A 51,950-nucleotide genomic window follows, 5' to 3' on the forward strand; every position below is an offset into this window, starting at 1 on the left:
GCGAGAGGGCGTGCCGGGCGTCGCGACGGGGCGAACGTTGCCTGCCGCGGCACTAGTGCCGCGGCAGGCAACGTGTGCCCGTCAGGGAGCGGCGGCCGGGGGGCGTCCGGGTGCGGGCGGGGCGGAGGCCGGGCGCCGGGCGTGCGCGCCGGCGGCTCCCCGGCGTCCCCGGCCCGCACGAAGGCGCGTCTCAGGAGGGCTCGCGGGCCCACGGCGAGGTTTTGCCGGCGCGCACGGTTGACGCATGATGGCGAACCGGTGCCGCACTGTCCGGCCCGCAGGAACAGCCGCCGATACGGAGACTTTTCGTGCCCAGCAAGAAGGCCCTCGTCCGCCGCCCCGGTCCGCGCCTCGCCGAGGGCCTGGTGACCCACATCGAGCGGGAGCGGGTCGACACCGGACTCGCGGTGCGGCAGTGGGAGGCGTACGTCGAGGCGCTGCGGACGCACGGCTGGGAAACGATCGAGGTGGACCCGGCCGACGACTGCCCCGACTCGGTGTTCGTCGAGGACACGGTCGTGATGTTCCGGAACGTGGCCCTGATCACCCGGCCCGGCGCCGAGTCGCGCCGGGAGGAGACCGCCGGCGTCGAGGAGGCCGTGGCCCGCCTGGGCTGCTCGGTGAACTGGGTCTGGGAGCCGGGCACGCTGGACGGCGGCGACGTGCTGAAGGTCGGCGACACGGTCTACGTCGGCCGCGGCGGACGTACCAACGCGGCCGGTGTGCAGCAGGTGCGATCCGCCTTCGAGCCGCTCGGGGCGCGGGTCGTCGCCGTGCCGGTGAGCAGGGTGCTGCATCTGAAGTCGGCGGTGACGTCGCTGCCCGACGGCACCGTCATCGGTCACATCCCCAAGGTGGACACGCCGTCTCTGTACCCCCGCTTCCTGCCGGTGCCCGAGCCGTCCGGCGGCCATGTGGTGCAACTAGGCGGCGGCAGGCTGCTGATGGCGGCGAGCGCGCCCAAGACGGCGGAACTGCTGGCCGACCTCGGCTTCGAACCGGTCGTGGTCGACATCAGCGAGTTCGAGAAGCTGGAGGGCTGTGTGACGTGCCTCTCCGTCCGCTTGCGGGCGTTGTACGCCTGACCAGAACGGGGACCGTGCCGTACGAGCCGGGAACCCGGGGCTGCGGGGCCGTTCCGCCAGTCCGCGAACTGCCCGGCTCGACGGCTTGATCAGCGGCTTTACGGCACACTTAACCTACGGACTCGTAACCTACGGATTCGTAGCCTACGATCCCGTAAGTTCCGGCACCGCTCGCCGGGCGCGTTCCGTTTCTTCTCTCGCTCGTCCCCATGGAGTTCACGTGACGATCACTTCCCCGCACCTCGGCAGCCCGTCCGCCGCCTGGACCGACGCGCGCCTGCTCTACGCGCTGGAGGAAGTGGTCGAGAAGGAACTGGACCGGCATCTGAAGGTCGCCAAGGACTGGATGCCGCACGAGTACGTGCCCTGGAGCGACGGCCGCAACTTCCCCGGCATCTTCGACGACGGCGAGGCCTGGGAGAAGGAGCAGTCCCAGGTCACGGAGGTCGGCCGCACCGCGCTCGTGGTGAACCTGCTGACCGAGGACAACCTCCCCAGCTACCACCACGAGATCGCCAGCCTGTTCGGCCGCGACGGCGCCTGGGGCACCTGGGTGCACCGCTGGACGGCCGAGGAGGGCCGGCACGGCATCGTGATGCGCGACTACCTGCTCACCTCGCGCGCGGTCGACCCGGACAAGCTGGAACGGTTCCGCATGGCTCACATGAGCGAGGGCTTCGAGTCCGACAACCGTCACTCGATGCTGCACTCGATCGCCTACGTCGCCTTCCAGGAACTCGCCACCCGCATCTCGCACCGCAACACCGGCCACCAGTCGGGTGACCCGGTCTGCGACCGGATGCTGGCGCGCATCGCGACCGACGAGAACCTGCACATGGTGTTCTACCGCAACCTGCTGAAGGCGGCCTTCGAGATCGCCCCCGACCTGACCATGCAGGCGGTGCGGGACGTCGTCGTCGACTTCCGCATGCCCGGCCACGGCATTCCGGGGTTCGAACGGGCGGCCGCCCAGATGGCCATCGGCGAGGTCTACAACCTGCGCATCCACCACGACGACGTACTGCAGCCGGTGCTGCGGTTCCTGAAGGTCATGCAGATGGACGGCTTCGGCCCCCAGGGACTGCAGGCGCAGGAGGAGCTGGGCCGGTTCCTGGACGGCCTTGACGCCGAGGCCAGGGCGTTCGACGAGAAGCTGGCGGCCCGCAAGGCCCGGATGGCGGCGCGGGCCCGGGCCTGACCCCGCCCGCGCTACTGGCGCACCCGCCTGAGCGCCAGCCGCTCCTTCTCGGACAGGCCGCCCCAGACGCCGAACCGCTCGTCGTTGCGCAGCGCATGGTCCAGGCAGGCCGAACGCAGCTCGCACATGCCGCAGATGCGCTTGGCCTCGCGGACCGAGCTGCCCGGTTCGGGGAAGAAGAAGTCCGCCCCGGTTTGCGCACACAGGGCCTGGGCCTGCCAGGCCGGGTCGGCCGGGGTGATCGTCTCGGTATGCATGAGCGGGATCCTGCCGGGCGGCGTGAAACGTTTGCTCAACGCCCGATCAACGTCGCGTTCAGCACGGCTGCGGGGCGCGACGCCGGCGGGGTGGACCCCGCCGGCTGACGATGCTCGCCCCGGCCGGCCCGGCACGCACGGCGGCGCGCCGAGCGCCGCCGCGCCACGCACCACCCGGGCGGCCCGGTGCCCCAGTCCGCGGGGCCCCGTGCCACCGGGTCGTCGTGCCACCGGACCCCCGGGGCCTCGTGGCCCGGGGGTCCGGGCCACCAGGATTCCGGGCCGCCACGCTCCCCCCGGACCACCGAGCCACCAGGCCGCCGGCCGCGGGGCCGCCCAGACTCCGAAGCCGCCCGGGGGCCCCGCGGCCCAGGCCGCCCAGGCCGCCCGGTCGTCCCGCGGCCGGAAGAAGGCGGACGGTGTCCGCCTCCGTTCGCTACTTTGTGCTCATGGGCAGTATGTCGGGTGACATCTTCGCGCCGGCCGGCGCCAATCCGTTGTGCCGGCTCTCCCTGGAGCAGCTGCGCCGGCGGACCAGCATGAAGTGGCGTACCTACCCGGCGGACGTGCTGCCGCTGTGGGTGGCCGAGATGGACGCTCCGCTGGCCGAGCCGGTCGCGCGGGCGATCACGGAGGCGGTGGCGCTCGGTGACACCGGCTACCCGGCCGGGACGGCGTACGCGGAGGCGCTCGCCGCGTTCGCCTACGAGCGCTGGGGCTGGGACGGGCCGGCCGTGGAGCGCACGGCGATCGTGCCCGACGTCATGCTGGGCGTCGTCGAGATGCTCAGGCTGGTCTCCGGGCCGGACGACCCCGTCGTCGTCAACTGCCCCGTGTACCCGCCGTTCTACCAGTTCGTGCGCAGCCTGGGCCGCCCCGTCGTGGAGGCTCCGCTCGGCGCGGACGGGCGGATCGCCTTCGCCGCGCTGCGGGACGCGTTCCGGCGTGCGGCCCGGCGCGCGCAACGGCCGGTGTACCTGCTGTGCAGCCCGCACAACCCGACCGGGACGGTGCACACCGCCGCCGAGCTGACCGAGGTCGCGCGCCTGGCGCGGGAACACGGCGTGCGCGTCGTGGCGGACGAGATCCACGCCCCGATCGTGGCCCCGGACGCGTCCTTCGTGCCGTATCTGACCGTTCCCGGCGGCGAGAACGGGCTGTCGCTGATGTCGGCGTCCAAGGCGTGGAACCTGGCGGGGCTCAAGGCCGCCCTCGCCATCGCCGGGCCGGAGTCGGCCGACGACCTCGCCCGCCTGCCCGAAGAGGTCAGCCACGGCCCCAGCCACCTCGGCGTCATCGCCCACACGGCGGCCCTGCGCGACGGCGGCGACTGGCTCGACGCGGTGCTCCGCGGCCTCGACGGCAACCGCCGGCTGCTGGCCGGTCTGCTGGCCGAGCACCTGCCCGCCGTCCGCTACATGCCCGCGCCGGGCACCTACCTGGCCTGGCTGGACTGCCGCGGCCTCGGCCTCGGGCACGATCCCGCGGAAGTCTTCCTCCAGCGGGGCCGCGTCGCCGTGAACAGCGGGACGCCCTTCGGCACCGGCGGAGCGGGCTTCGTCCGCATGAACCTGGCCACCTCCCCCGAACTGGTCACCGAGGCCGTCCGCCGGATGGCCGCCTGTCTGGACTGACGCACCGGCCCGCGTCGGTGTTGCGGCGGCCTTCGCCGGCGGCCGGTGCCAGACTCGGCAGGGCAGACAGCGGGACCTTCGAAGGAGCGCGAAGATGCTCACCACCCGTTTCGTCAACGGCGCCCCGAACTGGCTGGACGTCGGCACGTCCGACATCGACGGTGCCCGTTCCTTCTACGAGGGCCTCTTCGGCTGGCAGTTCCAGTCGGCGGGCCCGGAGGCCGGGGGTTACGGCTTCTTCCAGCTGGACGGCAGGGCGGTGGCCGGCGGTATGCAGATCACCGAGGAGCAGGGCCCGCCTGCCTGGACCGTGTACTTCCAGAGCACCGACGCGCGGGCCACCGCGAAGGCCGCCGAGGAGGCCCGCGGCAGGGTGCTGATGCAGCCGGCGGACGTGATGGGCCAGGGACACATGGCGATGCTCGCCGACCAGGCGGGCGTGCCGTTCGGCATCTGGCAGCCGGGCGCGATGAAGGGCCTCGACGTCGCCGGCGAACCCGGTTCGCTGTGCTGGGTCGAGCTCCACACGCCGGACGTCGCCGCGGCGGCCGCCTTCTACCACCGGGCGCTGGGGCTCCAGACCTCGGCCGCCACCCTCCCCGGAGGCACGTACACCTGCGTCGGTCCGCGCGAGGGCGGCGAGGACGCCGTGTTCGGCGGCATCGTCCCGCTGGGCGACGACCCCGCCGAGGCGGAGGCCGGCGCCTACTGGCTGCCGTACTTCGAGGTCGCGGACACGGACGCCGCGGTCGCCCGGACGCAGCAGCTCGGCGGCCGGGTCCGCGTGCCCGCCGCCGACATCCCGGGGGTCGGCCGCGTGGCACAGGTGACCGATCCCTACGGAGCCCGGTTCGCGCTCATCAGGAGCGCGGGCCCGCAGACCTGAGAGGTCGCCCTTCCGCTCCCCGGGCACGAAAAAACCCGCTCCCGGTGCACCGGGAGCGGGTTCACTGAGCGCCGGGCAGGCCTTGCACCTGCATCTCCCCGCAGGAAGCGGGGCGTCTTTCCTTGGACCACCAACGCGCGCCCACCACCGCGCTTGCGGCAGCGTGCTCAAGATCTACTGTAGCGCATCACACCACGTCCGGGCGATCGCGTCCGCCGTCCCGCGCGGGCCCGCCCGCGCCGGCGGGACCGCACGGTGCCCCACGTCGACAGAACCGGACCGTGCGCCCGCGCCGGCGGCCCAGCGGGCCGGAAGCCGGCCGCCGCCCCACGCGAAGCCCTCGCCGCCCTACGCGGAGGCCCGTCGCACCAGCGTGGTGGGCAGGATCACGCTGGACGGCCCGCCCGCCGCGCCGTCGGACGGATCGCCGAGCCGGTCGAGCCCGCGCAGCAGCAGACGGGCCATCAGACGCCCCATCTCCTCTATGTTCTGGCGGACCGTGGTCAGCGGCGGGTCGGTCTGCTCGGCGACCGGCAGCATGTCGTCGAAGCCGATCACGGCGACGTCCTCGGGCACCCGCAGTCCCCGCTCGCGCAGCACGCGCAGGGCCCCCGCGGCGCTCAGGTCGTTCGCGGCGAACACGGCGTCCACACCGGGGCACCGGTCGAGCAGTACCCGCATCGCGCGCTCACCGCCGGCGACGGTGAAGTCGCTCTGCACGATCAGCCCGGGATCGGTGCCGCCCATGACGTCCCGGTACCCGTCGAGCCGGTCCACGGCCGACGTCTGGTCGAGAGGGCCGGTGATGTGCCCGATCCTGGTCCGGCCGAGGCGGGCGAGGTGGCGGACGGCTTCGCGGGCCCCACCGCGGTTGTCGCTGTCGACGTAGGCCACACCGGCGCTTCCCTCGGCCCCACCGGGGGCGGCGGCCGGGGGCGGCGCGCCCTCGCTCCATCCGGGCCGTCCGCCGAACACGGTCGGCACCCCGGCGGTCCGGATCAGCTCCGGCAGAGGGTCGTCGAGGTGCAGGGAGAAGACGAGGGCGCCGTCGACGTGGCCGCCCGCCAGGTAGCGTCCGACCCGGGCGTGGTCGTCGCGGCCCTCCGTCAGCAGCAGGACGACCTGCGAGTCGTGGGCCGTCAGCTCCTTGCAGATGCCGCGCAGTTGCAGCCCGAAGAAGGGGTCGGCGAACACCCGGGTCTCCGGCTCGGCGATGATGACGGCGACGGCGTCGTGCCGTTTCGTCACCAGGCTGCGGGCGGCCTGGTTGGGCACGTAGCCGAGCTCCTCCACGGCCCGCCGGACCCGCTCGGCCAGAGGCTCCCTGACGCCCTCCGCGCCGTTCACCACGCGGGAGACGGTGGCCCGGGACACCCCCGCCCGTGCGGCCACGGCCTCCAACGTGGGACGCGACGCTGTCTCGGTCACCTCAGAACTCCTCACCGGCTGCTGCCGATCAGGATAGCCCCGGCCGGTCACGGACCGTGAGAGCGCTCTCGCCGAAGCCGGGACGGCCGTGCGCCGTCAGTGCTCGTGCGGCTCGTACCCGGGGATCGTCCCGTCCGGTTTTCTGACCAGGAACAGGCCGACCATCCCCATGTCGGAGTGGCTCTGGACGTGGCAGTGGTACATCCAGGCGCCCGCGCCGACGCCCTCCCCCGCGATCACCTGGAAGCCGAAGGAGTCAGCCGGGCCCACGATCTTGTTGTCGACGATCCGGCTGGCGTCGTCGGGCCCGGTGAGCAGGCCGGTGCGGTTGTCGGCCCAGCGGTGACCGTGCAGATGGAAGGTGTGGTAGTACTCGCCGTGCGTGATCATCACGAACTCGACGCGGTCGCCCACCGTGGCCTCGAAGTCGGGGCCGGTGTGCGGCGGGCGGTTGTTGATGGTCATGTCGTTGAAGACGACGGTGTGCGTCCGGTCCGGCAGGATGTCGCCCTTGCGGCGGACGACGACCGGCCCGTACAGGCCCTTGCGGATGCCACCGGTGCCGTGCTCGGTGCCGACGACGTGGTCGTGGTAGTGCCAGTAGCCCGCGCTGCCGGCCCGCCAGGTGCCGTCCTTGCGGCGGCCGGGGGCGTGCGTGCGCCAGGTGTAGGTGCGGGTTCCGCCGGGTTCGACGTCGCCGTGGTTCTGCTTCGTGCCGTCGCTGGAGATCTCGTAGTCCAGGCCGTGGACGTGCAGGCTCACGGCCACGTCCATGGTGTTCTCGAACTCGATGTGCAGCGTGTCGCCCTCGTTCAGTTCGATCAGCGGGCCGGGCACCTGGGCCTTGCCCTTCTCCAGGCCGTAACCCATCTGCCCGTCGGGCAGCTTCTCCGCGTACAGCCTGACGTGCCTGACCTCGCCCCCGGCCGGCGCGGTGCGGGGCGCCGCGCCGCCGCCCGGGGCGTCAGGGGACGCGGCGGCCTCGGGGGCCAGGGACAACGATGTCGCCGCGGCCGCGCCGCCCAGCAGCACCCGCCGGTTGAAGCTGCGTCGGTCCATGTCCAACTCCCCACGCCGGTACGGAGGTCACCCGGACCCCAGGAAGGTACCGGCCCCCGAGGAGTTTATCCACACTCAGGACAAAGTTCGTCGACTTGCGGTCATACCTATTGGCGTGTCACGCGAAGAGGTCTAGCTTCCTTTGCGTTCGCTGTGACCGACGAGGGGTGGGTGACCACATGCGGTCCACGTCGCACCAAGGACCCGCGCACGTCAGCAGGTTGAGCACGAGGAGGCGGATCTGGGCGGCCACCGTGACGGCCGGGGCCGTCGCGGCCGGGCTGCTGTCCGGCCCCGCCGCCAGCGCGCGCCCGGATCCGGGGGCGCCGATGACAACGATGTCGATCACGTCGCCGCCGGGCGGCTCGAACGTAAGGGTGCTGATCTTCCACGGCTCCGCCGCGGCCGGGGACGAGTCACCGGTGGTCGACGCCGGCATCGCGGCGATCGAGAGCATCGGCCTGTCCGGTCCCGCCAGGGAGCGCTTCAAGGTGACGGCGACCGACGACGCCTCCGTCTTCACCGACGCCCGGAAACTGGGCCGCTACAACGCCGTCGTGTTCCTGACCGGGGGCGGCGACGTCCTCGACCCGGAGCAGGAGGCGGGCCTGGAGGCGTACATGGAGGCGGGCGGCGGTTTCGTCGGCATCCACGACGCCGCCCGCGCGGAGCCGTACTCGGACTGGTTCACCGGGCTCGTCGGCGCCCGTCCGTCCGCCTCGGGTCCGACGGCCGTGCAGCGCGCGACCGTCGAGGTCGGCGACCGGCGGCACCCGGCGACGAAGGACCTGCCGCTGGAGTGGAAGCGCCCCGACCAGTGGCCGAACTGGGTGCGCAACCCGTCCGGCGAGGTGCACACGGTGGCGCGCGTGCGGGAGTCGACGTACCGGCCGGGGACGGGCGCCAACGGCTGGGACCACCCGATCAGCTGGTGCCGCGACTACGACGGCGGCCGCTCGTTCTACACCGGCATGGGCGGCACGGCGTCCAGCTACGACGAGACGGACTTCCGCGCGCACCTGCGCGGCGCGCTGCTGTGGACCACCCGGCTGGCGCAGGCCGACTGCAAGGCGACGATCACCGCCAACTACAAGGCCGAGCGCCTCACGCAGCCCAACCAGCCCGGGAAGAACGACCAGATCGGCGAGCCGCACGGCCTGGTCACCGCTCCCGACGGCCGCGTGCTCTACATCGGACGCGGCGGCGCCGACGCCTCCCGGCCGGTCGTCACCGACTGGAGCGACCCGGACGTCGGCAAGGGCACCGGGCAGGTCCACGTGTGGGACCCCAGGACGAAGAAGGTCACCCTGGCCGGTGAGCTGACGGTCTTCGGCAACAAGGGCGGCGGTGACGAGCTCACCAAGGTCGAGGAGGGCCTGCTCGGCATCGAACTCGACCCGCGCTTCGAGCAGAACGGCTGGGTGTACCTGCACTACACGCCCCACTCCGGGCTCGACCGCGACAAGCACATGGCGCAGCGGCGCGTCTCCCGCTTCACCCTGGACCTCGCCACCGACAAGCTGGACCCGGCGAGCGAGAAGGTCCTGCTGACCTGGCCGGTGCAGGTGCACAGCTGCTGCCACGCGGGCGGCGGCATGGCCTGGGACTCCAAGGGCAACCTGTACATCGCCACCGGCGACAACAACTCCAGCGGCTTCAGCGGCGGTTACTCCGGCAACAACCCGCAGCCCACCTACAAGGGCGTGTCCTTCGCCGACGCGCGCCGCACCGCGGGCAACACCAACAACCTCAACGGCAAGATCCTGCGCATCCACCCGGAGCCGGACGGGACGTACACGATCCCCGACGGCAACCTCTTCACCGGCAGGGAGACCGACGAGGGCGGCGGCAAGACCCGCGGCGAGATCTACGTGATGGGCGTGCGCAACCCGGCGCGCATCTCCGTCGACAAGAAGACGGACGTCCTCTACGCGGGCTGGGTCGGCCCGGACGCGACCGAGCCGTCGACGACCTGGGGACCGGCCAAGTACGACACGTTCGCCGTCATCACCAGGGCGGGCAACCGGGGCTGGCCGTACTGCATGGGCGACAAGCAGCCCTACCGCGACCGGAACCTGCCGGACCCGTCCAAGCCGCTCGGCTGGTACGACTGCGACCACCCGAAGAACGAGTCGCCCAACAACGACGGCCTGGTCGACCTCCCGCCGGTCACCGGGAACAACATCTGGTACTCGCCGCAGGGCGGCGCGCCGGACTACCCGCGGGACGCCCACGGTGTTCCGTCGTACAAGAAGGAGGAGGCCACCTACCGGCTGCCCTGGCTCAAGGGCGGCGGGCAGGCCGCGATGGACGGGCCCGTCTACCGGTACGACGCGGAGGGCACGGGTGACGTGCGCTGGCCCGCCTACTGGGACGGCAAGTGGTTCGTCGGCGACTTCTACGACGCGGACCAGCCCCGCAACGCCGTCCTGATGGACACCAGGACGCAGGGCGAGGGCGGGCTGCCGGTGCACTCGGAGTCGCTGAAGAAGATCGTTCCGATCGGCAACGACGGCATCAAGAACCTCATGGACTGGAAGTTCGGCCCGGACGGCGCGCTGTACGTCCTGGACTACGGCCGCGGCTTCTTCACCTCGGACTCCAAGTCCGCGCTGTGGCGGGTGACGTACACCGGCGGCGGGCCGACCCCGGCCGCCGGAGATCTGGCGAGGGGGACACAGTGACCCGGCAAAGAGGAATCCTCACGGCCTTCCTGGCCGCCGTGCTGATGCTGCTCGGCCTGCAGACGGGCACCGCCGCCGGGCGCAGCGGCGAGGCCCCGCGGGCGGCGGCCGCGCAGGTGCTCACCTGGACCGCCGGCGACGACATCACGCGGTACGCGTCGGCGCCGGCGACGGCGGTCGCGGGAACGGCGACGATCGTCTTCGAGAACAGCGCGGGCACCGGCAACACCACCGGAATGCCGCACACGCTGACGTTCGTGACCTCGGATCCGGAGTACAACTCCGACGTCCAGCTCAACATCCTCGCCAATCCCAACGACGACCAGGGCGGCCGCCACACCGCCGAGGTCACGCTCACACCGGGCCGCTACCTCTACCACTGCACGATCCCGGGGCACGGGCAGATGCAGGGCGTGCTGACGGTGACCGGGGGCGGCGACTCGGACACGACGGCGCCGGAGGCGTCGGCGAGCGTGGCGGGCACGCGGAACGCCCAGGGTGAGTACGTGGGGTCGGCGAGCGTGACGATCAGCGCCGACGACGAGGGCGGATCCGGCGTCGACCGCATCCAGTACGCCGTCGACTCCGCCGACGCCTGGCAGCCGTACACCGCCCCCGTGGTGATCGACCAGGTCGGCAGTCACACGGTCCGCTACCGGGCCGCCGACAAGGCCGGCAACACCTCCGCCGAGAAGAGCGTCACCTTCACCGTCGCCGCCCCGCCGTCCGACGACACCACGCCGCCGGAGACGTCGGCGACGGTCAGCGGCGAGCGGAACGCCGACGGCGCCTACCTCGACATGGCGACCGTCACCGTCTCCGCCTCCGACACGGGGTCCGGCGTCAACGCCGTCGAGTACGCGGTCGACTCGGGCGCCTGGCAGGCGTACACGGCCCCGGTCATGGTGCACCGGCTCGGTGACCACACCGTCCGCTACCGGGCCACCGACAAGGCCGGCAACACCTCCGCCGAGAAGAGCGTCACCTTCACCGTCGCCGCCCCGCCCCCGTCGGACACCACCCCGCCGGTGACGGGCGTGACCGTGGACGGCACGCGCGACTCCCGCGGAGCGTACGTCGGCAGCGCCAAGGTGACGGTGAGCGCGACGGACGAGGGCGGCACGGGCCTCGCGGGCATCGAGTACTCCCTGGACGGCGGACCGTACCTCGCCTACACCGCACCGGTCGTCGTCGACCGGGCCGGAGCCCACACCGTCGCCTACCGGGCGAGCGACAAGGCAGGCAACACCTCCGAGCCGCGGACGGTGAGCTTCACGGTCGTGGCGGGCGGCGGTGTGCCCGCGCCGCCGTGCCCGGAGTACGACGAGCGGCTGACGGTGATCGTCGGCACGGTCGACTCCGGCGTGCCGAACCGGGTCACGGACAACCGCTGCCGGATCAACGAGCTGATCGAGGACGAGAAGGAGTGGACGTCCCAGGCGCTGTTCCTCAAGCACGTCACGACCGTCCTGGACCGGCTGCTGGCGCAGGGGTCCGTCGACCGGCGCGAGTACCGCGCCGTCGAGAAGGCCGCCCGCCGGTCGGGGATCGGCAGGCCCGGTCAGGACCAGGGCTACCGGAAGATCTTCGACGGCACCGCTGAGTCCCTGGCCCGGTGGGAGCAGGTGGGCGGCGGTTCCTTCGCCCTCAACCCGGACGGGTCGATCACCAGCGGCACCACGAAGGACGGCCTCGGCATGCTGTGGTTCCCGCAGCGCACGTACGGCGACTTCTCGCTGCGGCTGCAGTGGCGTGACGACGCCCCGGGCACCGGCAACGCCAACTCGGGTGTCCTCGTGCGGTTCCCGTGGGTGCACGACCACCCGGAGGAGCCGCGGCCGGAGTGGGCCGCCATCAAGTACGGCCACGAGGTGCAGGTGTTCGACCAGCCCGACGGCGACATGTACAAGACGGGCTCGGTGTACGGCTTCGACCGGGTCGGCCTCGCCGGGGCCGGCGTCACCCCCAAGGGCACGTGGAACGACTACGAGATCCGCGTGGTCGGCCAGCACTACTCCGTCCACCGCAACGGTGTGCTGATCAACGAGTTCGACAACACCGGCGGGCAGGAGTTCTACCCGCCCCGCTCGGACGACCCGGGCACCGACGGGCGGCGGTACGCCTCCGGTTACATCGGCCTGCAGGTGCACAGCACGGCCGACGTCGTCTCCTACCGGGACATCCGGATCAGGGAGCTGTAGGCGCCCACCGCGCGAGCGGAGGGTGCGTCGGGGGTCCGGGCGTCAGGAGACGGCCGGGCCCTCCTTCCTCGCCCGGCTCGGCTGCACCCGCTTCGGCTCGCCCGCCATCTTCGGGTACTCGGGCGGATAGGGCAGGTCACCGAGCCCGTGGTCGCGTTCGTCCTTCGCCGCCAGCTCCAGCAGCGCCTCCAGGGAGAAGGCGTGGTCGTCCATGTCGGCGTGCACGTCGCCGAGTTCGGCGAAGCGGGCCGGCATGGTCGCCAGGTCGAAGTCCTCGGGGCGGGCGTCCGCCACCTCCTCCCAGCGCAGGGGCGCCGAGACGGGGGCGTGCGGGCGGGGACGCACGGAGTAGGCGGAGGCGATGGTGCGGTCCCGCGCGGTCTGGTTGTAGTCGAGGAAGACGCGGCTGCCGCGTTCCTCCTTCCACCACTTGATGGTCACCAGGTCCGGCAGCCGGCGCTCCATCTGCCGGCCCACGGCGATCGCGGCGCGCCGCACCTGGGTGAACGTCCAGCGGGGCTCGATCGGCACGAAGACGTGCAGTCCGCGACCGCCGGAGGTCTTCGGCCAGCCGCGCAGACCGCCGGACTCCTGAAGAACCGCCCGCAGCTCCCCGGCGGCGCGCACGGCGTCCCGGTAGTCGGTGCCGGGCTGCGGGTCGAGGTCGAGGCGCAGCTCGTCGGGGTGGTCGACGTCGGTGCAGCGCACCGGCCACGGGTGGAAGGTGAGCGTGCCGTACTGGGCGGCCCACACCACGGCCGCCTCCTCGGTGGGGCACATCTCGTCGGCGCTGCGGCCGCTGGGGAAGGTGATGTGCGCGGTGGGGATCCAGTCGGGCATGCCCTTGGGGGCCCGCTTCTGGAAGAACGACTCGCCGCCGACGCCGTCCGGGTAGCGCTCCAGGGTGGTGGGGCGGTCGCGCAGGGCGCGCAGGATGCCGGGGCCGACGGCCGCGTAGTACCGGGCCAGGTCCAGCTTGGTGAAACCGCGCTCGGGGAAGAACACCTTGCCGGGGCTGGACAGCCGCACGGTCCTGCCGGCCACGTGAAGTTCCACCGCATCGCCCATGCGAGCCACCGTAGGCGTACCGCGGGTGCCCCGCACACCGGGCGGGCGGGGACGCGGGCGCGCAGAATCGGACCATGGATCTGCCGGTGATGCCCCCCGTGAAGCCGATGCTCGCCAAGGCGGTGGCGCGCATCCCCGCGGGCATGCACTACGAGGCGAAGTGGGACGGGTTCCGGGCGATCGTGTTCCGCGACGGCGACGAGGTCGAGCTCGGCAGCCGTACCGGCAAGCCGCTCACCCGGTACTTCCCCGAGCTGGTGGCGGCGCTGAAGGAGCGGCTGCCCGAGCGCTGCGTGGTGGACGGGGAGATCGTCGTCGCGCGGGAGGGCCGGCTGGACTTCGACGCGCTGAGCGAGCGCATCCACCCGGCGCAGTCCCGGGTGCGGATGCTGGCCGAGCGGACGCCGTCGTCGTTCGTGGCGTTCGACCTGCTGGCCCTGGACGGCGAGTCGCTGCTGGACGCTCCCCTGGCCGAGCGGCGGGCGCTGCTGGTCGAGGCGCTGGAGGGGGTCACCGCGCCCGTGCACGTGGCGCCGGCGACCACCGACATCGAGGTGGCCCGGCAGTGGTTCGAGCAGTTCGAGGGGGCGGGCCTCGACGGGGTCGTCGCCAAGCCGCCAGGAGTGCGCTACCTCCAGGACCAGCGGGCCATGTTCAAGGTCAAGCACGAGCGCACGGCGGACGTCGTCGTGGCCGGCTACCGCCTCCACAAGAGCGGGCCCGTCGTCGGGTCGCTGCTGCTCGGCCTGTACGACGACCGCGGGGAACTCCAGCACGTCGGCGTGGCGGCGGCCTTCCCGATGAAGCGGCGCGCCGAGCTGATCGAGGAGCTGGCGCCGCTGCGCATGGACGACGTCGCCGGGCACCCGTGGGCTGCCTGGTCGGAGGAGGCGGCCCACGAGTCGGCCCGGCTGCCCGGCGCGCCCAGCCGCTGGTCGGGCAGGAAGGACCTGTCCTGGGTGCCGCTGAGGCCCGAACGGGTGGCCGAGGTGGCCTACGACCACATGGAGAACGGGGTGCGGTTCCGGCACACCGCGCGCTTTCGCCGCTGGCGTCCGGACCGCACCCCGGAGAGCTGCACCTACGCCCAGTTCGAGGAACCCGTCCGCTACGACCTGGCGCAGATCCTCGGCTCGGGCGGGTCCGGGGCCGGGTCAGGCGCCTGAGCCGGCCCCGGACCCGCCCGGGGCTGCGAGGGGGAGCAGCAGGCAGGTTCCGGGGCGGCCGCGGGGTGAACCGGGCGATCCACCACGGGCCGAGGACCGGGCCGCCCCCGTCAGAGGTCAGGGCTTGATCAGCACCTTCACGGCGCCGTCCTGCTTCTTCTGGAACATCTCGTACGCGTGCGGCGCGTCCGCCAGCGACACCTTGTGGGTGGCGAAGTCGTCGACGCCGAGCGGGTCCTCGTCCGTCAGGTAGGGCATGATGTCGTCGGTCCAGCGGCGGACGTTGGCCTGTCCCATCCGCATCTGGACCTGCTTGTCGAAGAGGGTCAGCATCGGCATCGGGTCGGCCATGCCGCCGTAGACGCCGGACAGCGAGATGGTGCCGCCGCGGCGGACCAGCTCGATGGCGGTGTACAGGGCGGCCATCCGGTCGACGCTGAAACGCTCCGCGATCGGCCCGCTCAGGGCCCGCGGCAGCACCGCAGCGGTCTGCTGGACCAGCTTGGCAGCGGTGCTGCCGTGCGCCTCGGTGCCGACGGCGTCGATGACGGCGTCGGGGCCGCGACCCTCGGTCTCGTCCCGGACGGCGGCGACGAGTTCCTTCTCGTTGTCGAAGTCGCGCAGGTCGAACGTCTCCACGCCCCGGGCGCGCGCCCGGGCGAGCCGCTCGGGCACCAGGTCCACGCCGAACACCCGGGCGGCACCGCGCGCCAGCGCGATCCGGCAGGCCATGTCACCGATCGGCCCGAGGCCGAGCACGGCCACGGTGCCGCCGGGCGGCACGTCGGCGTAGGCGACGGCCTGCCAGGCGGTCGGCAGCACGTCGGAGAGGTAGACGAAGCGGTCGTCCGCCGGTCCCTCCGGGACCTTGATCGGTCCGTAGTGCGCCTGCGGGACGCGCAGGTACTCGGCCTGGGCGCCCGGCACCGCGCCGTACAGCCGGGTGTAGCCGAACAGGGCGGCGCCCATGCCTTCGCTGGTGACCTGCGTCGTCTCGCACTGGGTCTGCAGTCCCGAGGAGCACATGTAGCAGTGGCCGCAGGAGATTTGAAACGGCACCACGACCCGGTCGCCCGGCTTCAGGCCGGTGACCTCGGAGCCGACCTCCTCGACGATGCCCATCGGCTCGTGGCCGAGGATGTCGCCGGGCGTCATGAACGGCGTCAGCACCTCGTACAGGTGCAGGTCGGAACCGCACAGACCGGAGGAGGTGATCCTGATGACGGCGTCCGTCGGCTCCTCGATCTTCGGGTCGGGCACCTCCTCCACACGTACGTCGCGCTTGCCCTGCCAGGTCACGGCCTTCATCGGGTGGTGCTCCCTCCGTCGCGTCGATGCCGCGACCGGGTACCCCGGTGCCGTCGGCCCAACCGGCGCCGCTGGGCGCGCTGCTGGGCCGGCCGGCGGCCCGCGGGCACCTTCCGGGGCCGCTCAGGGCCGTGCGGGCACGGGCCCCCCGGGGTTGCGCAGGCCCTCCGCCGCGTCCGCGACCCGCCGGATCAGGTCGAAGAACTGGGTCTGCTCCGCCGGGCTGAGCGGGGCCAGGAAGACCTGGTTCATCCGGGCCGTGCGCACGCTGAGCCTGCGGTGCGTCCGCTGACCCTCCTCGGTCGGGCGCAGCAGGGAACGCCGGCCGTCCTGCGGGTCGCGCACCTTGTCCAGCAGACCGCGGCGGCCGAGCCGGGTGACGACCTCGGCGATGGTGGAGCGGTCCAGGCCGACCCGCTCCCCCACCGTGCGCTGGTCCAGCCCGGGCTCGGCGACGAGCGTGTTGAGCACGGCGAACTGCGGCGAGGTGATCTCCTCGGAGACCATCGTGTTCCACAGCAGGTAGTGCGCCTGCTGGAGCCGCCGGGCCAGATGCCCGGGGTGGGTCGTGAGGTCCACCGCTCCCATGTGCGCTCCTTGGCGTGATTCCGTCGGTCCGGCCATGTCGCTCCGGCCGCCACGATTCGTAGGTGTACTGAACGATACCCTCGCCGGGGCGGCCCGTCCGGCCGGTTCACCCGACACCCGCTCCACGCCGCACCCCGCGCCATCACGACTTTTTCTGAGGCCTTGACGACTCGGGCAGCCGGTGGCAGCGTGTGGGAAACCTCGCGGTAATACTCAGTGCGCTGACTAACTGGCCGCTGAACGCTCGGTAGAGATGGGGCTTGTTTCGATGGACAAGGTGGTCGCCACAGCCGCGGAGGCGGTGGCGGACGTGCCGGACGGCGCGTCGCTGGCGGTGGGCGGTTTCGGACTGAGCGGCGTGCCGAACGTGCTGATCCAGGCGCTGTACGAGCGCGGGGTCGGCGGGCTGTCGGTCGTCTCCAACAACTGCGGGGCGATGGAGTCCGGGCTCGCCGTACTGCTCTCGGCCGGCCGGATCGCCCGGGTGACCGGCTCCTACATCGGCGCCAACAAGGAGTTCGCCCGCCAGTACCTCGCCGGCGAGCTCGAGGTCGAGCTGATCCCGCAGGGCACCCTCGCCGAGCGGCTGCGCGCCGGCGGCGCCGGCATCCCCGCGTTCTACACCCCGGCCGGCGTGGGCACGCAGGTCGCCGACGGCGGGCTGCCCTGGCGCTACGACGGGCAGGGCGGGGTCGCCCTCGCCTCGCCGCCGAAGGAGGTCCGCGAGTTCGACGGCGGCCAGTACGTGCTGGAGCGCGGCATCCGCACCGACTTCGCCCTGGTCCGGGCCGCGAAGGGCGACCGGCACGGGAACCTGGTCTTCCGCAAGTCCACCCGCAACTTCAACCCGTTGGCCGCGATGGCCGGACGGGTGACGATCGCCGAGGTGGAGGAACTGGTCGAACCGGGCGCCATCGACCCGGACGCGGTGCACCTGCCGGGCATCTTCGTCCAGCGGGTGGTGGCGCTCACACCGGAGCAGGCCGCCGACAAGCAGATCGAGAAGCGGACGGTCTCCGCGCCCGCCGCGGGAAAGACGGTGAACGGCTGATGGCCTGGACGCGCGAAGAGATGGCGGCCCGCGCGGCGCGCGAGCTGAAGGACGGCAGTTACGTCAACCTCGGCATCGGCCTGCCGACCCTGATCCCCAATCACCTGCCCGAGGGCGTCGAGGTGATCCTGGAGTCGGAGAACGGCATCCTGGGCACCGGCCCGTACCCGGCCGAGGACCAGGTCGACCCTGACCTGATCAACGCGGGCAAGGAGACCGTCACGGTCCTGCCCGGCGCCTCCTTCTTCGACTCGGCGCTGTCCTTCTCCATGATCCGCGGCGGGCACATCGACGTCGCCGTGCTGGGCGCCATGCAGGTCTCGGCCCGGGGCGACCTCGCCAACTGGGCCGTCCCCGGCAAGATGATCACCGGGATCGGCGGGGCGATGGACCTGGTGCACGGCGCGCGCACGGTCATCGTCGCCATGACGCACACCGCCAAGGACGGCTCGCCCAAGATCCTCGAGGAGTGCACGCTGCCGCTGACCGGCAGGGCCTGCGTGAACCGGATCATCACCGACCTGGGTGTGCTGGACGTGACCGGCGACGGGCTGGTGCTCGTCGAGACGGCGCCCGGTGTGACCGTGGAAGAGATCACCGCCAGGACCGGCGCCACGCTGACCGTCGCCGAGGAGTGCTCGTGAGGGACGTCTACATCGTCGACGCCGTGCGGACCCCGTTCGGCCGGTACGGCGGCGGGCTCGCCGCCGTCCGCCCGGACGACCTGGCCGCCCACGTGATCCGCGAACTCGTCGGCCGCACGCCCGCGCTCGACCCGGCCCGGATCGAGGACGTCTACTTCGGCAACGCCAACGGCGCCGGCGAGGACAACCGCAACGTCGCCCGGATGGGCGCCCTCCTGGCGGGCCTGCCCACGTCCGTGCCCGGTGTCACCGTCAACCGGCTGTGCGCCTCGGGCCTGGAGGCCGTGATCCAGGCGGCCCGCGCCATCGCCGTGGGCGACGCCTCCATCGCCGTCGCGGGCGGTGTGGAGTCCATGACCCGCGCCCCGTACGTGCTGCCCAAGAGCGACAGGCCCTTCCCGGCCGGCCACGCCGAGCTGTACTCCACCACCCTCGGCTGGCGCATGGTCAACCCGCGGATGGACCCGCAGTGGACCGTCCCGCTCGGCGAGTCGGCCGAGCTCATCGCCGACAAGCACGGGATCAGCCGCGAGCGGCAGGACGAGTTCGCGCTCGCCTCCCACCGCAAGGCGGCGAAGGCACGGGCCGAGGGCCTCTTCGACGCCGAGCTGGCGCCCGTGTCCGTGCCGCAGCGCAAGGGCGGCCCGCGTGTGTTCGACGCGGACGAGTGCGTGCGCCCCGAGGCGTCCCAGGAGGCGATGGCCGGGCTGAAGCCGTCGTTCCGGGCGACCGGGGGCACGGTCACCGCGGGCAACGCCTCACCGCTCAACGACGGCGCCGCAGCCCTCCTGCTCGTGGACGAGGAAGGGCTGAGGGCCACCGGCCGCGAACCGCTCGCCCGGGTCGGAGCCACCGGCCTGTCGGCCCTCGACCCGCACTACTTCGGGCTCGCCCCGGTCGAGGCCGTCACCCGGGCCCTGGCCAGGGCCGGTCGGACGTTCGGCGACCTGTCCGTCCTGGAGCTCAACGAGGCGTTCGCCGCCCAGGTGCTCGGCTGCCTCGCCGAGTGGCCCGAGTTCGACCCGGCCGTCCTCAACCCGCAGGGCGGTGCCATCGCCCTCGGCCACCCGCTCGGCGCCTCCGGCGCCCGCCTTGCCGGCACGGTCGCCCACCAGCTCGCGCGCAGGGGCACCGGCGTCGGCGTCGCCACCCTCTGCATCGGCGTGGGCCAGGGTCTCGCCCTGGTCCTCGAACGCTAGGAAAACCCATGGCTCTCACCCAGCACGACATCGACCAGGAGATCGCGGCCGAGCACGCCGCGTACGAGAAGCGGGTCGCCGGCGGCGCGCCCGTCGAGCACCACCCGCGCCGTGACTACGCCCCCTACCGGTCCTCGGTCCTGCGCCACCCCCAGCAGCCGCTGGTCGCCATCGACGTCAGCAAGGACCCGGAACTGGTGGAGCTGTCCTCGCCCGCCTTCGGCGAGCGGGACGTCACCGGGATCGACAACGACCTCACCCGGCAGCACACCGGGGAGCCGGTCGGCGAGCGGATCACCGTCTCGGGCCGGCTGCTTGACCGCGACGGGCGCCCGGTGCGCGGCCAGCTCGTCGAGATCTGGCAGGCCAACTCCGCCGGCCGGTACGCCCACCAGCGCGAGCAGCACGACGCCCCGCTGGACCCCAACTTCACCGGCGTCGGCCGTACCCTGACCGACGCGGACGGGTTCTACCGCTTCACCACCATCCAGCCGGGCCCCTACCCCTGGCGCAACCACGTCAACGCCTGGCGCCCGGCGCACATCCACTTCTCCGTCTTCGGCTCGGCCTTCACCCAGCGGCTCGTGACGCAGATGTACTTCCCCAACGACCCGCTCTTCCCCTACGACCCGATCCTGCAGTCCGTGACGGACGACGCCGCCCGGCAGCGGCTGGTCGCCACCTACGACCACAGCCTGTCGGTACCGGAGTTCTCGCTCGGCTACCACTGGGACATCGTGCTCGACGGCCCGAAGGCCACCTGGATCGAGGAAGGACGCTGACCGCGCCATGACGAAGATCGACACCGACCGGCCGGACAGCGTGCTGCCCACCCCGTCGCACACCGTCGGCCCGTTCTACGGGTACGCCCTGCCCTTCCCCGGCGGCGAGGACATCGCACCGCTCGGCCACCCGGACACCGTCACCGTGCACGGCTACGTGTACGACGGCGAGGGCCGGCCGCTGCCGGACGCCCTCGTGGAGGTGTGGGGGCCGGACCCGGACGGCAACGTGCCGACGACGGACGGCTCCCTGCGCCGCGACCCCGCCTCCGGCGGCTTCCTCGGCCGCAACGGCGTGGAGTTCACCGGCTTCGGCCGCATCCAGACCGACACGGACGGCCACTGGTACACGCGGACGCTGCGGCCCGGCGCCCGCGGGCGGAACGCGCCGTACCTGAGCGTGTGCGTGTTCGCGCGCGGGCTGCTCGTGCACCTGTTCACCCGCATCTACCTGCCCGGCGACGAGGCGGCGCTCGCCGCCGACCCGTTGCTCGCCCGCCTGGAGCCCGCGCGGCGCGACACCCTGATCGCCGCGCGGGAGGCCGGCGGCCACTACCGTTTCGACATCCGCCTTCAGGGCGAGGGCGAGACGGTCTTCCTGGAGTTCACGTGACATCGGCAGCCGGCCCGGGCCCCGCGGAGCACGACGCCGGCCTGCTCGGCCCCGGCTGGGCGGGCTCGGCCGCCGCGGCCGAGACGAGCGACGGCGCGTACCTGCGGGCCCTCCTCGACGCGGAGGCCGCGCTCACCCGCGCCCAGGCCGCACTCGGCCTCGCCCCGGACGGCGCGGCGGACACGGTGACCCGCGCGGCCGGCGGCCCCTTCGACCCGCGCTCCCTCGCGGAGCGCGCCCGGAGCGGCGGCAACCCCGTCATCCCCCTGGTCGCGGACCTCACCCGCGCGGTGGGCGAGGAGTACGGCCCGTACGTCCACCGGGGCGCCACCAGCCAGGACATCATGGACACGGCGACGATGCTGGTCGCCGTGCGCGCCCTGGAGCCGGTGCTGGCCGACCTGGGGCGCACCGAGCGGGCACTGGCGCGCCTGGCCGCCGAGCACCGCGACACGGTGATGCCGGGCCGCACGCTCACCCAGCACGCGGTGCCGACCACGTTCGGCCTGAAGGCCGCCGGCTGGCGCTCGCTCGTGCTGGACGCCCGGGACCGCGTCACGCGGGTGCGCGACACGCTGCCGGCGCAACTCGGCGGCGCCGCGGGCACCCTGGCGGCGTTCTCCGCGTACGGCGCCGAGGACGCGACGGCGCTGCCGGCCGCGTACGCCCGTGAACTGGGGCTGGCGGAGCCGCTGCTGCCCTGGCACACGCTGCGCACGCCCGTCGCCGACCTCGCCGGGTGCCTGGCCTTCACGGCCGGCGCGCTGGGCCGGATCGCGCAGGACGTGCTCACCCTGTCCCGCACGGAGATCGCCGAGCTCGCGGAGGGCAGCGGCGGCGGTTCGTCGGCCATGCCGCACAAGGCCAACCCGGTGCGGTCCACGCTGGTCGCGGCGGCCGCCCGGCGCGCCCCCCAGCTCGCGGCGACGCTGTACGGGTCACTGGCGGCACAGGACGAGCGGCCGGCCGGCGCCTGGCACGCCGAGTGGGAGCCGCTGCGCGATCTGCTGCGACTGACCGGCGGCGCCGCCCGGGACGCCGCGGAGCTGACCGAGGGGCTCCGCGTGCACGCCGACGCGATGCGGGAGCACCTCGGGCTGACCCACGGGCTGATCGTCTCCGAACGGCTGTCCGCGGAGCTCGCCCCGCTGCTCGGCCGCGCCCGCGCGAAGGAACTGCTCACCGACCTCGCCCGGCGCAGCTACGCCGAGGGACGCAGCCTGCGCGACCTGCTCGCCGAGGAGGACGAGCTGCGGGAGGCCGACCTCGACGCGCTCACCGACCCCACCCGTTACACCGGCTCCGCGGGAGCCCTCACCGACCGTGCCCTGGAGCGACGTTGACCGAGAAACTGCTCAACCACCGCCTCGAAGGCCCCGCTTCCGCTCCCCCGCTGCTGCTCGGACCGTCGCTCGGCACGTCGTACGCGCTGTGGGACAGGGTCGCGCCCGAGCTGTCGATCGGGCACCGGGTGGTCCGCTGGGACCTGCCCGGGCACGGCGGCTCCCCGGCGGACCTCATCGGCCCCGGCGCCACCGTCGGCGACCTCGCCGCTCTGGTGCTCGCGCTCGCCGACTCGCTGGGCATCGAACGGTTCGCGTACGCGGGGGTTTCGCTGGGCGGCGCGGTCGGCCTGCACCTCGCCGTGCACCACCCGGAGCGGGTGACCTCCCTGGCGGTGCTCTGCTCCTCGGCCCACTTCAACGGTGAGGGGCCGTGGCGGGAGCGGGCCGAACGGGTCCGGCGGGAGGGCCTGGACTGGCTGCTGGCAAGCGCGGGCGAGCGCTGGTTCACCGGCGACTTCACCGACGACACGCTGCTCCGGGACCATCGGGAGGCCGACCCGGAGGCGTACGCCGCCTGCTGTGACGCGCTGGCCGCGTTCGACCTCCGCGAGGCGCTGCCCGGCATCACCGCGCCGACCCTCCTCGTCGCGGGCCGGGAGGACCCGGCGACACCGCCCGCGCACCTGAGGGAGATCGCGGACGCGGTGCCCGGCGCGGCGCTGACCGAGATCCCGGGAGCCTCGCACCTGGCGCCCGCCCAGTGCCCCGAGGCGGTGCTGACCGCGCTGCGGACGCACTTCGACGGGGGTGCCCGGCGCGGCATGGAGGTGCGGCGGGCGGTGCTCGGCGACGCGCACGTCGACCGCGCGCAGGCCCGGCAGACGCCGTTCACCGCCCGCTTCCAGGACTTCATCTCCCGGTACGCCTGGGGCGAGATCTGGACCGACACGACGCTCGGGCGCCGCGAACGCAGCATGATCACCATGACGGCGCTGGTCGCGCACGGGCACCTCGACGAACTGGCGATGCACGTACGGGCCGCGCGCCGCAACGGGCTGACGCCGGAGGAGATCGCGGCGGTGCTGCTGCAGACCGCCGTGTACTGCGGGGTCCCGGCCGCCAACTCGGCGTTCGCGGTGGCCCAGCGGGTGCTCGCCGAGGAGACGCCCGACGCGGACTGACCCGCCCGGCCCCGCCACCGGCCGCTCCCAGCCGCCCCGGGCGCCCGCCCGGGGCGGCTGCGTCGCCCGGCCCCGCGGGCGCAGGGCCGGGCCCACCCGTGCGCGGGTGAGCAGGCGACAGCGGCGGGGGCTCCATGGGCCGGGCGCGGACCTGACCGGCGCGGGCAGGCGGACCGCGACGAGCGCTCATGGGCAGGGGGCGAGGCGGGGCGGGCATCCCGGCCGGCGCGGGGAGGCGAGCGGCGGCTGACGCTCACGGCACGGTCGAGGTCGGGCCGGACGGGGCGGAGACCTGGCCGGCACGGACGGACGGCGGCGGACGCTCACCCGTGGGGGCCGGACGGAGACCTGACCGGCACGGAAGGCGGACGGCAGCGGGGAGGCGAGCACGCGTCCGGCACCGCGGGCGCCGCGGCACGAACGGGCGCCCGCGGCGCATGGGGGCTACCGCAGATCCCCGGCGTCCAGGGTTCGGCGCGCCAGGTCCGCGAGTCCGTCCGCGCCGCACGAACGGGCCAGCGCCAGACCCCGGTCGAGCTCGGCCGCCGAGCGGATGGCGATGCCGTACTCGACGCGGGCGGCCGCGTGCTCGTACTGGCAGGGCGATGCCTCCAGGTACGCGACGGCCCGGGCGGCCAGGCGGACCGCGCGCTGACCGGTCTCCAGGGCGGCGGCGCAGCGCAGGGCCTGCCCTATGGCCGTGTCCGTGCCGAAGCGCTCGGCCTGGCGGCGCGCGTCCGTGGCGAGCTGGGCGGCGCGGGCCGGGTCCTCGACGGCGAGCGCCCGGGCGAGGTCGACGGCCCAGGGCACCATCACCGGGTTGTGGTGGCCTCGGACGGTCGCCGCCTTCTCCGCGGCCTCCAGTTCGTTGATGCCGTCCTTCGTACGGCCTACGGCGAGCAGCAGCCTGCCGCGCACGGTGCGCGGATCGGGGATGACGATGGTCGACGGGTACGGCGGCGCGAAGCCGTACTGCTCGGCCACCTGCCAGGCCTCCTCGACATGGCCGCGGGCGAGCAGCGTGTCGACGAGGTTGCAGGTGGCGGTCCAGTACAGGGGCAGGCCGCGGCCGACCCGTTCGGCGACGCGCAACGACTCGCGCAGCGTCCTCTCGGCCTCCTTGAGCCGTCCGCGTCTGCGGTGGCCGAGCCCGACGTAGGCGAGGGCGAGCGCGAGGTGGCCGCCGCTCCAGCCGGCGCACTCGTAGGCGCTCAGTCCCTCGGTGTAGAGGGCCTCGGCCCGGTCGAGGCGGTCGCAGTAGGCGTAGGCACTGGCCAGCATCAGCAGCAGTTCGATGCCCCACTCGGGGTCGGTCCAGCCGAGTCCGGGGGCGAGACGGCCGTTGACGAGGGCACGGTCGCACAGTTCGGCGACCTCCTCGGCGTTCTCGCCGCGCGCCATGGCGTCGAAGCCGCGCAGGATGAGCAGGGCACGCTCGGAGTTGTCGCGCCCGGTGCAGCCCGCGGCGAGTTCGGCGAGCCGCTCGGAGCGGCCGGGTGAGGTGGTCTCACCCGCGTACAGGCCCTCCCACATGTACTGCACGGCCTGCAGCCGCAGCCGGGTGGGGCCCGCCTCGTGCCGGGCCGCCTCCGCCTCCACCGTGCGGACGGCCTCCTCCAGCTGGTTGTTGTGGAGCAGGGCCTGGGAGAGGCGGCAGATGGCGTCCACGCGGGTGTCCCCGTCGAGGCCGGGCATGGCCAGCGCGGTCTGCAGGTGCTCGATGGTGGTGGCGGGCGCGGTCAGCAGGGTGGCGCAGCCCAGCTCGTAGAGCACCCGCGCGTGCATCTCGGGGGTGGGCGGCTCCAGCAGGGCCCGCTCCAGGCAGCGGCGGGCCGCGTCGGGGGCGCCGACGGCGAGGTGCTCGCGGGCGGCCTGGCGCAGTTGCTCGACCAGTTCCTCGTCGTCGTCCGGGTGCACGTGGAGCAGGTGCCGGGACGCCGCGGCGGCGCCCATCCCGGAGTCGGTGATGAGCTGGGCCGCGATGCCGTGCATGGCGGTGCGCAGGGCGTCCGGGATGGAGTTGTAGACGGCACTGGCGATCAGCGGGTGCACGAACTCCAGGTCCCCGTGGCCGGCCTGGACGTGCGCCGGGTCGGGGTCGGTCAGGATGCGGGCACCGCGCAGCAGTTCGGCGCAGCGCCGCGCGTCGTCGGGGTTCATGGTGGCGAGCCGGGCGACGAGGTGCACGGAGATGCCGGTGCCCAGGATGGCGGCGGCCCAGGCGAACCGGGTGGCGTCGATGCCGAGGCCCTCCAGACGGGCGACGAGTCCGCCGCCGCGGGCCGTGCGGTTCAGGTCGCGCAGTTCGCCGGCGTGCGGCTCGACCGGCTCCATCTCGCTGTCCTGCACCTTGGCGAGGAGTTCGACGGTGTCGTAGGGGTTGCCGGCGGTGACCGCCCACACCTCGCGGCAGAACGCGGCGTCGGCGTGCGGGCCGAGGGTGGCGCGGGTGAGACCGGCCGTCGCCTCCGGGGTGAGGGCGCTCAGGTCGCTGACGCCCGCGGTGGCGGCGACCGCGTCGAGGTGGCGGGCGCTGGCGGCGTCACCGGCCCGGCGGGCGATCACGACCAGCACGGACAGGTCGTCGAGGCGCTGGGTGAAGGCGGCGAGCCAGCCCAGGGTCTCCTGGTCGGCCCAGTGCGCGTCGTCGATCAGCAGCACCAGCGGCCACTCGCGCCCGGCGAGCCGGCGCATCGCGGCGACCAGGCCGTCGATCACGCCCTGCGGGTCGGCCTGGCGGCTGCCCGGCGCGGCGATGCCGAGCGCCGGGCCCGCGATGTCGTACCAGTCACCGAGGTACTCGCGGGCCTCCTCCGGCATCAGGGACACGAGGGCGGGCTGGAGCAACTGCCGTACGACATTGAAGGGAACTGAGCGCAGGATCTCACCGCCGCGCGCCGACCACACCGTGCAGCCGCGCTGTTCGGCGAGCCGCCGGGTCTCGGCGAGGAGCGCCGTCTTGCCGAGCCCCGCCTCCCCCTGGAAGACCAGCACACTCCCCGGGGTGGAGCGGTCCGCGCACAGGGTGCCGAGGGCCCTCACGACGGCGGCGACCTCCTCGTCGCGCTCCCACAGGGAAACCGAGGCGGCCTCGCCCGGCCGTCCCTCCGTCATCCCGCTACCTCCCCAAGTCGCCCGAACGACGTACGGTTGCGAGCCTAGCCCTCCGGCCGCCGAAGTGAAGGACCGTCCGGGCACCCGTTGCCGTGTCGGGTGATCTGCGGTACAGAGGGGCGACACACAGGGGCGGCCACCTGCACGGGCTCACCCCCGCGCGGGTCAATAAACCGCAAAACCAGCCCACTTCACCGCACGCACCACCGGCCACGGGCCCGTGTGCGCGTGCGGCTGCCGGCCACGCCACCGGCGGGCGGCTGCCGGCGCGGGATGACGGGCAGACAGGTGACGGACCAGGTGCGCGGGATCCAGGAAACGGTGCGCCTGGCATCGGTTCACGTGCTCGAAGGAGAGGGTGGTCGTAGCGATTCCGGACCGGAGGGGTGGCGCGGCCCCCTAGGCTGAGCTCCCGTCCGCACTGTCTGGGGGAGTAATGACCAGCAGGTTCACCGAGTTGGTTGTCGACTGCCACGATCCGGAGCGCCTCGCGGCCTTCTGGTGCGCGGTCCTGGGCTTCAAGGTGGTCGACCGGAGCGAGGGCAAGGTCGAGATCGGTTCCTGGGAGCCGACCGTCGAGGAGGTCCGGGCCCGCCAGATGCCGCCCACCCTGCTCTTCATCCGGGTGCCCGAGGGCAAGACCGTGAAAAACCGGCTCCACCTGGACGTCAGCCCGATCGACGGCAGTACCGACGACGAGGTGGCCAGGCTGCTTGGCCTTGGCGCCGCCAAGGTGGACGTGGGCCCGGGCCCTGGCCGGAGCTGGGTGGTCATGGCCGACCCCGAGGGCAACGAGTTCGACGTCGTGCGCTCCCTGGCACCGTCCCACTGACGTCGTCGACCACCCCCTCGGCGACCAGGAAGTCGGCCGGCTCGGCCAGGCTCCAGGTCGGGAGGCGGCAGACTGTGGCCGGCCGGCCTGGACTTGGCGATCTTCTTGATGTCGCGCCGCTCGGACAGGGTGAACGTCCTGGGCCGTGATCCACAACTTCAACGCCGACGGCTTTGACTCCCTCTACCCGGAGTACAAAGGCGGTCCAGCACCATCTGACCCGCCGCCAGGTCACCACCGACCCGCTGCCCCGGCGAATGAATGGACCAACGTGTCGCGGCGGGCGGCGCCTCTTGTGTCCGACGAGAACAACCGCACCCCGCCCCGAGCGGACACCCCCCGGCGCCCCCGGCACGCGCACGCGGCCGACAAACCGACACGCCGACACGCCGACGGGCGAGTCACGCCAGGTCCTCTCATCCGGCTTTCACCGACGCCTCATACGGTGGGGGCATGACGCAGGTGACTCCTCCCGGGTGGTACCCCGACCCCGGGCAATCAAGTAACGGCCCCGCCACCGAGCGCTGGTGGGACGGTAAGGCATGGACGGACCGGACCCGCCCCGCCGGGTCGGCCGCCGTATGGGGTCCCCCGCCGCAGCAGCCGCAGGCCGCCGGAACCCGTCCGACGTACCCCGGAGGCCCGGCGTACCCCGGCCAATCGGCGTACCCCGGCTACCCGCCGTACCCCGTCCAGCCGCCCGCCGTCCCGCGCCGCGGACTGCGCACGGGCATCGCCGTGGCCGTGGCCGCCGCCGTGCTGGCGAGCATCGGCGTGGGCGTGTACGCGCTGACCAAGGGCGACGACGGCGGCAACCGCGCCGGTTCCCGGCAGGGCCAGGAGGGTCCCGGCGGCCGGGGCGGCCCGTTCGACGGCGGGTCGGGTGGTCCCGGTGGGCCGGACGGCGACGGCGGGCAGTCGCCCTCGCCGGACGGGTCGGAAGGGCCGAAGATCACCAGCGGTGCGGTGCCGGACCGGCTCAGCGGCATCAGCCTGCCCGTCCCGGACGGCTGGTACGGCCGGAGGATGAGCGTGGGCGCGCAGATCACGTCGGAGGACTCCTACAAGTGTCCCGGTGACACGACGCTGACCTGCACACCGGGCGGCGCGTACTCGGCGCCCGCCCTGGCCCTGGGCACCAAGGGCAGCACGGCCGAGGAGGTGGCGAAGGCCGACATCGCGGCCAACGCCCAGGAGTCGTACGGCGGGAAGACCTACGGCGGGATCACCTCGCACCAGGTGCTCGCCTCCAGGGCGGTGACCGTCGCCGGGCAGAAGGGCTACCTGGTCCGCTGGAAGGCGGTCACCAGCAAGGGCGCCGACGGCTACGTCGAGTCGCTGGCGTTCCCCTCGCCCGCCTCGCCCGCACGGCTGGTCGTGGTGCGCTTCGGTGTGGACGTCGGCCAGAAGCTGTCCGTCATCGACGAGATCACCCAGGGCATCAAGGCCTCCTCGGACGGAGGCGACGGCCAGAACGTGTGATCCCCCGGGCCCGGGACCGCCTGTCCGTCACCGGGCAGTCGGGACCGGCACCCGGCCCGGCGGAAGGCCCGCACGCATCGGCCGGGTGGGGTGCCCCTCCGCTCAAGAGGAACCCCACCCGGCCGGGGGTGCGCGCCGCCCCCGTCCCCACGGTGCGGCGCGGGCAGGTCACCGTCCAGTCATCCCGTGGACGGCGACCCGCGTCTTCAGGTGAGGCCGAGCGCCGGCAGCACGGCGGCCTCCACGAACCGGACCAGATAGTCCGGGTCGGCGTACTCCCCCTCCAGGAACGGGCGCACGCGCAGGACGCCGAGCACCTGCGCCGGCACGTACTCCAGCGCCGGATGGCCCGCGGGCACCTCCCCACGCTCCACCCCGCGGCGCAGGATCTCCTTGAGCGCGGCGACCTCCGGCTCCACGAGCGTCTCGCGGAGCGCCTGCTGGAGCTCCCTGTCCTGCGTGATGGCGTGCCCGAGGGCCTGCAGCAGCCTGGTGTCGCGGCCCGACCACTCCCCCGCGGCCCGCGCCGCCCGGCGCAGGTCCTCCGCGAGCGAGCCGGTGTCGATGCCCGCGAAGCGCGAGCAGCGATTGGCGCGCAGCGCGGCCACCACGAACTGCGGCTTGGTCTTCCACTGCCGGTAGAGCGTGGACTTGCTGCACCGCGTGCTGGCAGCGACGCCCTCCATGGTGACGGCCTCGTAACCGCACTCGCGTATCTGGTCGAGCACGGCGTCGAAGAACTCCTGCTCACGCTCGGGCGTGATCTTGGAGCGGCGCGAGGCTCCGACCGTCTCCGGTCGGTCCGCGGCCTGCGACGTCATCGCTCTCCTCCTCGCTCGCGCCCCGCGGTGCACGGGGCTGCCGTCCAGTGTGGCGCCCAGCCATCGGTACGCAGTGTACCGGTACTCGAGCGTATCGGTACACTCACGTATCGGTACACTGGCGTATCGGTACGCCACCGTATCGACTCCGGCTGGGAGAGTCCCGGGCCCGGCCGCACCACCACACGCACCACCGTCACCGAGGGGGCCACGGGATGAACGCCCGCGCCAAGGCCGCCGAGAGGAAGACCGACGCGACAGCGCGGCCGCCGCTCGTCCGCGAACTCCTGCTCGTCACCGGGCTGTTCCTCGTCTACAAGGCCGGCCGGCAGTTGGCCGCGGACCACACCGGCGAGGCCTTCCGCAACGCGCACCGCGTGTGGGACCTCGAGCGGGCGGTGCATCTGCCCGGCGAGGGGTCGGTGCAGTCCCCGCTGCTGCACGGCGACACCCTGGCGCACCTCGCCAACGGCTACTACGCGACCGTGCACTTCCCCGCCACCGTGGCCTTCCTCGTCTGGCTCTACCTGCGGCGCCCGGCGCACTACGTCTGGGCCCGGCGCGTCCTCGCCGCGGTCACGGCGGCGGCCCTGGTGCTGCATCTGGCGTTCCCGCTCGCCCCGCCCCGCATGCTCGCCGCGACCGGCCTGGTGGACACCGCCCGCGTCTACGGCCCGTCGGTGTACGGGCCGCCGCGCACCGACCACCTGTCCAACCAGTTCGCGGCGATGCCGTCCCTGCACTTCGGCTGGGCGCTGATGGTGGCGGTCGGGCTGGTCGTCGCCACCCGGTCGCGCTGGCGTCCGCTGTGGCTGCTGCACCCGCTGCTGACCCTGCTCGTCATCGTGGGCACGGCGAACCACTACTGGCTCGACGCGGTCGCGGCGACGGCGCTGGTCCTCGCCGCGCTGGCGGTCGTCCGGCTGCCGCAGCGCGCGACGGCGACCGCGGGGCGGCGCGCCGGCGGTCGCGTGCCGGCACGGCAGAACGCCCTCGTCGGGGCGGGCCGGTGAGCGCCGCCCTGCTCGCCGTCGTCCTGTCGCTGTGCTCCGCCGTCGCCTACGCGGCCGCGGCGGTGGCCCAGGAACGGCTCGCTTCGCGCGCCGGCCGGGCGGGCGTACGCCGGCTGCTGTGCCGGGGCGCCTGGTGGGGGGCCGTCGCGCTGAACGCGGGGGCGGCGCTGCTGCACGTGGTGGCCCTCGCGTACGGCCCGCTCACCGTGGTGCAGCCGCTCGGCGCGCTGACGCTGGTGGCCGCGGTGCCGATGGGGGCCCGGTCGGCGGGGCGCCGGGTCGCGGCGGCCGAGTGGCGGGGGACGGCGCTGACACTCCTCGGACTCGGCGCGCTCCTTGTCGTGGCGTCCGGGCCCACGCCCGAGCAGGTGCTGAGTCCGGTCGAGGCGGTGGGGGTGGCCGGGGTCACGGCCGTCTTGATCGGCATACTGTCGCGGCCGGGCGCGCGCCCGGGGCTGCGGCACGCGACCGCGTCCGGGGTGGCCTCGGGCGTCGCCTCCGCGCTCACCCAGACCGTCACGGTCTCCGCGACGGACCGGTCGGGTCCGCCGCTGAGCGGGCAGGTCGTCGTCACGGCGCTGCTCGTCGCCGCTTTCGCCACCGGCGGACTGCTGCTGTCGCAGACCGCCTACCGCGGTGGCCTGAGCGCCCCGCTCGCGGTGGTCACGCTGACGAACCCGGCGGCCGCCGCGGTGATCGGGCTGGCACTGCTCGGGCAGGGCCTGGGCGGCGGCACGGCGGGCATCCTGCTCGCGCTGGCGGGCGCGGCGCTCGCCTCCTGGGGCGTGGTGCTGCTGTCCCGGGCCGGCCCCGGCACCGCACCGGCGCCCGTCACCGCATCAGTGCCCGCCACCGAGCCCGCGCCCGACGCCGAGTCCGCCGACAGCACAGGGCGGACGCGAGCCACCAGGCAGGCGCGACCCCTCGGACGGTCGCGGAATTCCGGACGGACTCGGACCGTCGGGCGAACGCGGACCTCCAGATGGACTCGGACCTTCGGGCGAACGCGGACTTCCGGGCGGACCCGGACCCCCGGGCGGACGCCGGTCCCCGCCCCCCGGCAGGCGCAGACCCCTGTGAGGACGCGACAAGCCGCGACCTCACACACCGCGCCTCGGGCCCACGACGGCACAGCCGAGCACGCCCTCCCCCGGCCGTAGACGGCGCGGCCGAGCACGCCCACCCCGGGGCGCAGGACCGCACCCCGAGCACGCCCACCCCCGGGCGCAGCACCGCACCCCCGGGCAGGGCACACGAACGGCTGGCGGCGGTGACGCGTCCCCGGTCGGCCCCCGGCCCCCGCGCAGTCGCCGCCCGCGCGGACGCCTCCCCCTGCGGACGCGCCGGGGACGGATCCGGCCGAGGCGGGCGCCGGACACGCGGCCCGGACACGGCACAGCGGCCACGGGGCACACCCCGTGGCCGCTGTCCAAGCCCTGGATCCCGGACCCGCGTCCGGCGACGACACAACGCTGCCACCCCCGCCGAGGCCGGGCCCGGGCCCACGCGGTTCACACCGCGGTGATCGCCTGTCAGCCGAACCCGCGCGCGTCCTGCTTGAGCGCGGTGTCGACGGTGAGCGCGGTCGCCACCACGAGGGTGCGCAGCGGCTCGGGCAGCTGGTAGTGGATCTGCAGGACGTAGTTGTCGGCCGTGGTGAACATCGTCTTCGCCAGGCCCTCCCACGTCTTGGTGATCCGGGCGACCTCGTTGTCGGCGTGGTCGACGATGGCGAAGTTCCAGGCGCGCCAGTTCTCCGCCTTGATCGCGCCGACCTTCTGGCCGTTCACGTTCATCGCGAAGTTGATCTTGCCGAAGACGTTCTGCTGGACGATCTCGCCGACGTGCTGCCCGTCCGGACGCGTCACGATCACCCGCGACTTGAAGATCTTCGCGGGCCGCGTCAGCAGCAGCTGCGGCCGGCCGTGGGCGTCACGGATCTCCAGCTTGTGCGTCAGGAACTGGTCGATGCTCCAGAGGAACCGCACGATCTTCCGCAGCGCGCCCTGCCCGACCTGGGTGACGGCGCCGATCTGGTTGCCGTTCTGGTCGAAGACCTTGTACTCGTTGGTCAGCTCGATGAGCTTGGCCTTCTGGTTCACCACCAGCACGGGTTCGGTGAACAGGCTGCCGCCGCCGACGGTGCCCGGGGCGACCCCGGCCTCCTGCTGCACCTGGTGCTGGACGCGCGGGTCGGGACCGGCCGGCTGCGCCGGGATGTGCGGCGCGGCCTGGCCCTGCTGGTCGGCATGGGTGTGTTCGGTCCACTGGGAGCCGTCCCAGTAGCGGAGCGTCCGGGCGGCTCCGTGCGGATCCGGATACCAACCTGCAGGTGTGTTCGAATGCGTGGTCACCGGGGCACACTACCGTGAGCCGGCCGGAAATCAACCGCTCGCGCGAACACCGCCGGACGGTGGCGGGCGCCGTGCGGTCACGACGTCCGGTACACCTCCACCTCGCCGAACTGCGCGGCGGGCCAGCCGGTGTTGGCGGTGACCGTCAGCCGCAGGTGTCTCAGCGTCGTGCCGGCCGGCAGCGGGACGGTCACCGTGTTGCCGGTCGCCGGGTCGAAGCGGTAGTCCCTCGGGGCCACCACCGTCGTGTACGCCGACCCGTCGGTGCTGGCCAGCACGGACAGGGTCTGGGTGCGCGCCTGCCAGGCGGACGGGGGCGGCAGCTTCAGCACCAGGCGGCCCACGGCCTGCGCCGAGCCGAGGTCGACCGTCCAGGACTGCGGGAAGGCGTTGTTGGCGGACTCCCAGTAGCTGCCGGCGTCACCGTCGACGGCCCTGCCGGGCGTGTAGACGTCCTGGGAGCCGGTGGCGGTGGCGGGGCGGCCCCGGGCGAGGTTGCGTCCGGGGTCGGGGTCCGGGTTCCCCTGGCCGGGCTGCGGCCAGGCCGAGCAGTCCGACCAGGTGGTGCTCCAGCCGGAGTTGCCGCCGCCGTCGGTGAGGGCGAAGGTGCCGGAGCCGGCCGGGTAGGGGCAGTTGTAGACGCCGGCGGCGCCCACACCGGTGGCGCTCACGTTGCGGAAGGCCGCGGCGCCCTGGGTCTCGGCCTGCACGACGACGGTGCCGGTGTCGCGCACGGTCGCGCCGTCCACGGTGACGTTGCGGACCGGCAGGCCGCGCCCGCCGCCGGAGACGAACTCGAAGGCGCTGTAGGGGCTGTCGGTGATCGTCGTGTTGGTGATCCTGATCGTGGCGTCGGTCGCGCTGTCGTAGGAGTCGACGCGCAGGGCGCCCATGGGGTGGTTCCAGTTGGGGTTCATGGCGCCGGTCCGTACCAGCGTGTTGCCGTCGACCGTGATGGTGCCGGCCAGCGGGTGGAAGGGGTCAAGGAACTTCTGGTTGGAGATGGCGATGCCGCTGCCGAGGGCGTTGGTGTCCGAGACCAGGTTGTTCCGCACCGTGATGTCCGTGCCGCCGTAGATCGCGATGCCGTTGGCGAGGTTGGGCTGGGAGACGGTGTTGTTCTCGAAGCTGCTGTCGGTGTCCGGCGCGTACAGCGACCACATGGCAAGCGCGTCGTCGCCCTGGTTGCGCAGGAAGTTGTTGCGCACCCGGACGCCCCTCGCCGTGCCGTTGAGGTTGAGGCCGTCGGCGGTGGTGTCGAGGAAGCGGTTGCCCTCGACGACCAGGTTGTCGTTGGTGCCGGTCAGCCACAGGCCGACCTTCAGGTGCTGGAGCCACATGCCGGAGACGGATGAGCCGGGTCCGAGCGAGCCGTTGACGAAGTTGTCGGGGCTGGAGTCGACGCGTTCGGTGACCTCCCCGACGACCGCGAAGTCCTCGATGTGGACGTTGCCCGAGGAGCTGCTCTGGTTGATGAAGCTCGAGGAGTGCACGACGGAGTACCAGTGGCCCGCGCCCCGCAGGGTGACGTCCCGGACCCCGCTCAGGGAGGACGTGAGCCGGTACTCGCCCGGCGGGATCCACACCACTCCTCCCCGGGCCGCGGCGATGGCGTCCCGGAAGGCCTGCGTGGAGTCGCCCTGGCCGCCGGGGTCGGCGCCCTTGGAGGTGACGGAGACCGATCCGGCGGGTTGGGAGGCGGCGGCAGGGACGAGTTCAAAGTCGGCCACGTCCACGGTCACCTGGACGTTCGCCGCCTCGACGGCGACCCTGTCGCCCGCCTGGACGTCCCGGCCGAGCAGCATCCGGGCGTTGTCGTAGAAGTGGTGGGTCCTGGAGCCCGCGATCCAGCCGGTGTCGACGTAGGAGTACTTGGACGTGACGGTGAGCGCCTTCGCCAGCCTGGTGCCGTTGACGTAGGCCTGGAGGGTGCCGGACTGCCCGTCGGGGACGCTGTAGGCGACGTTCAGGGCGTTGGCGGTACGCGGCACGGTGAACTCCGCGCGCTGGCCCGGGGACAGCCGGACCGCCTGGCGTCCGGAGGCCTCCGAGGCGAGGGTGCCCTGGGTGTGGTCCGGGCCGATCCTCGTCCCGGTGGTGGCGGCGGACTCGGCCTCCACGGAGGTGAACGGGAGGGTCGCGCCGGCGGCCGCGTGGGCGGTGGGCGCGCCGAGGCCGACGAGCGTCCCGGCGGCCAGGGCGACGACCGCCCCGAGTGATGACATGTGCCTGACATTTCTGCCGTGCGTGGTGCCCTGCATGTGCCGATCCCTTCGTGTGGGGGTGCTGGGACAGCGGGGTGGTGCCGGGCGGCCGGGGTCAGATGCGCAGCCAGGCCGCCGTGTCCTGCGGAAGACGGCCGTGGTCGTCCAGCGAGCCGCTGGTGAGGAGGAGGTGTGTGTGCCCGGGCAGCGTGGCGGGCGCAGGAGCGAGGTTCACCACGCAGGTCGCGCCGCCGGCGCGGGTGAAGGCGAGGACGCCCTCGGGGGCGGGCAGCCAGGTGAGGGGGCCGGCGCCGAACAGCGGGCGGAGACGGATGGCCTCCCGGTAGAGGGTGAGCATGGAGGACGGGTCCGCCTGCTGCCGGTCGGCTGCGTACGATCCCCAGTCCGCGGGCTGCGGCAGCCAGGGCTCCTCCCGGCTGCCGAACCCGGCGTTGGGGGCCCCGGCCTCCCAGGGCAGCGGCACCCGGCAGCCGTCCCGGCCGGGGTCGGTGCCTCCCGAGCGGAAGTACATCGGGTCCTGTATGCGTTCGACGGGGACGTCCGCCTCGGGCAGCCCGAGTTCCTCCCCCTGGTAGACGTAGGCCGCGCCCGGCAGGGCCAGGGACAGCAGCGCGGCCGCCCGGGCCCGCCGTGTGCCCAGTGCGAGGTCGGTGGGGGTGCCGAAGGCCTTGGTGGCGAAGTCGAAGCCGGTCTCCTCGCGCCCGTAGCGGGTGACCGTGCGGGTCACGTCGTGGTTGCACAGCACCCAGGTGGCGGGAGCGCCCACGGGGGCGTGCTCGGCGAGCGTCTCGTCGATCGAGTCCCGCAGCCGCCGGGCCTCCCACGGGCACGACAGAAAGGAGAAGTTGAAGGCGGTGTGCAGTTCGTCGGGGCGCAGGTACCGGGCGAAGCGCTCGGAGTCGGGCAGCCAGACCTCGCCGACGAAGACGCCGCCGTACTCGTCGGCGATCCGGCGCCAGGAGCGGTAGACGTCGTGCAGTTCGTCCCGGTCGACGTAGGGGTGCGGATCCCGGCCCTCGACGAAGTCGGGCAGCCGTGGATCCTTGACGAGCAGGGCGGCCGAGTCGATGCGGACTCCCGCGACGCCCCGCTCGAACCAGAACCGCAGGATGTCCTCGTGCTCCCTGCGGACCGCCGGGTGGGCCCAGTTGAGGTCGGGCTGCTCGGGGGCGAACAGGTGCAGGTACCAGTCGCCGCCGGGCAGGCGCGTCCAGGCCGGCCCGCCGAACTGCGACCGCCAGCCGTTGGGCGGCAGTTCGCCGTGCGCGCCCCGGCCCGGGCGGAAGTGGAACAGCTCGCGCTCGGGTCCGCCGGCCAGAGCGGCCCGGAACCAGGGGTGCTGGTCGGACACGTGGTTGGGGACGATGTCGACGAGGGCGCGGATGCCCAGCTCACGCGCTTCGGCGATGAGTTTCTCCGCCTCGGCCAGCGTGCCGAAGGCCGGGTCGACGGCGCGGTAGTCCGCGACGTCGTAGCCGCCGTCCTTCATCGGCGAGGGGTACCAGGGGGTGAACCACAGCGCGTCCACGCCGAGTCCGGCGAGGTAGGGCAGCCGGGCGCGGACGCCCGCGAGGTCGCCGGTGCCGTCGCCGTCGCCGTCGGCGAAGCTGCGGACGTAGACCTGGTAGACGACGGCGGACCGCCACCAGTCGTCTCGGTCGGGGGCGGGGGTGGGCTGTCCCACGGTGTGCCTTCCTTCTTCGGGGGCGGCGTCTCAGCCCTTGGTGCTGCCCGCGCCGATCCCGGCGACGATGTGCCGCTGGAAGACGAGGAACAGCGCGACCATGGGGACGCTGGCGATCACCATGGCGGCGAGGAGCACGGTCAGCTGGATGTTCTGCGACAGTTGCACGAGTGCCACGCTGATCGGCTGCTTGTCGGTGTCGGAGAAGACCATCAGCGGCCACAGGAAGTCCTGCCACACGGCGACCAGCGCGAAGATCGACACCACGCCGAGCACGGGACGGGACATGGGCAGCACGACCGACCACAGGACGCGAAGCGGCCCGGCGCCGTCGATCTGGGCCGCCTCCAGCACCTCACGCGGGATCCGGTCGAAGAAGCGTTTGAGCAGGTAGAGGTTGAAGGCGTTGGCGACGGCCGGCAGCCAGACGGCGAGCGGGTCGTTGAGCAGGCTGGTGTGGATCAGCGGCAGATCGGCGACCGTCAGGTACTTGGGCACGACGAGGGCCTGGGCCGGCACCATCAGGGTGGCCAGGATGCCGCCGAGCACCAGTTTGCCGAAGGCCGGCCGCAGCCTGGACAGCGCGTAGGCGGCCGCCGTGCAGAACACCAGCTGGAAGAACCAGGCGCCGGCCGCCTGGACCACGGTGTTCCACAGGTGCCGCGGCAGTTCCATCAGGTCCCAGGCGTCCGCGTAGGCGTCGAGGCGCCAGTGCTCCGGCACCAGGGTGGGCGGCGTCCGGGCCACCTCGTCCGGCGACTTGGTCGCGCCGGTCACCATCCAGTAGACGGGGAAGAGGAAGGCCAGCGCGAACAGCACGACGGCACCCGTGAGGACGGTCCAGTAGGCGGCCCTGCCGCGGGGGCGGGCGAGCGCCGCCGGGGAGAGGAGCGTGCGGGTGCTCATGCGTCCTCCTCGGACCGGGTGAGCCGCAGATAGCCGGCGGAGAAGACGCCGAGCAGCGCGAGCAGCATGACGCTCAGGGCGCAGGCGCCGCCGAAGTCGTTGTAGAGGAACGCGTACTTGTAGATGAGGTAGAGCACGGTGACGGTGGCGTTCTCCGGGCCGCCGCCGGTGATGACGAACGGCTCGGTGAAGACCTGCATGGTCGCGATGATCTGCAGGAGCATGAGCATCAGGATCACGAACCGGGTCTGCGGCACGGTGACGTGCCGGATCCGCTGCAGCAGGCCCGCGCCGTCCAGCTCGGCCGCCTCGTAGAGCTCGCCGGGGATGGACTGCAGGGCGGCCAGGTAGATCAGCACGGTGCCGCCCATGGAGGCCCACGTGGCGACGATCACCAGGGAGACCAGGGCGGTGTCGCCGCCGTTGGTCCAGTCGGAGGTGGGCAGGTGCAGCGCCCGCAGCGCCTCGTTGGCGAGGCCGGCGCCGGGGTCGTAGAACCACTTCCACAGCAGGGCGCCGACCACGGGCGGGATCATCACCGGCAGGTAGACCACGACCCGGAAGAACGCCCTGGCGTGCCGCAGTTCGTTGAGCACGAGGGCGAACACGAAGGGGACCGCGAAGCCGATCAGCAGGGCCAGCAGCGTGAAGGTGAGCGTGTTGCGCCAGGCGGCGCCGAACTCGGGGTCGTGCCAGACGCGGGTGAAGTTGGCGGTGCCGACCCATTCGGGCGGCGCGCCGGGCGTGTACCTCTGGAAGGCGATCACGACCGCGCGGATCGCCGGGTACCAGGAGAAGAGGGTGAAACAGACGAGGCCGCCGAGGAGGAAGGCGTAGGCACGGACCTGGTCGGCCAGGCGCCGCCGGCCCCGGCGCCCCGCCGGGGGCGGCGCCTGGGCCGGGCGCACGGTGGCCTGCCCGACGGGCCGCCGCTCAGCCGTCTTCGTCATCATCCCTCAGCTCCGGGCCAGGATGCCGTCGATCTTGCCGGAGGCGTCCTGCAGGAGCCGGTCGATGTCGGCGTCCCGCCGGGTCAGCACGGCGGAGACCACACCGTCGAGGACGGAGTAGATCTGCTGGGCGTCGGGCGGCTCGATCTTCATCTCGAGGTTCCGGCTGCCGTCGAGGAAGGCCCGGTAGTTCCCGATGGGCACGTTGGCGTTGGCCTTCTTGACCTGCTGGTCCCGGGCGTCGGCGGCGCCGGTGAACAGCCGTGGTTCGGGCAGGCCGACGGGGGCGTCGTGCTTCTTCGCACGGGCGTAGTCGCCGAGGAAGCCCTTGCCGGGGGTGAGGAACATGTGGTCCAGCCATTGCAGGCCGGCCCGGATCTGGGCGGGCGTGGCGCTCTTGTGGAACATGTAGCCGTCGCCGCCGACGAGGGTGGCCCTGCCGCCGGGCATGGGGGCGAGGGCGAGGTCCTTGTAGTTGCCGCCCTTCTCCTTCACCAGGATCGGGATGTTGTCCGGGGCCGCCAGGTACATGCCGAGCTTGCCGGCGCCCATCATCTGCTGGACGTCGTTGATGACGAGCAACTGCTTGCTGCCCATGGAGCGGTCCGTCCACCGCATGTCGTGGAGGGTCCGCAGGACGGCGCGGCCCTCGGGGGTGTCCACGGTGGCCTTCTTCCCGTCGGGGCCGACGACGTCGCCGCCGTGGGCGTACAGCTCGGCGGTGAAGTGCCAGCCGCCCTGGTTCTGCGCGCTGTAGTCGGCGTAGCCGACGGTTCCGTCGCCGAGGGCGGCGATCCTCCTGGCGGCGGCGCGCACCTCTGCCCAGGTCGCCGGCGGCCTGTCGGGGTCGAGGCCGGCCCGCTCGAAGAGCTCGCGGTTGTAGATCAGCCCCATGGAGTAGCCGGTACGCGGTATGCCGTAGACCTTCCCGTCGACGGTGTAGATGTCGCGCAGCTGCTTCTGCAGGGTGCCGTAGCTGCGCAACTCCTTGACGTACGGGGTGAGGTCGGCGGCCTGCCCGGTGTCGACGACGTGCCGGACGTCGGTGAAGTAGGTGTAGAAGACGTCCTCCATCTGGCCGCCGGCGAGCTTGGCGTCGAACGTCTTGGGATCCTGGCAGGGGAACGCGTCGTGGGCGACGACGTCGACGTCCGGGTGCTGCTTCTCGAAGGAGGCGACGTCCTCCTCGAAGAACCGCCGGTCGGTCCTGGCGCTCCTGGGCGGTTCGCAGTTGACCGTGATGCGCGTCCGGCCGTTCGCGGAGTCGTCGCCGGACCCGCAGGACGTCAGGGCGAGGGCGAGGGAGCAGACGCCGATCGCGGCGAAGGTACGGCGGAACCCGGTGCTTCTCATCGGTGGACCCCTCTGGGCAGGAGCAGTGGGTGCCGCACACTCAAGCACCGGCGCCAGAGGTCCGCAAGATGTCGCGCGAATCCTGTAAATACTCAACAGGTGAGCGGATCTTCCCGACGCTCCTACCGTGGGGCTTGCGCGGTGGAGCCCCGCACCACCAACTCCGGCTCGAACAGCAGCTCCTCGGCGGGTACGGCGGTGCCCGCGATCCGGGCGTTGAGCAGTTCCACCGCCGCGCGCCCCATGGCCTCGATGGGCTGGCGGACGGTGGTCAGCGGGGGCTCGGTGCAGTTCATGAACGCGGAGTCGTCGTAGCCGACGACCGACACCTGCGTGGGGACGTCGCGGCCGCTGCGACGGGCCGCCCTGATCGCGCCCAGCGCGAGCGGGTCGCTGGCGCAGACGATGCCCGTGACACCGCGGTCGATCAGCCGGGAGGCCGCCGCGTGTCCGCCCTCGATGGAGAAGATGGCCCGTGCGACGAACTCCTCCGGCAGGTCGCCGGCGACGGCCCGCGCCGCGGCCAGCTTGCGCGCCGACGGCACGTGGTCGCCGGGGCCGAGGACGAGCCCGATCCGCTCGTGTCCGAGCGAGACCAGGTGCCGCCAGGCCTGTTCGACGGCCACGGCGTCGTCGCAGGACACCGCCGGGAAGCCGAGGTCCTCGATGGCGGCGTTGACCAGCACCACCGGGATGTTGCGCTCGGCGAGGAGCCGGTAGTGGTCGTGGGGTGCGTCCGCCTGGGCGTACAGACCGCCGGCGAAGACGACTCCGGACACCTGCTGCTGCAGCAGCAGTGTGACGTAGTCCGCCTCGGAGACCCCGCCCTTGGTCTGCGTGCACAGCACGGGGGTGAGCCCGAGCTGGGCCAGCGCCCCGCCGATGACCTCGGCGAAGGCCGGGAAGATGGGGTTCTGCAGCTCGGGCAGGACCAGGCCGACCAGCCGGGCGCGCTCGCCGCGCAGCTGGGTCGGCCGCTCGTAGCCGAGTACGTCCAGCGCCGACAGTACCGACTGGCGGGTGGCTTCCGAGACTCCGGGTTTGCCGTTGAGCACCCGGCTCACGGTGGCTTCGCTGACCCCCACCTTCTTCGCCACTTGAGCAAGTCGTCGCGTCATGACCGCAAGCCTAGCGCAAGTTACGCAAGCTGCTTGCGTAAATCTTGCGCCGTCCTTGCGGACGGACGCCGCCCGAACGGCCGCCCGCACCGGCCGGCCGGCAGGGACCCGGCCGGCGCCGTCACCGCGCCGCGGACCGGGTGCCTCGACTTGTCCGGCCCTGCCCGTGCCCCGGCTCCCTGCTCCCGGCCCGCGCGGGCCGGGACCATCCGCCCGTCGCGCCCACCGCGCGGAGGGCATGCGGGCGCACGCCGTACGCGGCGCCGGCGGGGTGTCCCCGGTCCTGTCCCGGAGGCCCATCCGGCGGCCCGCCGGATCCGTCACCGGGGGCGGGACGTCGCGCCGCGGGGCGGACCCGGACCGCCGCACCGACGGGCCGGTGCCGGTGCCGTGCCGAGGCGACGGCGCCCGTCCTCGTGCCGGCGCGGAGGTGATCCGGATCCGGGCGGCCCCGCTCCCCCGGCGGGCGGGCGGCGACGGGGAGGGGACGGCCGGGGCCGATCCGGCGCCGTCGGCGACCTGAACGCCGACGGTGCCGGATCAGGCTTCTGGGGCCGGCACGACGCTGAGGTGGCCCGCCGCGCGCCGCAGGCGCTGCGGCCCGCGCGGGGCGGGGGCGGGCCGGCGGGTGTCGCGCAGGATCAGGGTGAGCCGGGTGCAGCCCATCTCCCGCAGCGTCGCCGGGGTCTCGTCGACGATGCGGCACTCGGTGGCGCCCCAGCGCGGATCGGGGTGCAGCAGTGGGCGGACCGCTCCGTCGGGTTCGACGGCGGCCTCGCCGACCGCGCGGATCCAGTGCGGCAGGCCCTGCCGCAGGACGGCCTCCATGATGGGGTCCTGGGCGATGTCCCGGCGGATGGCCTGCAGTTCGTGGTCGTGGCCGAAACGCTCCAGGGCGGCGGCGAACTGGGCCAGCATCGGCAGGCACCAGCGCGACTCGTGCTCGCCGAGGACGGCGCCCGCCTCCGGGTGGAACAGGACGAACCGGAGGAAGTTCTCGTCCGGCATGGCGGTGGGATGCGGGCCGACGGCGCCGAAGAGCGACCCGAACGCACTGTTCGCCAGGAGCACGTCCCAGCGGTGGTCCACCACGAGCGAGGGGAAGGGCACCGCCTCCACGAGCGTGGCGTAGTCCCGCAGATAGGTCTGCGCCTCGGGGCTGACGGGGACGAGCCGCGGCGCCGACCGCTGCCCTCCTGCCTGAAATGCCATCGGGAGGTCACCCCTCTTGCCTATGCGGCCTTCACGCGGCGCCTTGATCCTGCTGCCCGGCGCTTGTCGTGTCAACTATCGTGGCATTCCCCGCCGGTTGACGGCCGAAATTGGCCACAGTTGTGGCGAGACCTGGATGTCCGTTCGACGCACCGGCTACTCTCCGGGAAGTTCACGGCAACCGTGGGCGAGAAGCCTGTGAGAATACGTAGGAGATCTGTCGGTGACGGATGGCATCGAGGATCCGGGCACCACGCCGTCGTCGGCTGTGCTGTCGGCCGTCGTCGCACGCGTCACCGCCCTCGCCGACCGGCTCGGCGTGCCCCACGCGGAGGTCTTCGACGTCGGGCGGCTCTCCGTGGCCTGCGGGGTGCCGGAGGCCGTGGTCAAGGCACTGCTGGGCGGCCGCCCCGCCGGCGAGCCGGACGTGCAGGCCCGGTTCCTGCAGCGGCTGGACCTGCTGCGGCGCACCCGGCTCAAGCCCAACGGACGGCGCTACACCCAGCAGGAGATCGCCGACGGCGCGGGTATGTCGCGCCAGCAGGCCGGCGCCCTCATCAACGGCGACCGGCGCCCCACCATGGAGCACTGCGACGCCATCCAGCGCTTCTTCCGCGTGCACGCCGGCTTCCTCACGGCCGAGGACCCCGAGGCGCTCGCCGACGCCCTGCAGCGCACGGAACAGGAACTCCTGCAGCGGCTCGCCGACCGCGAGCGCAGAGCGGCCGAGGCCGCCGACGACCCGCTGGAGAGACTGCTGCAGGACCACGGCGTCCGCGGGATCGCCTGGCGGGCCGCGCAGCTGCCCACCGACCAGCACCGCGACAAGGTCGCCGAGTGGCTGGACATGCTCCTGGAGAGCGTCAAGCGGCCCGAGTCGTGATGCTGGGGAGAGCTGTGGGCATCGACAAGGACATGCGCCGCCTGTGCGGCGAGCTCGTCACCGAACTGACCCTGCGGGCACCGGCGGCGCCCGCCGACCTGTACACCGCGCTGTGCGACGCGATGAGCAGGCGGCGCGGCCGGCCCGTCCGCTTCCGCACGGCCGCCTTCCCACCCGGGACGGCCAGCGGACTGTGGCTCGACATGACCGACCAGGACCTCGTCCTCGTCGAGGAACGCACCGCGCCGGACCACCAGTTGGTGATCCTCGGGCACGAGCTCTGGCACATGAAGGCCGGTCACGGCAGCCACCACGTCGACGGCGTCGCCGTGGCCACCCGGCTGATCGGTCCCGGCGCCGACCTGCAGGCGGCCGTCCGGCACGCGGCGGCCCGCACCCACTTCGACGTCACCGAGGAGGAGGAGGCCGAGAGCTTCGGCCTCCTCCTCGCCAGCAAGTGCCGCCCCTGGCTCGCCGGTTCGTCGTTACGGGGACCGGTGCAGCGCGACCACCTGGCGGGCCGCATCGAGGCGTCACTGGGCTACCTCGGCCGCCGGGCGGAGGGCGACTCCTAGGGGCCGTCCGGAGGAGACCGGCGGCGCGGCGCCTTCCCGGCGGGTGGTGGCCGCCGGGGAGACGCCGTGCCTGCGCCACCTGCGCCGAGCGGGCGAACCGGACCGCGGCGCGGGGGCGTTGTCAGTGGCGGGCGGCACGATGGGAGAGCGCCGCCGCCGTGCGACGGGCGCCCTCCCGCTCGGGCGGGGCGCGAGCCGGGCAGCACCCGCGCCGTCCCGGCCGCCGGCGCGTGACCGTGTGACGCCGACCGGGGAGACCGACCATGCCGACCGCCGTAACCGACCGCGAACGCACCGCCGTCCAGGCCTATCTGCGGCTGCTCCACACGGTCCGCGCCGCGTTCGACGGCCCGGCCGGGCCGCGGGACGGCGGCGGGCCGCCCGTCGTCCCGCCCACCCTGCTGGCCGAGGCCGAGCGGGCGCTGTCCCTGGCGGGCCTCGCGGGCAACGAGGAGGCGTTCTTCAGACTGCTGCACACCTGGTGCCCGCGGCCCTGAACCGCCGCGCGTGACGCGCCGGGTCAGACGTGCGGGACCGCCACCGCGGTGACGATCAGTCCCTGCCGCACGGTCCACCGGCCCTCGAAGGCCGTGAGCCGCCGGCCGCCCAGCAACGGTCCCGGGACGAGCAGGTGGGCACGGAAACGGCCCCGCGGGTGCGAGCCGGACTCCGGGTCCACCTCGATGTCGGCCTCGAGGAAGTCCAGCCACCGGCCGGTCAGGGGGAACCACGCCTTGTAGACGGACTCCTTCGCGCTGAACAGCAGCCGGTCCCAGTGGACGTCCGGCCGGCGCGCCGCGAGCTGCGTCAGCCGCCGCTGCTCGGCCGGGAGGGAGACGGAGGGCAGCACGCCGTCGGGAAGCGCGGCGTGCGGTTCGGCGTCGATGCCGAGGGAGGCCAGGTCGGCGGTGCGGACCAGCGCGGCGGCACGGTAGCCGTCGCAGTGGGTCATGCTGCCGGCCAGGCCCTCCGGCCAGCGCGGGGCGCCGCGTTCGCCGGACAGGACGGGCTGCGGGGGGACGCCGAGTTTCTCCATGGCGCGCCGGGCGCAGGCCCGCACGGCGGCGAACTCACGGCGGCGCTTGTCGACCGCCTTCGCCACGAGCGCCAGTTCCTCGGGGCACAGCGCCTCCTGGGCGCTGTCGTCGTCGCCGTACGACTCCACGGCGACCACCGTGCCGGGGAGGAGTTCCTCGATCACCGGGTCCGACCTCCATCGGCAGTATGCGGCACGGCCGTCCCGGCGGTTCCAGGCACGGGCGCCACCGGAGGGGGCGTCCCGCGGGACGCCCCCTCGCAGCGGACGCCCTCGGGCCGGGTGCGTCCCGGAACGGGGAGACGGCCGTCGACCTTACCGGCCGCGCGGAGCGCCCGGTGCCGGCCGTCGCCGGAGCGGGAGGATGCCCGCTGCCCGCCTCGTGCCCCGGCCTGGGAGCGCCTCACCGGGTGGCCGGCCCGCGGGCCGCCGACGGCCGGCAGCTGTCCGGTACCGCCTGCCGTGGCCGTCACCGTCGCCGCCCTCCTCGTCTCCGCGAGCATCGGTCCCACCGCGAAACGCCGGTCCCGCTGCGCGCACTGGTCCCGCCTCGAACACTGACGACAACACACACGGTGGCGCGGGGACAAGGGTGGATCGGCGCGAGAGGTCCACCGGATGGCCGGAACCCGTCGGCGCCGGGCCGGGGCGGGACGGCGGGATCCGGGGCCGACGGGTTCGGGGGTGTCGGGCCCCGCCGCCGGCCGGGTGCGACGTATCTCGGTGGCACGGGTCGGGAGCCCGCCGGCAGACGGCGCGCGGCACCCGGCGGCGACCGCCGGCCGCGGCCGGCTCGTGCGGGAGGCCGGCCGCCCGGGAACGCGGCCGCGAGGTAGGCCGATCCGTAACACCCGCGTTGCACGCCCGCGCCCCGCGGAAGTCGTATGATCGCCCCGACACCACTGCCTGAACTCCCCCTTCCGCAGGGCGGTTCGGTGTTCCTCCCCTCCCCCTGGCCGGGCACGGCCTGCTTCGCCCTGCCCGCGCACCGTGAAAGGCGGCCTGCATGGTCTCTCGCGTACGCGTCTGGCTCAACCGCACGTACGCGGAGAACGTGTTCTTCATGGATCAGCTGCGGAGAAATCCCGACGACCGGGCCGTGGAGATCCACGCGACGCACGGCGACCCCGACTCACCGGTACTGGCCGCCGCCGACGTCGCCGAACTTGAACCGGACGGTCTGTCCCCGGCGGCGTACGTCGAGTACGCGCTGGACCGTTGCCGGCGGTACGGCATCGACGTGTTCGTGCCTCGGCTGGACCAGGCCGCGATCGTGGCGCACCGCGCCGACTTCGCCGCGGCCGGCACCGCGCTGCTGGCCCCGACGCCCCAGGCGGTGGCCGTCTTCGAGGACAAGGCGACCGCGTACGCGGCCGTCCGGTCGATCGGGGTTCCCGTGCCACCGTGGTGGCGTGTCCGCACGTCGGAGGAACTCCTCGCCGCCGTGGAAAAGTTGGAGCGAGCGGGGCACCAGGCGTGCTTCAAGCCCGCCTCCGGAGCGGGCGGCATGGGCTTCCGTGTCATCACCCGCGCGCCCTTCTCCCTCTCGCACCTGAACGGCTTCCCCGGCCCCTACGCACCGCTCGACCTGGTCCTGCGGGCCGTGGAGGAGGCGGACGAGCCGGTCGACTGGCTGGTGATGCCGCGGCTGGCGGAGCCCGAGGTGTCCGTGGACTGCCTCACCGGGCCGGACAACCGGATCCGCATGGCGATCGGCCGCACGAAGAACGGACGCCGCCGCGGCTTCACCCTGCACGAGCAGTGGCTGGAGCCGGCCCGGCGCATCGCGGAGGGCTTCGGACTGCACCACCTGTCGAACATCCAGTTCCGGATGTACGGCGGGCAGCCCGTGCTGCTCGACGTCAACACCCGGCCGGCCGGCGGGCTGCACCAGCTGGCGCTGTGCGGCGTCAACGCGCCCTGGGCGGCCGTCCGGCTGGCGCTGGGCGAGGACCCGGGCGAGGTCGTGCCGCCGTTCCTCGGCCAGGACTACACGGTGGTCTCGGGACCGCGTCCGGTCCGTGCGGTGACGCTGCCGCACCAGCGGACGGAGCAGCCGGAGCCGCTGCTGCCTGCCGTACCCGCCCCCGCCTCCGCGTCGGCGTCCGAGTCGGTGCCCCAGGCGGCGTCCGAGCCGGCGTCCGAGTCGGCGTCAAAGTCCGCGGCGACGTCCCCGTCCGGGCGCGCTCCGGCCGGCGCCCTAGGCTCCACCAGGGCGCTGCCGCTCTGGGGTCCGTCTTCGAACAGATCTTGCCCGTAGCAGGAACGATGCGAGGGTGACCGCTGCTTCACAGGAGACGGCGGTCTTCTCGTATCCGGTGGCGATTCCGCGGAAGCCTTTGAGCGGGTTGAAGCGGCGCCCGAGGACGAGTGCCCCCGCCGCGATGTCCGGGGCGAGCTGCCCATACACAGCAACCGCGGCTGAGCGCAGGCAGTCAGAGCATCTCCCGCTCGGTTCCCCGGGGTTCATTGCGCGGCGTCGTCAGCCCGTAGCGGGGTGGGATCGGGTTCCGCGTCGCATGCCCGCCGGCCCATCTGTTCCCAGAACTTCCGCATGCCCGACACGGGTACTCTGCGTTGCCAAGGCGCCTCCCGCCGGAAGCGAGCGAACAGCCAGGCGCGCGGCTGCCAGCGCCTGAGCAGTTCACGCTGGCGCAGGCAGAACACCTCGCTGAACTCGAAATCGAGCGGCGGGCTCTTGGCGGGGTAGGGACACATCCTGAGCCGACAGTCGTCGGTGCAATTGTCACCGGGCTGTATGTCGTTCTCCACCGCCCGGACCGGCCGCAACCGGGATCGGTCACGGCTCAGGCAGGACGGCAGGCGGGACCACTCGTGCTTGCCGCGTTCGTAGAGGGCCATCAGGTCCGAGGGGCGGTAGCCCCTCTCCGACAGCTCCACCAAGAGCAACACGTCGGCAAGGAGTTGCTGTGCAGTGGGGTCGAGGGAACTCCAGCCGGTCGACGGGGGAATCCACAGATTGTGGGCGCGCTGCTCGCCGGGGGAACTCACCTCTGTGCCGACCTCCGAGGCGGTGCTCACCTCATCGATCCACAGGAACCGCTCCGGACGCCGGGTCTCCAGAGCCCGCACCGCAAGCCGACCGGCCGCCTCCACTATGGGGTGCTCCGGGTGATTCCGGTCGGGCGCGAGCCATTCACGGATCAGAGCCCGCGGATCGGCCCCGTGACCGCGGATCGACCAGGGCGCACTGACATCGTCGGGCAGCGCCCACAGGGTCAGCGCCTGCAGCAGGGTCAGCCTGGTGTACCAGAAGTCGCTCTCCCGCAGCAGGATGCGCGCCTGCTTCACCAGGAACTTCCGCGCCTCCGCGTTGTCCACCGCGGTGCCCGGCCGCTTGTTTGCCGCATACTTCATGCCCTTGGCCAGAGCCAGGCCGATCGCCCACTGCTCACCCCGGCCGGGTGGTGGCGTCTCGCCGCCGTCCGCCCGGGGGCCGAACTCTCCGATCCAGTGCGTCCGCCGCTCGTGCTCCTTCCGAGTGACCTCGCTGACCCAGCGCTCCAGGTCGGCGCTGGGAGTCCCGCTGTGGCGCGTCAGCGGCGTGGACACCACGAGCATGGACAGCAACCAGGCCCTCAGCTTCTTCTTGTTCCAGTGCGCCTTCTCCTCGCTGGTCTCCAGCGAGGACCACCAGCGCTCGTGGCGGCCGATGTCCCGCTCACGCAGCCGCTGCCACGCCCGGCAATACCGCTCACTGCCGTCGGCCGCCACCCGGGGCTCGGTCGGCAGCGGTTCCAGCGGCCGGGAATCCGGCAAGTCCCCCCAGAAATGCTCGAGCTCGCCGTAGACGGCCTCGTACGCCTCCTGGTGCCCCGCCCCGATCTCCTGTGCGACAACCGAGCGCACCCGGTCGTCCGGCTCCTGCGCACCGATCGCGAACATGGCCTCGTAGGCGGGGTCATGGCCCTGCTGCTCGGCCAGCCGCCGGGTCGCCGCACCGCACTGCCGTACCACCGCCACCTTCGTGTCCCGCAACCGCACCCGGTCCTCGCCGCAGCCCAACCGCCACCAGTTGTCGCACATCTCCTTGACGAGTGTGCGGTGGGCCGGGACGGCGTCGACACTGTCGATCTCCACTGCCGCTCCATAGGCCTCCATTGCGCGCATCCGCAGGCTGCCCCGGTCGTCGAAGGACCTCTCTGCCCGCTGCCCGCGGCCCACCTTCTGCGCCGACTCGACCCCCCGGGCCCATTCTGCTTTCTTCTGCAGTTCCCCCCGTTCGTCGGCCTCGTCGAGCAGACCTGTGGCCTCCTCCTGCAGGAGCCTGCGGACCGTGGTCACGGGACAGGGCAGAGGCCACTCTTCACTGCGGCACAGACAGCGGCCTTCCAGGGACCGGGAGTACAGAGTGAGGGCGATCAGAAGTTCCCGGCCACCGGACCGCAGTGCCCCGGCCAGATGGCCGGTGTCCTGCCACGCCATCGGGACACGCCGCCCGGAGCTGACGGGTACGGGGCCAAGAGGTGCCGCACGGCCGGGCACGGGCGCCGCCGGGCCGCCACCGGCCGACACGGCGGCCCGCACCCATGCGCCCCGCTCCACCTCCAGGACAGGTGATTCCTGGGAAGCGGGGCCCATCATCCACGGCAGGAAACGGGACCCGAGGAACGCCTGCATGATGCTGTGCTGGAAGCGGACAGCGTCTCCCTCCTCGCGGACCAGACCCATCCGCACGCCCCAGGTGGCCGCGAGCCGCACATCCATCCGAGGGCCCTGTGGATCCAGCGCGTTGCGCTCGCCGTCGAACGAAAGCTTTCGCGACTGTGGCCGGGTCGACCCGCCGGTGGCCGCCTTCCGCAGTCTGCGCAGTGCGTCGACGTCGGGCTGGAGTTCGCCGATGGCGGTGTCCAGCCCGCGGACGACGCGGTGGGTCCACTCCTGGCTCGGCTCGGACCAGGTCTTGCCCTGGCCGTCCGTGTTCTTGTGGCCGGCCGACCTCGAACCGTCACTGTCCGCAATCTCGCCGGTCGCCGGGTCCAGCACTTTCAGCGGCACCTTGGCGTTGTCCACGGCCAACCCCATGCAAGCCAGTGCCGACAGGTACTCGATCACCGCCTGCCGGGTCTCGTGGTCGATGGGCAACTCGGGGCGGATCTCCCCGTCCACCAGAGCGTCCAGCCACTGCTGCAGCAGGTCGACGCGCAGGGCCCACTTGTCCTGGGACATCGGGTCGGCTCCGACGCCCGGCCTCCACAGCTGCTCCAGCCGGTTCCTCTGGTGCAGCTCCCGGGCGATCTGGAGGTACAGCGGCGACTCGGCCACATTCGAGACCTCCACGATCCGGTCGAGCAGCACCGGATCGGAGCGCCAGACGCCGGCGGCGCGGATGTAGCGCAGGGCGGCCTCCGCGCTCAGGGGCTCCAGTTCCGTGATTGCGGCCTGCATGCCCCGCAGCGGATCGTGCGGACGTGAGGCGATCACCAGGGGGAGCCCTTCCTCGCCGGCCCGACGGATCGCCTCCCGGATCATGGTGTCGCGCTGACCGACGACCTTGGGATCGTTCAACGCCTCCTCCAGGCCGTCCGCGAGCACCACGATCTTGTCGGAGCGGTGTCTCAGCCAGCGCCAGCACCGGTCCAACTCCCCCTCGGTCAGTGCCTTGTCCTGCACGATGGTCTCGAACCGCTTCTGGGCGAGCTTGCAGAAGTCAAGCGTGGTGTCGGCGTCCCGCAACTGGATCGGGACGGGAATGGCGCCGCGCGAGGCCAGCAACTGGGCGAGACGGACCATGAGCGCCGTCTTGCCGGCTCCGACACTGCCGATGATGACGTGCGGACGGCGTGCCTTGCGGTCCCGGAGGTTGTTCATGATGGCGTGGCACAACTGGTCGCGTCCGACCACCTCGTCCAGCAACTGGCCCGCGGTCTGCACGTACCGCTTGGCGTCGACCTTCATACGGCGCGTGTAGTGCCTGCGTACCAACCACTGGCGTCCCACCAGGAAGAGGACGGTGCCGACGGCCGCGATGAAGAAAGGAGTCACCAGCGTCACGCCCGTGTCGCAGGACTTGCCGAGGGTGTCGCACGTGACAAAGAAGGGCCGTTTGGTGAGGGAGGGATCGATCGTACGGATCCACAGCCCCCAGAACCCCCAGGCGATGAACGCCGCGATAACCAGCAAGGCAACGACGAACAGCAGCCAGGCCCACAGAGAGTTGTGCCAGCGGCGCGCCCGGACCACTCCGCGGTGCAGCAGCCAGGAACGGCGCACCGCCCAGAACGGGGCGATCACCAGCCGTCTGAGACGGGCCCAGCTCTCCCGGAAAAAGCCGCCCTCCGCGGGGCCGATGGTGACCCTGGGCTTGACGGGCGCGAAAGGTTCCATGGCAACGTACTCCGGGTATCTGACAACCGTTGCCCTTGTTCCAGGCAAACAGAGATGACTGGCCTTCGCTACTCGGCGCGAGGGGGCTCTCCGGGCACGAGTTCGGGTTGCAGACGACGGGCCCCACGGCGCACCCGCAGCAGGCGCTGCGCGAGGACCACGTCGGCACGGCGCGAGGTGCTCCTAGCCTCGAACTTTCGGGACGGGCCGTCGACGAAGTCGGCGGCCTATTTCGTTGTCGGTGGTGGAGGGCGGGCAGGCTGAGGGCCCGGGTGTCGTCTCGGGTGGACGCCGGGTTCCACTGCTCCGGGCTGGATCCACTTGTCGCAGGGATGGGTGAGTCCGCTGGTCATCCGGGGTGCGGCAGGAGTGCGAGCCGTTCGAGGGCGTCGGTGAGGTCACGGGCCCAGGGCCAGTGGTGGGCGAGGCGGAGGATGCGGCGCCGGCCGGTGGTGACGAGCTGTCCGGCCGCGGAGAACAGGCGGAGCCGCAGGCGACGGGGTTCCCAGAGTCGGGCTTTGCCGGTCAGAGCGAGCATGGGCATCCAGGCCAGCAGGTCGAGTGCGATCTGGACGATCTCCATCCAGACCTTGTTCTGCGCCGCGAAACCTCCCACGTGAGACACCCTCTTAGACCGTGTCCTATGTGGTGATTGCTCGTTGGACTGTGCATGGGGCGGGGTACGTGGAGTTGGATTGTTCCGGACGGGCTGTGGGAGATCGCCGA

40 protein-coding genes and 2 pseudogenes are annotated in these 51,950 nt (G+C 72.9%); 22 read left to right on the top strand and 20 right to left on the bottom strand.

The window, feature by feature from the left end:
• Positions 1-308: 308 nt before the first annotated feature.
• Together ddaH and ACWDNY_RS18935 are read left to right on the top strand one after the other, a co-directional pair.
• Positions 309-1,085 carry a dimethylargininase gene (gene ddaH / locus ACWDNY_RS18930; protein ID WP_451646907.1) on the top strand — a complete coding sequence of 259 codons (777 nt, stop codon included), beginning with the start codon at positions 309-311 and terminating at the stop codon, positions 1,083-1,085.
• 220 nt (positions 1,086-1,305) lie between these two features.
• On the top strand, positions 1,306-2,283 hold the full coding sequence (locus ACWDNY_RS18935) for an acyl-ACP desaturase (protein WP_451646908.1): 978 nt from the start codon (positions 1,306-1,308) through the stop codon (positions 2,281-2,283).
• Positions 2,284-2,294: 11 nt separating this feature from the next.
• Here the strand turns inward: ACWDNY_RS18935 and ACWDNY_RS18940 are convergent, their stop codons facing one another.
• Positions 2,295-2,540: a WhiB family transcriptional regulator gene (locus ACWDNY_RS18940; protein ID WP_451646909.1), complete on the bottom strand. Its 246-nt coding sequence runs from the start codon at positions 2,538-2,540 to the stop codon at positions 2,295-2,297.
• Between the two features lie 458 nt (positions 2,541-2,998).
• Between ACWDNY_RS18940 and ACWDNY_RS18945 the strand changes: the two genes are divergently transcribed.
• Together ACWDNY_RS18945 and ACWDNY_RS18950 are read left to right on the top strand one after the other, a co-directional pair.
• A complete protein-coding gene (locus ACWDNY_RS18945) occupies positions 2,999-4,174 on the top strand; it encodes a MalY/PatB family protein (protein ID WP_451646942.1) in 1,176 nt (391 codons plus the stop codon).
• Between the two features lie 94 nt (positions 4,175-4,268).
• Complete coding sequence (locus ACWDNY_RS18950) at positions 4,269-5,060, top strand: VOC family protein (protein WP_451646910.1); 792 nt, start codon at positions 4,269-4,271, stop codon at positions 5,058-5,060.
• Positions 5,061-5,408: 348 nt separating this feature from the next.
• Here the strand turns inward: ACWDNY_RS18950 and ACWDNY_RS18955 are convergent, their stop codons facing one another.
• Together ACWDNY_RS18955 and ACWDNY_RS18960 are read right to left on the bottom strand one after the other, a co-directional pair.
• Positions 5,409-6,488, bottom strand: coding sequence for a LacI family DNA-binding transcriptional regulator (locus ACWDNY_RS18955; RefSeq protein ID WP_451646911.1), 1,080 nt, complete (start codon positions 6,486-6,488; stop codon positions 5,409-5,411).
• Positions 6,489-6,584: 96 nt separating this feature from the next.
• Entirely contained in the window at positions 6,585-7,547 is a 963-nt protein-coding gene (locus ACWDNY_RS18960) for a multicopper oxidase domain-containing protein (protein ID WP_451646912.1), read from the bottom strand.
• A 179-nt stretch (positions 7,548-7,726) separates the two neighbouring features.
• On the opposite strand from ACWDNY_RS18960, the gene ACWDNY_RS18965 reads away from it, so the two are divergent.
• Both ACWDNY_RS18965 and ACWDNY_RS18970 read left to right on the top strand, forming a co-directional pair.
• Positions 7,727-10,231, top strand: coding sequence for a ThuA domain-containing protein (locus tag ACWDNY_RS18965; RefSeq protein WP_451646913.1), 2,505 nt, complete (start codon positions 7,727-7,729; stop codon positions 10,229-10,231).
• Between the two features lie 44 nt (positions 10,232-10,275).
• Entirely contained in the window at positions 10,276-12,432 is a 2,157-nt protein-coding gene (locus ACWDNY_RS18970; protein ID WP_451646943.1) for an OmpL47-type beta-barrel domain-containing protein, read from the top strand.
• 42 nt (positions 12,433-12,474) lie between these two features.
• Here ACWDNY_RS18970 and ligD read toward each other — a convergent pair whose 3' ends face one another.
• A complete protein-coding gene (gene ligD, locus ACWDNY_RS18975) occupies positions 12,475-13,500 on the bottom strand; it encodes a non-homologous end-joining DNA ligase (protein ID WP_451646914.1) in 1,026 nt (341 codons plus the stop codon).
• A 74-nt stretch (positions 13,501-13,574) separates the two neighbouring features.
• Here ligD and ACWDNY_RS18980 point away from each other — a divergent pair, with 74 nt between their 5' ends.
• Positions 13,575-14,666: an ATP-dependent DNA ligase gene (locus ACWDNY_RS18980; protein WP_451646915.1), complete on the top strand. Its 1,092-nt coding sequence runs from the start codon at positions 13,575-13,577 to the stop codon at positions 14,664-14,666.
• Positions 14,667-14,783: 117 nt separating this feature from the next.
• On the opposite strand, the gene ACWDNY_RS18985 is transcribed toward ACWDNY_RS18980, so the two are convergent.
• Both ACWDNY_RS18985 and ACWDNY_RS18990 read right to left on the bottom strand, forming a co-directional pair.
• Positions 14,784-15,974 carry a zinc-dependent alcohol dehydrogenase gene (locus ACWDNY_RS18985; protein WP_451646916.1) on the bottom strand — a complete coding sequence of 397 codons (1,191 nt, stop codon included), beginning with the start codon at positions 15,972-15,974 and terminating at the stop codon, positions 14,784-14,786.
• A 123-nt stretch (positions 15,975-16,097) separates the two neighbouring features.
• Positions 16,098-16,562: a MarR family winged helix-turn-helix transcriptional regulator gene (locus ACWDNY_RS18990; RefSeq protein ID WP_451646917.1), complete on the bottom strand. Its 465-nt coding sequence runs from the start codon at positions 16,560-16,562 to the stop codon at positions 16,098-16,100.
• Between the two features lie 268 nt (positions 16,563-16,830).
• Between ACWDNY_RS18990 and ACWDNY_RS18995 the strand changes: the two genes are divergently transcribed.
• Genes ACWDNY_RS18995 through pcaDC form a run of 7 tightly spaced genes read left to right on the top strand, consistent with a single transcriptional unit; the run spans position 16,831 to position 23,318 of the window.
• Entirely contained in the window at positions 16,831-17,613 is a 783-nt protein-coding gene (locus tag ACWDNY_RS18995; protein WP_451646944.1) for a CoA transferase subunit A, read from the top strand.
• On the top strand, positions 17,613-18,257 hold the full coding sequence (locus ACWDNY_RS19000) for a CoA transferase subunit B (protein WP_451646918.1): 645 nt from the start codon (positions 17,613-17,615) through the stop codon (positions 18,255-18,257). Before ACWDNY_RS18995 ends, ACWDNY_RS19000 begins: the two co-directional genes overlap by 1 nt.
• Positions 18,254-19,456 carry a thiolase family protein gene (locus ACWDNY_RS19005; RefSeq protein WP_451646919.1) on the top strand — a complete coding sequence of 401 codons (1,203 nt, stop codon included), beginning with the start codon at positions 18,254-18,256 and terminating at the stop codon, positions 19,454-19,456. Before ACWDNY_RS19000 ends, ACWDNY_RS19005 begins: the two co-directional genes overlap by 4 nt.
• Before the next feature lie 8 nt (positions 19,457-19,464).
• Positions 19,465-20,238 (top strand): protocatechuate 3,4-dioxygenase subunit beta, encoded by a 774-nt coding sequence (gene pcaH / locus ACWDNY_RS19010; protein ID WP_451646920.1) that lies wholly within the window; start codon positions 19,465-19,467, stop codon positions 20,236-20,238.
• A gap of 7 nt (positions 20,239-20,245) precedes the next feature.
• Positions 20,246-20,851, top strand: a complete 606-nt coding sequence (pcaG, locus tag ACWDNY_RS19015) for a protocatechuate 3,4-dioxygenase subunit alpha (RefSeq protein ID WP_451646921.1) — start codon at positions 20,246-20,248, stop codon at positions 20,849-20,851.
• Positions 20,848-22,194, top strand: a complete 1,347-nt coding sequence (pcaB, locus tag ACWDNY_RS19020) for a 3-carboxy-cis,cis-muconate cycloisomerase (protein ID WP_451646922.1) — start codon at positions 20,848-20,850, stop codon at positions 22,192-22,194. The genes pcaG and pcaB overlap by 4 nt, the downstream gene beginning before the upstream one ends.
• Positions 22,191-23,318, top strand: coding sequence for a bifunctional 3-oxoadipate enol-lactonase/4-carboxymuconolactone decarboxylase PcaDC (gene pcaDC, locus ACWDNY_RS19025; RefSeq protein WP_451646923.1), 1,128 nt, complete (start codon positions 22,191-22,193; stop codon positions 23,316-23,318). The genes pcaB and pcaDC overlap by 4 nt, the downstream gene beginning before the upstream one ends.
• 444 nt (positions 23,319-23,762) lie before the next feature.
• On the opposite strand, the gene ACWDNY_RS19030 is transcribed toward pcaDC, so the two are convergent.
• Positions 23,763-26,432, bottom strand: coding sequence for an ATP-binding protein (locus ACWDNY_RS19030; protein ID WP_451646924.1), 2,670 nt, complete (start codon positions 26,430-26,432; stop codon positions 23,763-23,765).
• A gap of 436 nt (positions 26,433-26,868) precedes the next feature.
• Between ACWDNY_RS19030 and ACWDNY_RS19035 the strand changes: the two genes are divergently transcribed.
• Positions 26,869-27,264, top strand: a complete 396-nt coding sequence (locus ACWDNY_RS19035) for a VOC family protein (protein ID WP_451646925.1) — start codon at positions 26,869-26,871, stop codon at positions 27,262-27,264.
• Here ACWDNY_RS19035 and ACWDNY_RS19040 read toward each other — a convergent pair.
• Positions 27,260-27,416 (bottom strand): annotated as a pseudogene (locus ACWDNY_RS19040) (IS630 family transposase); the annotation flags it as partial. The gene ACWDNY_RS19035 and the pseudogene ACWDNY_RS19040 overlap by 5 nt on opposite strands.
• A 301-nt stretch (positions 27,417-27,717) precedes the next feature.
• Here ACWDNY_RS19040 and ACWDNY_RS19045 point away from each other — a divergent pair.
• Positions 27,718-28,746, top strand: coding sequence for a DUF2510 domain-containing protein (locus ACWDNY_RS19045; RefSeq protein ID WP_451646926.1), 1,029 nt, complete (start codon positions 27,718-27,720; stop codon positions 28,744-28,746).
• Between the two features lie 206 nt (positions 28,747-28,952).
• Here the strand turns inward: ACWDNY_RS19045 and ACWDNY_RS19050 are convergent, their stop codons facing one another.
• Complete coding sequence (locus ACWDNY_RS19050) at positions 28,953-29,567, bottom strand: TetR/AcrR family transcriptional regulator C-terminal ligand-binding domain-containing protein (RefSeq protein ID WP_451646927.1); 615 nt, start codon at positions 29,565-29,567, stop codon at positions 28,953-28,955.
• A gap of 215 nt (positions 29,568-29,782) precedes the next feature.
• Here ACWDNY_RS19050 and ACWDNY_RS19055 point away from each other — a divergent pair, with 215 nt between their 5' ends.
• A complete protein-coding gene (locus tag ACWDNY_RS19055; protein ID WP_451646928.1) occupies positions 29,783-30,580 on the top strand; it encodes a phosphatase PAP2 family protein in 798 nt (265 codons plus the stop codon).
• Complete coding sequence (locus ACWDNY_RS19060) at positions 30,577-31,740, top strand: hypothetical protein (protein ID WP_451646929.1); 1,164 nt, start codon at positions 30,577-30,579, stop codon at positions 31,738-31,740. Before ACWDNY_RS19055 ends, ACWDNY_RS19060 begins: the two co-directional genes overlap by 4 nt.
• 372 nt (positions 31,741-32,112) lie before the next feature.
• On the opposite strand, the gene ACWDNY_RS19065 is transcribed toward ACWDNY_RS19060, so the two are convergent.
• The 8 genes from ACWDNY_RS19065 to ACWDNY_RS19100 all read right to left on the bottom strand — a co-directional run bounded on the left by ACWDNY_RS19065 (position 32,113) and on the right by ACWDNY_RS19100 (position 42,382).
• Entirely contained in the window at positions 32,113-32,934 is an 822-nt protein-coding gene (locus ACWDNY_RS19065; RefSeq protein ID WP_451646930.1) for a phospholipid scramblase-related protein, read from the bottom strand.
• A 77-nt stretch (positions 32,935-33,011) separates the two neighbouring features.
• Entirely contained in the window at positions 33,012-35,159 is a 2,148-nt protein-coding gene (locus tag ACWDNY_RS19070; protein WP_451646931.1) for a discoidin domain-containing protein, read from the bottom strand.
• A 94-nt stretch (positions 35,160-35,253) separates the two neighbouring features.
• Positions 35,254-36,843, bottom strand: a complete 1,590-nt coding sequence (locus ACWDNY_RS19075) for a glycoside hydrolase family 13 protein (protein WP_451646932.1) — start codon at positions 36,841-36,843, stop codon at positions 35,254-35,256.
• Positions 36,844-36,873: 30 nt separating this feature from the next.
• Positions 36,874-37,749: a carbohydrate ABC transporter permease gene (locus ACWDNY_RS19080; RefSeq protein WP_451646933.1), complete on the bottom strand. Its 876-nt coding sequence runs from the start codon at positions 37,747-37,749 to the stop codon at positions 36,874-36,876.
• On the bottom strand, positions 37,746-38,699 hold the full coding sequence (locus ACWDNY_RS19085) for a carbohydrate ABC transporter permease (protein ID WP_451646945.1): 954 nt from the start codon (positions 38,697-38,699) through the stop codon (positions 37,746-37,748). The genes ACWDNY_RS19080 and ACWDNY_RS19085 overlap by 4 nt, the downstream gene beginning before the upstream one ends.
• A 6-nt stretch (positions 38,700-38,705) precedes the next feature.
• Positions 38,706-40,052 carry an ABC transporter substrate-binding protein gene (locus tag ACWDNY_RS19090; protein WP_451646934.1) on the bottom strand — a complete coding sequence of 449 codons (1,347 nt, stop codon included), beginning with the start codon at positions 40,050-40,052 and terminating at the stop codon, positions 38,706-38,708.
• A 122-nt stretch (positions 40,053-40,174) separates the two neighbouring features.
• On the bottom strand, positions 40,175-41,170 hold the full coding sequence (locus ACWDNY_RS19095; protein ID WP_451646935.1) for a LacI family DNA-binding transcriptional regulator: 996 nt from the start codon (positions 41,168-41,170) through the stop codon (positions 40,175-40,177).
• Positions 41,171-41,710: 540 nt separating this feature from the next.
• The gene (locus ACWDNY_RS19100) at positions 41,711-42,382 is read right to left on the bottom strand and encodes an MmyB family transcriptional regulator (protein ID WP_451646936.1); all 672 of its coding nucleotides are present in this window, start codon (positions 42,380-42,382) and stop codon (positions 41,711-41,713) included.
• A gap of 223 nt (positions 42,383-42,605) precedes the next feature.
• Here ACWDNY_RS19100 and ACWDNY_RS19105 point away from each other — a divergent pair, with 223 nt between their 5' ends.
• The 3 genes from ACWDNY_RS19105 to ACWDNY_RS19115 all read left to right on the top strand — a co-directional run bounded on the left by ACWDNY_RS19105 (position 42,606) and on the right by ACWDNY_RS19115 (position 44,337).
• Positions 42,606-43,265: a helix-turn-helix domain-containing protein gene (locus tag ACWDNY_RS19105; protein ID WP_451646937.1), complete on the top strand. Its 660-nt coding sequence runs from the start codon at positions 42,606-42,608 to the stop codon at positions 43,263-43,265.
• Positions 43,266-43,297: 32 nt separating this feature from the next.
• A complete protein-coding gene (locus tag ACWDNY_RS19110; protein ID WP_451646946.1) occupies positions 43,298-43,840 on the top strand; it encodes a toxin-antitoxin system, toxin component in 543 nt (180 codons plus the stop codon).
• A gap of 263 nt (positions 43,841-44,103) precedes the next feature.
• Positions 44,104-44,337, top strand: coding sequence for a hypothetical protein (locus ACWDNY_RS19115; protein WP_451646938.1), 234 nt, complete (start codon positions 44,104-44,106; stop codon positions 44,335-44,337).
• A 23-nt stretch (positions 44,338-44,360) separates the two neighbouring features.
• Here ACWDNY_RS19115 and ACWDNY_RS19120 read toward each other — a convergent pair whose 3' ends face one another.
• Positions 44,361-45,041, bottom strand: coding sequence for a 4'-phosphopantetheinyl transferase family protein (locus tag ACWDNY_RS19120; RefSeq protein WP_451646939.1), 681 nt, complete (start codon positions 45,039-45,041; stop codon positions 44,361-44,363).
• An 841-nt stretch (positions 45,042-45,882) separates the two neighbouring features.
• Between ACWDNY_RS19120 and ACWDNY_RS19125 the strand changes: the two genes are divergently transcribed.
• On the top strand, positions 45,883-47,136 hold the full coding sequence (locus tag ACWDNY_RS19125; protein WP_451646940.1) for an ATP-grasp domain-containing protein: 1,254 nt from the start codon (positions 45,883-45,885) through the stop codon (positions 47,134-47,136).
• A 206-nt stretch (positions 47,137-47,342) separates the two neighbouring features.
• Here ACWDNY_RS19125 and ACWDNY_RS19130 read toward each other — a convergent pair whose 3' ends face one another.
• Together ACWDNY_RS19130 and ACWDNY_RS19135 are read right to left on the bottom strand one after the other, a co-directional pair.
• Positions 47,343-51,224 (bottom strand): NACHT domain-containing protein, encoded by a 3,882-nt coding sequence (locus ACWDNY_RS19130; RefSeq protein WP_451646941.1) that lies wholly within the window; start codon positions 51,222-51,224, stop codon positions 47,343-47,345.
• Between the two features lie 349 nt (positions 51,225-51,573).
• Positions 51,574-51,825, bottom strand: a pseudogene (locus ACWDNY_RS19135) (transposase); the annotation flags it as partial.
• Positions 51,826-51,950: the final 125 nt, after the last annotated feature.

This window comes from Streptomyces sp. NPDC003697, from assembly GCF_053587115.1.

What these genes read in the sequence shown, in the direction of transcription:
- ACWDNY_RS18940 (WP_451646909.1), bottom strand. Translation starts at nt 2,540, where the DNA reads ATGCATACCGAGACGATCACCCCGGCCGACCCGGCCTGGCAGGCCCAG.
- ACWDNY_RS18990 (WP_451646917.1), bottom strand. Translation starts at nt 16,562, where the DNA reads ATGGGAGCGGTGGACCTCACGACCCACCCCGGGCATCTGGCCCGGCGG.
- ACWDNY_RS18980 (WP_451646915.1), top strand. Translation starts at nt 13,575, where the DNA reads ATGGATCTGCCGGTGATGCCCCCCGTGAAGCCGATGCTCGCCAAGGCG.
- ACWDNY_RS19115 (WP_451646938.1), top strand. Translation starts at nt 44,104, where the DNA reads ATGCCGACCGCCGTAACCGACCGCGAACGCACCGCCGTCCAGGCCTAT.
- ACWDNY_RS19085 (WP_451646945.1), bottom strand. Translation starts at nt 38,699, where the DNA reads ATGACGAAGACGGCTGAGCGGCGGCCCGTCGGGCAGGCCACCGTGCGC.
- ACWDNY_RS18945 (WP_451646942.1), top strand. Translation starts at nt 2,999, where the DNA reads ATGTCGGGTGACATCTTCGCGCCGGCCGGCGCCAATCCGTTGTGCCGG.
- ligD (WP_451646914.1), bottom strand. Translation starts at nt 13,500, where the DNA reads ATGGGCGATGCGGTGGAACTTCACGTGGCCGGCAGGACCGTGCGGCTG.
- ACWDNY_RS18985 (WP_451646916.1), bottom strand. Translation starts at nt 15,974, where the DNA reads ATGAAGGCCGTGACCTGGCAGGGCAAGCGCGACGTACGTGTGGAGGAG.
- ACWDNY_RS19030 (WP_451646924.1), bottom strand. Translation starts at nt 26,432, where the DNA reads ATGACGGAGGGACGGCCGGGCGAGGCCGCCTCGGTTTCCCTGTGGGAG.
- ACWDNY_RS19000 (WP_451646918.1), top strand. Translation starts at nt 17,613, where the DNA reads ATGGCCTGGACGCGCGAAGAGATGGCGGCCCGCGCGGCGCGCGAGCTG.
- ACWDNY_RS19080 (WP_451646933.1), bottom strand. Translation starts at nt 37,749, where the DNA reads ATGAGCACCCGCACGCTCCTCTCCCCGGCGGCGCTCGCCCGCCCCCGC.
- ACWDNY_RS18960 (WP_451646912.1), bottom strand. Translation starts at nt 7,547, where the DNA reads ATGGACCGACGCAGCTTCAACCGGCGGGTGCTGCTGGGCGGCGCGGCC.
- ACWDNY_RS18995 (WP_451646944.1), top strand. Translation starts at nt 16,831, where the DNA reads ATGGACAAGGTGGTCGCCACAGCCGCGGAGGCGGTGGCGGACGTGCCG.
- ACWDNY_RS18950 (WP_451646910.1), top strand. Translation starts at nt 4,269, where the DNA reads ATGCTCACCACCCGTTTCGTCAACGGCGCCCCGAACTGGCTGGACGTC.
- ACWDNY_RS19070 (WP_451646931.1), bottom strand. Translation starts at nt 35,159, where the DNA reads ATGTCATCACTCGGGGCGGTCGTCGCCCTGGCCGCCGGGACGCTCGTC.
- ACWDNY_RS18970 (WP_451646943.1), top strand. Translation starts at nt 10,276, where the DNA reads ATGCTGCTCGGCCTGCAGACGGGCACCGCCGCCGGGCGCAGCGGCGAG.
- ACWDNY_RS19035 (WP_451646925.1), top strand. Translation starts at nt 26,869, where the DNA reads ATGACCAGCAGGTTCACCGAGTTGGTTGTCGACTGCCACGATCCGGAG.
- pcaH (WP_451646920.1), top strand. Translation starts at nt 19,465, where the DNA reads ATGGCTCTCACCCAGCACGACATCGACCAGGAGATCGCGGCCGAGCAC.
- ACWDNY_RS19100 (WP_451646936.1), bottom strand. Translation starts at nt 42,382, where the DNA reads ATGGCATTTCAGGCAGGAGGGCAGCGGTCGGCGCCGCGGCTCGTCCCC.
- ACWDNY_RS19045 (WP_451646926.1), top strand. Translation starts at nt 27,718, where the DNA reads ATGACGCAGGTGACTCCTCCCGGGTGGTACCCCGACCCCGGGCAATCA.
- ACWDNY_RS19055 (WP_451646928.1), top strand. Translation starts at nt 29,783, where the DNA reads ATGAACGCCCGCGCCAAGGCCGCCGAGAGGAAGACCGACGCGACAGCG.
- ACWDNY_RS18965 (WP_451646913.1), top strand. Translation starts at nt 7,727, where the DNA reads ATGCGGTCCACGTCGCACCAAGGACCCGCGCACGTCAGCAGGTTGAGC.
- ACWDNY_RS19110 (WP_451646946.1), top strand. Translation starts at nt 43,298, where the DNA reads ATGCGCCGCCTGTGCGGCGAGCTCGTCACCGAACTGACCCTGCGGGCA.
- ACWDNY_RS19050 (WP_451646927.1), bottom strand. Translation starts at nt 29,567, where the DNA reads ATGACGTCGCAGGCCGCGGACCGACCGGAGACGGTCGGAGCCTCGCGC.
- ACWDNY_RS19125 (WP_451646940.1), top strand. Translation starts at nt 45,883, where the DNA reads ATGGTCTCTCGCGTACGCGTCTGGCTCAACCGCACGTACGCGGAGAAC.
- ACWDNY_RS19090 (WP_451646934.1), bottom strand. Translation starts at nt 40,052, where the DNA reads ATGAGAAGCACCGGGTTCCGCCGTACCTTCGCCGCGATCGGCGTCTGC.
- ACWDNY_RS19095 (WP_451646935.1), bottom strand. Translation starts at nt 41,170, where the DNA reads ATGACGCGACGACTTGCTCAAGTGGCGAAGAAGGTGGGGGTCAGCGAA.
- pcaG (WP_451646921.1), top strand. Translation starts at nt 20,246, where the DNA reads ATGACGAAGATCGACACCGACCGGCCGGACAGCGTGCTGCCCACCCCG.
- ACWDNY_RS19130 (WP_451646941.1), bottom strand. Translation starts at nt 51,224, where the DNA reads ATGGAACCTTTCGCGCCCGTCAAGCCCAGGGTCACCATCGGCCCCGCG.